Origin of the sequence: Planococcus sp. CPCC 101016, assembly GCF_007859295.1 — a bacterium.
Classification (GTDB): domain Bacteria; phylum Bacillota; class Bacilli; order Bacillales_A; family Planococcaceae; genus Planococcus.
On record NZ_VOHB01000009.1, the window covers coordinates 1 to 52,927 of the forward strand.

47 protein-coding genes, 1 tRNA gene and 2 rRNA genes are annotated in these 52,927 nt (G+C 44.7%); 45 read left to right on the forward strand and 5 right to left on the reverse strand.

All coding sequences use genetic code 11. From position 1 onward, the window contains the following. The first annotated feature begins 9 nt into the window (after positions 1–9). The 12 genes from rrf to rsmI all read left to right on the forward strand — a co-directional run bounded on the left by rrf (position 10) and on the right by rsmI (position 11,188). Positions 10–125: ribosomal RNA gene (gene rrf / locus FQV26_RS18280) — 5S ribosomal RNA — on the forward strand. A gap of 159 nt (positions 126–284) precedes the next feature. After that, complete coding sequence (locus FQV26_RS18285) at positions 285–1,721, forward strand: aminotransferase class I/II-fold pyridoxal phosphate-dependent enzyme (protein WP_146559482.1); 1,437 nt, start codon at positions 285–287, stop codon at positions 1,719–1,721. A gap of 58 nt (positions 1,722–1,779) precedes the next feature. Further along, entirely contained in the window at positions 1,780–3,306 is a 1,527-nt protein-coding gene (gene ppx, locus FQV26_RS18290; RefSeq protein WP_146559485.1) for an exopolyphosphatase, read from the forward strand. 274 nt (positions 3,307–3,580) lie between these two features. After that, entirely contained in the window at positions 3,581–5,692 is a 2,112-nt protein-coding gene (locus FQV26_RS18295) for an RNA degradosome polyphosphate kinase (RefSeq protein ID WP_146559488.1), read from the forward strand. Between the two features lie 140 nt (positions 5,693–5,832). After that, a complete protein-coding gene (tmk, locus tag FQV26_RS18300) occupies positions 5,833–6,483 on the forward strand; it encodes a dTMP kinase (protein WP_146559490.1) in 651 nt (216 codons plus the stop codon). Positions 6,484–6,600: 117 nt separating this feature from the next. Continuing rightward, positions 6,601–6,930: a cyclic-di-AMP receptor gene (locus tag FQV26_RS18305; RefSeq protein ID WP_146559492.1), complete on the forward strand. Its 330-nt coding sequence runs from the start codon at positions 6,601–6,603 to the stop codon at positions 6,928–6,930. 123 nt (positions 6,931–7,053) lie between these two features. Next, positions 7,054–8,046, forward strand: coding sequence for a DNA polymerase III subunit delta' (gene holB / locus FQV26_RS18310; protein ID WP_146559494.1), 993 nt, complete (start codon positions 7,054–7,056; stop codon positions 8,044–8,046). Between the two features lie 3 nt (positions 8,047–8,049). Next, on the forward strand, positions 8,050–8,862 hold the full coding sequence (locus tag FQV26_RS18315) for a PSP1 domain-containing protein (RefSeq protein ID WP_146559496.1): 813 nt from the start codon (positions 8,050–8,052) through the stop codon (positions 8,860–8,862). 10 nt (positions 8,863–8,872) lie between these two features. Beyond that, positions 8,873–9,232 carry a DNA replication initiation control protein YabA gene (gene yabA, locus FQV26_RS18320; RefSeq protein ID WP_006830743.1) on the forward strand — a complete coding sequence of 120 codons (360 nt, stop codon included), beginning with the start codon at positions 8,873–8,875 and terminating at the stop codon, positions 9,230–9,232. A 96-nt stretch (positions 9,233–9,328) separates the two neighbouring features. Continuing rightward, positions 9,329–10,066 (forward strand): tRNA1(Val) (adenine(37)-N6)-methyltransferase, encoded by a 738-nt coding sequence (locus FQV26_RS18325; protein ID WP_146559498.1) that lies wholly within the window; start codon positions 9,329–9,331, stop codon positions 10,064–10,066. Beyond that, the gene (locus FQV26_RS18330) at positions 10,053–10,322 is read left to right on the forward strand and encodes a GIY-YIG nuclease family protein (protein ID WP_146559500.1); all 270 of its coding nucleotides are present in this window, start codon (positions 10,053–10,055) and stop codon (positions 10,320–10,322) included. The genes FQV26_RS18325 and FQV26_RS18330 overlap by 14 nt, the downstream gene beginning before the upstream one ends. Continuing rightward, entirely contained in the window at positions 10,319–11,188 is an 870-nt protein-coding gene (rsmI, locus tag FQV26_RS18335) for a 16S rRNA (cytidine(1402)-2'-O)-methyltransferase (RefSeq protein WP_146559502.1), read from the forward strand. The genes FQV26_RS18330 and rsmI overlap by 4 nt, the downstream gene beginning before the upstream one ends. Before the next feature lie 363 nt (positions 11,189–11,551). On the opposite strand, the gene FQV26_RS18340 is transcribed toward rsmI, so the two are convergent. Continuing rightward, a complete protein-coding gene (locus tag FQV26_RS18340; RefSeq protein ID WP_142830607.1) occupies positions 11,552–11,830 on the reverse strand; it encodes a transition state genes transcriptional regulator AbrB in 279 nt (92 codons plus the stop codon). Positions 11,831–12,165: 335 nt separating this feature from the next. On the opposite strand from FQV26_RS18340, the gene metG reads away from it, so the two are divergent. From metG to FQV26_RS18435, 19 genes are all read left to right on the forward strand, one after another. After that, positions 12,166–14,124: a methionine--tRNA ligase gene (metG, locus tag FQV26_RS18345; protein WP_146559504.1), complete on the forward strand. Its 1,959-nt coding sequence runs from the start codon at positions 12,166–12,168 to the stop codon at positions 14,122–14,124. 202 nt (positions 14,125–14,326) lie between these two features. Then, entirely contained in the window at positions 14,327–15,109 is a 783-nt protein-coding gene (locus FQV26_RS18350) for a TatD family hydrolase (protein ID WP_146559506.1), read from the forward strand. Between the two features lie 71 nt (positions 15,110–15,180). After that, on the forward strand, positions 15,181–16,563 hold the full coding sequence (locus FQV26_RS18355; protein WP_146559508.1) for a G5 and 3D domain-containing protein: 1,383 nt from the start codon (positions 15,181–15,183) through the stop codon (positions 16,561–16,563). 194 nt (positions 16,564–16,757) lie between these two features. Next, the gene (gene rnmV / locus FQV26_RS18360; RefSeq protein ID WP_146559510.1) at positions 16,758–17,318 is read left to right on the forward strand and encodes a ribonuclease M5; all 561 of its coding nucleotides are present in this window, start codon (positions 16,758–16,760) and stop codon (positions 17,316–17,318) included. Next, entirely contained in the window at positions 17,315–18,193 is an 879-nt protein-coding gene (gene rsmA / locus FQV26_RS18365) for a 16S rRNA (adenine(1518)-N(6)/adenine(1519)-N(6))-dimethyltransferase RsmA (protein ID WP_146559512.1), read from the forward strand. Before rnmV ends, rsmA begins: the two co-directional genes overlap by 4 nt. A 163-nt stretch (positions 18,194–18,356) precedes the next feature. Beyond that, complete coding sequence (gene veg, locus FQV26_RS18370) at positions 18,357–18,620, forward strand: biofilm formation stimulator Veg (protein ID WP_006830753.1); 264 nt, start codon at positions 18,357–18,359, stop codon at positions 18,618–18,620. A 148-nt stretch (positions 18,621–18,768) separates the two neighbouring features. Beyond that, complete coding sequence (gene ispE, locus FQV26_RS18375) at positions 18,769–19,632, forward strand: 4-(cytidine 5'-diphospho)-2-C-methyl-D-erythritol kinase (RefSeq protein ID WP_146559514.1); 864 nt, start codon at positions 18,769–18,771, stop codon at positions 19,630–19,632. Between the two features lie 57 nt (positions 19,633–19,689). After that, positions 19,690–20,517 carry a pur operon repressor gene (purR, locus tag FQV26_RS18380; protein WP_146559516.1) on the forward strand — a complete coding sequence of 276 codons (828 nt, stop codon included), beginning with the start codon at positions 19,690–19,692 and terminating at the stop codon, positions 20,515–20,517. Between the two features lies 1 nt (position 20,518). Then, on the forward strand, positions 20,519–20,896 hold the full coding sequence (locus FQV26_RS18385) for a RidA family protein (protein WP_146559518.1): 378 nt from the start codon (positions 20,519–20,521) through the stop codon (positions 20,894–20,896). A 382-nt stretch (positions 20,897–21,278) separates the two neighbouring features. After that, a complete protein-coding gene (gene spoVG / locus FQV26_RS18390) occupies positions 21,279–21,563 on the forward strand; it encodes a septation regulator SpoVG (RefSeq protein ID WP_146559519.1) in 285 nt (94 codons plus the stop codon). 245 nt (positions 21,564–21,808) lie between these two features. Then, a complete protein-coding gene (gene glmU, locus FQV26_RS18395) occupies positions 21,809–23,182 on the forward strand; it encodes a bifunctional UDP-N-acetylglucosamine diphosphorylase/glucosamine-1-phosphate N-acetyltransferase GlmU (protein WP_146559521.1) in 1,374 nt (457 codons plus the stop codon). Between the two features lie 15 nt (positions 23,183–23,197). Next, entirely contained in the window at positions 23,198–24,160 is a 963-nt protein-coding gene (locus tag FQV26_RS18400; protein ID WP_146559523.1) for a ribose-phosphate diphosphokinase, read from the forward strand. A 113-nt stretch (positions 24,161–24,273) separates the two neighbouring features. Further along, positions 24,274–24,924 carry a 50S ribosomal protein L25/general stress protein Ctc gene (locus tag FQV26_RS18405; RefSeq protein WP_146559525.1) on the forward strand — a complete coding sequence of 217 codons (651 nt, stop codon included), beginning with the start codon at positions 24,274–24,276 and terminating at the stop codon, positions 24,922–24,924. A 105-nt stretch (positions 24,925–25,029) separates the two neighbouring features. Continuing rightward, complete coding sequence (pth, locus tag FQV26_RS18410) at positions 25,030–25,593, forward strand: aminoacyl-tRNA hydrolase (RefSeq protein WP_146559527.1); 564 nt, start codon at positions 25,030–25,032, stop codon at positions 25,591–25,593. 69 nt (positions 25,594–25,662) lie between these two features. After that, on the forward strand, positions 25,663–29,196 hold the full coding sequence (gene mfd / locus FQV26_RS18415; RefSeq protein ID WP_146559529.1) for a transcription-repair coupling factor: 3,534 nt from the start codon (positions 25,663–25,665) through the stop codon (positions 29,194–29,196). Positions 29,197–29,361: 165 nt separating this feature from the next. Further along, the gene (locus FQV26_RS18420; protein ID WP_146559531.1) at positions 29,362–30,966 is read left to right on the forward strand and encodes a putative polysaccharide biosynthesis protein; all 1,605 of its coding nucleotides are present in this window, start codon (positions 29,362–29,364) and stop codon (positions 30,964–30,966) included. Then, positions 30,963–32,426, forward strand: coding sequence for a bifunctional methyltransferase/pyrophosphohydrolase YabN (yabN, locus tag FQV26_RS18425; RefSeq protein ID WP_146559533.1), 1,464 nt, complete (start codon positions 30,963–30,965; stop codon positions 32,424–32,426). Before FQV26_RS18420 ends, yabN begins: the two co-directional genes overlap by 4 nt. 2 nt (positions 32,427–32,428) lie before the next feature. Continuing rightward, a complete protein-coding gene (locus tag FQV26_RS18430) occupies positions 32,429–32,719 on the forward strand; it encodes an RNA-binding S4 domain-containing protein (protein WP_146559535.1) in 291 nt (96 codons plus the stop codon). A gap of 136 nt (positions 32,720–32,855) precedes the next feature. Next, entirely contained in the window at positions 32,856–34,298 is a 1,443-nt protein-coding gene (locus tag FQV26_RS18435; RefSeq protein WP_261384401.1) for a D-alanyl-D-alanine carboxypeptidase family protein, read from the forward strand. Positions 34,299–34,341: 43 nt separating this feature from the next. Here FQV26_RS18435 and argF read toward each other — a convergent pair whose 3' ends face one another. The 3 genes from argF to FQV26_RS18450 are packed head-to-tail and all read right to left on the reverse strand — an operon-like array spanning position 34,342 to position 39,453. Continuing rightward, positions 34,342–35,295 (reverse strand): ornithine carbamoyltransferase, encoded by a 954-nt coding sequence (gene argF / locus FQV26_RS18440; protein ID WP_146559542.1) that lies wholly within the window; start codon positions 35,293–35,295, stop codon positions 34,342–34,344. Then, positions 35,292–38,390, reverse strand: a complete 3,099-nt coding sequence (locus FQV26_RS18445; protein ID WP_146559544.1) for a carbamoyl-phosphate synthase (glutamine-hydrolyzing) large subunit — start codon at positions 38,388–38,390, stop codon at positions 35,292–35,294. The genes argF and FQV26_RS18445 overlap by 4 nt, the downstream gene beginning before the upstream one ends. Then, complete coding sequence (locus FQV26_RS18450; protein ID WP_146559546.1) at positions 38,383–39,453, reverse strand: carbamoyl phosphate synthase small subunit; 1,071 nt, start codon at positions 39,451–39,453, stop codon at positions 38,383–38,385. Before FQV26_RS18450 ends, FQV26_RS18445 begins: the two co-directional genes overlap by 8 nt. A gap of 280 nt (positions 39,454–39,733) precedes the next feature. On the opposite strand from FQV26_RS18450, the gene FQV26_RS18455 reads away from it, so the two are divergent. Together FQV26_RS18455 and FQV26_RS18460 are read left to right on the forward strand one after the other, a co-directional pair. Continuing rightward, on the forward strand, positions 39,734–40,156 hold the full coding sequence (locus tag FQV26_RS18455) for an FtsB family cell division protein (RefSeq protein ID WP_146559548.1): 423 nt from the start codon (positions 39,734–39,736) through the stop codon (positions 40,154–40,156). 116 nt (positions 40,157–40,272) lie between these two features. Beyond that, positions 40,273–40,692, forward strand: a complete 420-nt coding sequence (locus tag FQV26_RS18460) for a S1 domain-containing RNA-binding protein (RefSeq protein WP_146559550.1) — start codon at positions 40,273–40,275, stop codon at positions 40,690–40,692. Between the two features lie 191 nt (positions 40,693–40,883). Here FQV26_RS18460 and FQV26_RS18465 read toward each other — a convergent pair. Next, positions 40,884–40,957, reverse strand: a tRNA-Met gene (locus FQV26_RS18465). Positions 40,958–41,083: 126 nt separating this feature from the next. Here FQV26_RS18465 and tilS point away from each other — a divergent pair. The 12 genes from tilS to FQV26_RS18945 all read left to right on the forward strand — a co-directional run. Further along, on the forward strand, positions 41,084–42,475 hold the full coding sequence (gene tilS / locus FQV26_RS18470; protein ID WP_146559552.1) for a tRNA lysidine(34) synthetase TilS: 1,392 nt from the start codon (positions 41,084–41,086) through the stop codon (positions 42,473–42,475). A gap of 32 nt (positions 42,476–42,507) precedes the next feature. Continuing rightward, positions 42,508–43,059: a hypoxanthine phosphoribosyltransferase gene (gene hpt, locus FQV26_RS18475; RefSeq protein WP_146559554.1), complete on the forward strand. Its 552-nt coding sequence runs from the start codon at positions 42,508–42,510 to the stop codon at positions 43,057–43,059. 121 nt (positions 43,060–43,180) lie between these two features. Further along, the gene (gene ftsH, locus FQV26_RS18480) at positions 43,181–45,196 is read left to right on the forward strand and encodes an ATP-dependent zinc metalloprotease FtsH (RefSeq protein WP_146559556.1); all 2,016 of its coding nucleotides are present in this window, start codon (positions 43,181–43,183) and stop codon (positions 45,194–45,196) included. Positions 45,197–45,311: 115 nt separating this feature from the next. Next, the gene (locus FQV26_RS18485) at positions 45,312–46,079 is read left to right on the forward strand and encodes a type III pantothenate kinase (protein WP_146559557.1); all 768 of its coding nucleotides are present in this window, start codon (positions 45,312–45,314) and stop codon (positions 46,077–46,079) included. A gap of 17 nt (positions 46,080–46,096) precedes the next feature. Further along, positions 46,097–46,978, forward strand: coding sequence for an Hsp33 family molecular chaperone HslO (gene hslO / locus FQV26_RS18490; protein WP_146559559.1), 882 nt, complete (start codon positions 46,097–46,099; stop codon positions 46,976–46,978). Then, positions 46,962–47,903 carry a peptidyl-prolyl cis-trans isomerase gene (locus tag FQV26_RS18495; RefSeq protein ID WP_146559561.1) on the forward strand — a complete coding sequence of 314 codons (942 nt, stop codon included), beginning with the start codon at positions 46,962–46,964 and terminating at the stop codon, positions 47,901–47,903. The genes hslO and FQV26_RS18495 overlap by 17 nt, the downstream gene beginning before the upstream one ends. A gap of 134 nt (positions 47,904–48,037) precedes the next feature. Then, on the forward strand, positions 48,038–48,979 hold the full coding sequence (gene cysK / locus FQV26_RS18500; protein ID WP_146559563.1) for a cysteine synthase A: 942 nt from the start codon (positions 48,038–48,040) through the stop codon (positions 48,977–48,979). 141 nt (positions 48,980–49,120) lie between these two features. Further along, a complete protein-coding gene (folP, locus tag FQV26_RS18505) occupies positions 49,121–49,933 on the forward strand; it encodes a dihydropteroate synthase (protein WP_146559564.1) in 813 nt (270 codons plus the stop codon). After that, complete coding sequence (gene folB, locus FQV26_RS18510; protein WP_146559565.1) at positions 49,933–50,298, forward strand: dihydroneopterin aldolase; 366 nt, start codon at positions 49,933–49,935, stop codon at positions 50,296–50,298. Before folP ends, folB begins: the two co-directional genes overlap by 1 nt. After that, positions 50,295–50,786: a 2-amino-4-hydroxy-6-hydroxymethyldihydropteridine diphosphokinase gene (gene folK / locus FQV26_RS18515; RefSeq protein WP_146559567.1), complete on the forward strand. Its 492-nt coding sequence runs from the start codon at positions 50,295–50,297 to the stop codon at positions 50,784–50,786. Before folB ends, folK begins: the two co-directional genes overlap by 4 nt. 195 nt (positions 50,787–50,981) lie before the next feature. Then, a complete protein-coding gene (lysS, locus tag FQV26_RS18520) occupies positions 50,982–52,466 on the forward strand; it encodes a lysine--tRNA ligase (RefSeq protein WP_146559569.1) in 1,485 nt (494 codons plus the stop codon). Positions 52,467–52,833: 367 nt separating this feature from the next. Further along, positions 52,834–52,927 (forward strand): 16S ribosomal RNA (locus FQV26_RS18945); the annotation flags it as partial.

A 52,927-nucleotide genomic window follows, 5' to 3' on the forward strand; every position in this document is an offset into this window, starting at 1 on the left:
AAAAAATAGTCCAGTGATGATGGCAAAGAGGCCACACCCGTTCCCATCCCGAACACGGCAGTTAAGCTCTTTTGCGCTGATGGTAGTTGGGGGTCTCCCCCTGTGAGAGTAGGACGTCGCTGGGCATAGAAAAGAAGTCGTTACCGATTCCGGTAACGGCTTTTTTGTTTTGAAAAAATAGTGGAGTGGCTTGGAATATTCCTTCCATTTCTGTTTCCGATCCGCTGTTGTCGATGGGAATTGTTATAATGGAGTTAAATCAATCAATGTGAGGATGGAAATTTATGACGCAACGACGTCCGATTGTGGATGCATTAATACAATTTCAAAACAGACAGCCCATCTCTTTTCATGTACCAGGGCATAAAAATGGAATTCTGTCAGGATTGCCACCAGAAATTCAATCTGCACTTCGTTACGATTTGACGGAACTGTCAGGTCTGGATGATCTTCATTATCCTGAAGAAACAATTAAAGATGCCCAGGTTTTATTGGCGGAGGCTTATGGTGCGAAAGAAAGCTTTCTATTGGTCAATGGTTCGACTGTAGGAAACTTAGCGATGATTCATGGAGTGTGTAAAGAAGGGGACACCGTTATTGTTCAGCGCAATTCGCATAAATCAATTTTCCATGCGCTGGAGCTTGCACACGTACGTCCTGTTTACGTTTCACCGCAATGGGATGAGGAATCCATGACAGCGGCTGCGGTGTCTCTTTATGCAGTCCAGGAAGCGATAAAGGCCTATCCAGAAGCGAAAGCAGTGGTGCTGACATATCCCAACTACTATGGCATGGCATCCCGCGAACTTGCTGCAATCATATCCTTGTGCCATGAAAATGACATGGTTGTTTTGGTGGATGAAGCGCATGGCGCCCATTTTCAGGCTGGGAATCCGTTTCCGGTTTCTTCTTTGACGCTTGGTGCGGATGTAGTGGTGCAGTCAGCGCATAAAACCTTGCCGGCAATGACGATGGGTTCATTTTTACATATTGGCAGTAACCGCGTCAGCGCCAAAAAAATTCAAAAATATTTGCGGATGCTTCAATCAAGCAGCCCATCTTATTTGATTTTAGCTTCTTTGGATGATGCCCGAGCTTATCTTCAAAATTATTCGCAGCCTGATATTCGGATGTTCATGGAAAAGCGTGAGCGTTTTCTTAGCAGCTTGCGAATGATTCCGCATGTCAAGGTAATGGAATCAGATGATCCGCTGAAAATCATGTTGAGGGTCGATTATCATAGTGGCTATCAGCTTAAACAAAAGCTGGAAGAGACGGGCATTGAAGTAGAATTGGCTGATGCTTTCCAGGTGCTGTTAATTTTGCCTCTGTTAAAGCAATGGCATGCTTATCCATTTGCTGAAATCCGCAGCCGTTTGAAAGAAGCTGTATTAATGCTTGAAAGGGAAGAAAGAAAAGAGACAAAGCTTGTGGTGACAAAGCTGCTTGATGTGACAGTTCCTGAATTGTCTTTTGAGGAAATTGATTTGGCCGATCAGGAATGGGTTTCTTACACACAAGTCATTGGGCGAATTGCTGCGGGGATGGTGGTTCCGTATCCACCGGGTATTCCGCTCGTAGTGGCAGGTGAGAAGTGGACATTGACGAAAGTGGAGGAACTGATGAATTACCTTGCTTCAAATGCCCAGATCCAAGGAGACCATCGACTTGACTCTAAGCAATTGCCGGTGCTGCAACAAGGAACAGCAGAGACTAACTAACGCATAAAGAGGGTATACTGTAACATCATTTAATTGGAACAGAATGTGGGGGATTTTCATGGAGCAGGAAAAGTATGCAATCATTGATATCGGTTCGAATACCATCCGGCTTGTCATCTATACACGAGATAAGAGCGGACGTTTTACTGAAAGTGAGAACGTCAAGGCAGTAGCCCGTCTCCGGAATTATCTGAACGCAGATAATAGATTGGAGCCGGAAGGCATAGACATCCTTGTTAAAACTCTAAAGAGTTTTCAAGAAGTCACTCGACATCACCAGCTAAAAGACATTAAATCCGTTGCTACAGCTGCTGTCCGCCAAGCTGAAAATCAAGACGAAATCATGGCTGCGGTAGAGAAGGAGACGGATTTCACGATACGCATCTTATCTGAATTCGAAGAAGCGAATTATGGCTATCTGGCAGTCGTCAATTCAACGCCATTTACTAGTGGAATTACGGTCGATATTGGTGGGGGCAGTACAGAAATTACGTATTTCAATAACCGTCAGCTGATCTATTTCTATAGTTTTCCGTTTGGTGCATTGTCTTTGAAACAACAGTTTATCAAAGGAGACACGCCAACTAAAGGGGAGTTACGCGAGCTGCGGTCATTTTTGAAAGAACAATTCAATCAGTTGGAATGGCTTGCTGATAAACGCCTGCCCTTGATCGGCATTGGGGGAAGTGCACGGAATATGGCCCAAATCCACCAGGAACATATCGAATATCCTTTATCTGGAGTTCACCAGTACATGATGAGCAAAGATGATGTAGAAGAAATCAACGATTTGTTGAAATCGATGGATTTTTCGGAGCTGCAAAGACTGGAAGGGCTGTCAAAAGATCGAGCGGATATCATCATTCCTGCTGTTGAAGTTTTTCGTTATTTGATGGAATTAATTGATACAGAAAAATTTGCCCTCAGCAGAAAAGGTTTAAGAGATGGCGTTTTCTATGAAGAGACGACTAAAGCCTTTGATTTAGCGGTATTTCCAAATGTTGTAGAAGAAAGTTTCCATGAACTGGCCATTGACTATGATATCAATTTGACCCATGCATTCCATGTCAGCAACAGTGCATTGCTGATTTCAAAAGAGTTGGAAGAAGTGGGTCTGTTGTCGCTGGAAGAGCAGGATTATAAGCGGTTGAAGCTGAGCAGTGCCCTCTATAATTTAGGCAGCTATATTGATTCGGAGTCCAGCCACCAACATACATTCTATCTATTAGGCAATCGGACCATTGATGGTCTGCTCCATAAAGAACGGGTCATTGTTGCATTGATGGCCTCGTTTAAGAATAAAGAAATCTTTAAGCGCAATGTCGCTCTGTATGAAGAATGGTTCGATAAAGATGAATTGGCAAAATACAGCCTGCTAGGAGCCATTATTAAGCTGGCTTATAGCTTGAATGCTACAAAACGAGATATCGTGGAAACCATTGAGTTAGAAGAAAAAGGAGATACGCTTATTTTTTCTGTTCAATGCCGTGAAGATTGGAAGCCCGAGCAATATCAGGTAGAAAAACAGAAAAAACATTTAGAAAAACAACTAAAGAAATCGATTGATTTTAAATTTTACAAATAATTAACAATTCGAAGGCCTCATTCAGCTTTTTTCATCGGTGGATAATGATACGATAAAGAGAAACTTCACTTTGTGATAGTTTTTTCATTCTCTACTTATGAAAGCGGAAAACAGGCTAAGAAAAGCACGTGTTGCGGCGATGTCTATGCAATCGATTTTTGTTGGACTGATTGACTGTTACGGTCTTGGGTTTTCTGTATGTAGAGCCGGGTTCGTTGCTTGCCGCTGAAGTGAGGCAGATAGAATGGATTATAAGTAAAAGGTGGAGTCGAAATTGGAGACAGTGAAAAAGAAGAGTGTAGAACTTAGCGATCCTGCTTACTACAATAACCGCGAATTGAGCTGGCTTGCTTTTAATGAACGCGTACTGCAGGAAGCAATGGACAAACGCAACCCTCTATTGGAACGGTTTAAGTTTTTGTCGATTTTCAGCTCTAATTTAGACGAGTTTTTCATGGTCCGTGTCGCCGGGCTGCAGGATCAGGTAAAGGTTGGATTTACCAAACCCGAGAACAAAGCGGGGATGACTCCAAAGCAGCAATTAAATGAAATTGCGATGAAGACACATCGGTTAGTGGATTTGCAGTACGAGACTTTGCAAAAGAATTTATTGCCAAAGCTTCAAAAAGAGCATGTGGAATTCGTTAAGACGCCGGATTTGAATGCGGATCAACTAGCTGTATTGGAAACGTATTTTGAAGAGCATATCTTTCCTGTTCTTACACCGATGGCCATTGACGCATATCGGCCATTTCCGATGCTGCTGAATAAAAGCATCAATTTGGCGGTGGTGTTGGAAGATGAAGAGGAGCAGGCTGAAGAAGGACAAAAAATTGCTATTGTTCAGGTTCCTTCTGTGCTGGAGCGATTTGTTCGTCTCGAATCAAAAAAGGGCAGCCACAAACTGGTGTTACTGGAAGATGTGATTAGTCTCTTCATCCGTAAGCTTTTTCATGGCTTCAATGTGATTTCGGTATCTGTATTCCGGATTACACGCAATGCCGATATGACCATCCATGAGGAAGGCGCGCGCGATTTGCTGAAGGAGATTGAAGAGGAACTCCGGAAACGAAAATGGGGAGCGGCTGTCCGTTTGGAAATCCAGCAGCCTGGATTCGATCCGGCTATTTTGGATTACCTGACCGATGAATTGGAGGTCCACAAAAAGGACGTTTATGCAATTGAAGGGTTTTTGGATTTAACGGTATTTTTTAGTTTTTATAAAAAAATGGCGCCGGTATGGGAGCATCTGGTTTTTGAGGGGAAAGTATCGCAACTGCCGGCAGGGATGGAAACGGGTAAGCAAATTTTTCAAAAGGTCAGTGAACAGGATGCCTTTCTGCATCATCCATACGAATCATTTGAGCCCGTTGTCCAGTTTATCTCAGAGGCAGCTGATGATCCCGATGTATTGGCCATTAAACAGACTCTTTACCGCGTCAGCGGAGATTCCCCAGTCATTAAAGCCTTAAAAAGAGCAGCAGAGAATGGCAAACAGGTCACAGTGCTGGTTGAATTGAAGGCCCGTTTCGATGAAGAAAATAATGTCCAATGGGCGAAAGAGCTGGAAAAAGCTGGCTGCCATGTAATCTACGGGATGACCCATTTGAAGACGCATAGCAAAATCACTTTGGTGGTGCGGAAAAAAGAAGACAAGATTGAGCGCTTCGTCCATTTGGGTACAGGCAATTATAATGACCAGACGGCTAAAATCTATACAGATATGAGTTTATTCACTTCTAAACGACATTTTGGCATCGACGCCACTAATTTTTTCAACTACTTGAGCGGCTATACTGAAAAGCCGGAATTCCATTACTTATCAGTGGCACCTTTTACAATCCGGACTGATATTATTGACTTGGTGGATGCTGAAATCCGTTTTCAGAAAAAGCATGGCAATGGCCGAATCGTTGCAAAGATGAACTCATTGACAGACAAGGTCATTATCATGAAATTATATGAAGCTTCAAATGCTGGAGTCAAAGTGGATTTAATCGTCAGAGGAATTTGCTGTTTGCGGCCGGGCATCCCGGGAGTCAGTGAAAATATCCAAGTACGGAGTATTGTGGGCAGCCTGTTGGAACATAGCCGCGTCTATCTATTCAACCACAATGGCAAAAGAAAGACCTTTTTGTCTTCAGCGGATATGATGACTCGGAACTTGAACAACCGCATCGAAATACTATTTCCTATTGTGGATGAAGAAATTAAAGAACAAGTTAAAAGCATACTCGAATTAGGACTTGCCGATAATGTCAAAGCGAGGCAGCAAGATGAGACTGGGGTCTATCATTACGTATCGCGAAAAAATGATGAGCCGGCAATTGACAGCCAAATGGAGCTGTTCCGTCGGGCTTATCAAGTAGCGGAAGACGAGGAATAACCAGGAAACCGTTCATTTCCTTATAGAGATGAACGGTTTTTTTATATGCTCACTATAAAACGAGAGCCATTTCGTGTATAGTATAAAGAGTTTGAAACAGTAGATTATGATTAATTTCATGGAATAAGGTGAGCCGTAAAATGAGTTATTTAATCAATCTGGAAGGCGGAGAAGGATCGGGAAAGTCTACGGTTCTAAAGATGCTGTCAGATGCGTTAGAAGAAAAAGGATTTTCAGTAGTCTGCACGCGTGAGCCCGGTGGCATCGATATTGCCGAACAAATCCGCAATGTGATTTTGGACCGTGAAAACACAGCGATGGATGCCCGGACAGAAGCTTTGTTATATGCTGCCGCTAGAAGACAGCATTTAGTTGAAAAAATCATTCCGGCACTTGAAGCGGGAAGCATCGTCTTGTGTGACCGTTACATTGATTCAAGCCTGGCTTACCAGGGATATGCACGAGGACTTGGGATAGAAGAGATATTTTCCATTAATAAGTTTGCCATCGACGATTATATGCCGGACCTGACTCTGTATTTTGATGTGAATCCAAAAGTTGGCTTGGCCCGCATTGAAAAGGACATAGACCGGGAAATCAACCGGTTGGATGTCGAGTCAATGAAGTTTCATTATAAAGTGAGAGAAGGCTATCTTTTGCTGTTAAGCCAAAATCCAGAACGCATCCGCCTAATCAATGCAGAGAATGAACTTGATGTCGTTTTTGCAGATGCATTAGAGACTGCGGTACGATTTATAGAAGAACGGCAAGCCTCAGTTGATCCCTCTTAGGATCAGCTGTTTTTTTAAAAGTCTTTATTTTTTTAAGGAAGCCTGGAAAGATATGCAGCGGATATCTTCGTTCATGTTATACTTATATAGAAGAAAGATAAAAAGGAGTGAGTGCTGATGAAACTCGTAGTAGCAGTTGTACAGGATCAAGATAGTAACCGATTATCCAACGCGTTAACGAAAAATGATTTCCGGGCTACAAAACTTGCCAGTACAGGAGGGTTTTTGCGCTCAGGGAATACGACCTTTTTAATCGGTGTAGAAGATGAGCTCGTACCGAAATTGCTGGACTTGATTCGTGAAAACTGCCGATCTCGTGAACAGATGGTGGCTCCTGTTTCACCAATGGGCGGCAACGCTGACTCGTATATTCCTTATCCCGTGGAGGTTGAAGTAGGCGGAGCAACTATTTTCGTCCTGCCGATCGAACAGTTCCACCATTTTTGATCAACAGTCAAAAGCAAAAATTCCCGTGATAAATCATAAGGTTATACGTTAACCAGTACCATAAATAATACCCGTGCTCCAGTCGGAACACGGGATTTTTTACAAAGTCTGAAGGTGAAATTTATGCAAAAAACGACGGATGAATTTTTAGAAATGCAACCTGTGGTGATGAAGCGGCTGCAAGGCGCCTATGCTAAAGATCGACTGGCGCATGCGTATCTCTTCGAAGGACCCGCGGGCTCGGGTAAAAAAGAAATCACTCATTTTTTCGTCAAGCTTCTGCTATGCGAATCACCCATAGAAAATGTTCCATGTGAAACATGTCGGAGTTGTCAGCTTTACAATTCTGGTAATCACACAAACATTCTTTTCATCGAACCGGATGGTCAAAACATCAAAATTGACCAAATCCGTGAGTTGATTTTCAAGATGAATAAAACGGGTTTAAACACAGGCCGTAAAATATACGTAATCGAGCAGGCGGATCGGATGAATAACTCTTCTGCGAATGCTTTGCTAAAGTTTTTGGAAGAGCCTGAGTTTAATGTTACGGCTATCCTTTTGACAGAGCGCCTTAATGCGCTTATGAGTACAATTCGTTCCCGTTGCCAATTGGTATCGTTTCGGCCGTTATCGCGTCCAAAGCTGATGGAAAAATTGATGGCGGATGGAATGACTGAATCGATGGCAGCGACGGTCAGTATGCTGACCCAAAGTGAGGAAGAAGCCGTTGCTTTGAGTCAGGACGAACAATTTTCCCAAGCCAGAAAAACGGTGTTAAAATTGGTGGAAGTGGCTGGCAGCAATGTTCATGAAGCTCTATTGATGCTTCAAGCGGAGTGGCTGCCGTTATTTAAAGAAAAAGAAGATGCCGAAAGAGGCCTAGACATGTTATTATTTGCATATCGGGACATTGCTTCGGTAAAAGCAGGTCTTGAAACTGCACGAACATATCCAGACATGGAAGAAACTTGGAAGCAGATGGCTCTCCAGCGCTCCTTTACGGTATTGTCCAAGCAGTTGCAGGCTGTTTTACAGGCCAAACAACAATTGCCGCGCAATATGAACCGGACGCTGTTGATGGAGCAGTTAATGCTGAATCTGCAGGAGGGGTAGCAATTGTATAATGTGATAGGTGTCCGTTTTAAAAAAGCGGGTAAAATATATTATTTTGATCCAGGTGAATTGGGAATCGAAAAAGATGATTACGTCATTGTGGAAACAGCAAGAGGCGTAGAATACGGCAAAGTTGTCGTGCCGACGAAAACCGTTGGAGAAAACGACGTAGTCCTGCCTTTAAAGCAGGTGGTACGAGTGGCGACTGACCGCGATCGCCATCAGGTGGAAGAAAACCGTCTGGAAGCAAGTCGTGCTTTTGAAATGGGCACGGATAAAATTGAAGAGCATCGCTTAGATATGAAATTGGTGGATGTCGAATACACCTTCGACCGTAATAAAGTCATTTTTTACTTTACCGCGGAAGGTCGTGTGGATTTCCGGAACTTGGTCAAAGACTTGGCTTCCATTTTCCGTACACGCATTGAACTTCGCCAAATCGGCGTTCGCGATGAAGCCAAAATGCTCGGCGGTATTGGACCCTGTGGCCGTATGCTTTGTTGTTCGACATTTTTAGGCGATTTTGAGCCGGTTTCAATCAAAATGGCGAAAGATCAAAACCTGTCGTTGAACCCTTCGAAAATTTCGGGATTATGCGGCCGTCTAATGTGCTGCTTAAAATACGAGAATGACGAATACGAAACAGCGAAAAAGGAAATGCCGGATGTCGGAACGCGAGTAACGACACCAGACGGTGATGGCCGAGTAGTGGGCATGAACATTCTGGAGCGGTTATTAAAAGTTCGCTTGACTGAGCAGGAACAGACACTTGAATATACATTAGATGAGATAATGAGCCAAGGAACGAGAGCGTGAGGTGGTTTAGTTGAAGGAAAAGAATTTTTTGGACACGGTCATGGAGTTTGAACAACAGCTCCAATCCATGCAGGAACAATTCAGCGAATTAAAAGCTGTAGTGGCACGGACGATGGAAGAACATCATGCGCTGCAATTGGAAAATCACCATTTGCGTGCACGCTTGGATGAATTTCATAAAGCAGTGCCAGAGGTGGCAGCTGTTGATCCTGTGAAATTGAAAAAAGCAGTGATGGATATCGGTGAAGGCTACGATAACTTGGCCCGTTTGTATCACGAAGGCTACCATGTTTGCAACGTACATTTCGGCAGTTCCCGAAAAGGCGATGACTGCTTGTTTTGTTTGTCATTCCTGAATAAACAGAACTGAAAATAGGGCAGCAAAAAGCTGTCTATAAAATGATAAGAGAAAGGCTTCCGACACTCCGTGTGGCGGCAGCCTTTTGTTATGTTAGGAGTTGAATAGATGTTAGTAAATGATGAAAGACTTGACTATTTATTGGCGGAAGATCTGCGGATCATTCAAAGTCCATCGGTATTTTCGTTTTCGTTGGATGCAGTGCTGCTGGCTCGCTTTGCCTACGTTCCATTGAAGCGGGGAACCATCGTCGATCTGTGTACAGGCAACGGAGCGATTCCGCTATTTCTGAGCGCACGGACAGAATCCCGGATCATCGGCGTAGAGCTGCAGGACCGTCTCGCCCATATGGCACGACGAAGCGTAGCTTATAATAAGCTCGAACAGCAGATTGAAATTATTGAAGGCGATGTCAAAAACATGCCGGCGCAGCTGGGGTTTGAAAAATACGATGTGGTGACCTGTAATCCGCCTTATTTTCCGGCACACGAGATGAGCGACAAAAACATTAGTGAGCATATGGCCATTGCGCGGCATGAGCTGCATCTAACACTGGATGAAGCAGTCCAGTCAGCGAGCCAATTGCTGAAGCAAGGCGGAAAAGCGGCATTTGTCCATCGCTCCGGCCGTTTAATCGATATAATTGCGGCAATGCGTTCGAACCGGTTGGAGCCAAAGCGGATCCGCCTGGTTTACCCGAAGGCTGGAAAAGAAGCCAATACCCTCCTGATCGAAGGCATCAAAGACGGCAAACCTGATTTAAAGATCCTGCCGCCCTTGGTTGTATATGGAGAAGATGGGAAATATACCGAAGAAGTGCGGGAATTGCTGTATGGCGACAAATAACCATTATTTTTATGTTTTGGAATGTGCGGATCACTCCTATTATGCGGGCTATACCAACGACCTTGAAAAGCGACTGGCTGCGCACAATGCCGGAAAAGGCGCCAAATACACGCGTGCCAAAGGGCCGTCCAAACTCATTCATCAGGAATGCTATGACACGAAACCGGCAGCGATGAAAGCGGAATATGCTTTTAAGCAATTAACAAAAGCACAAAAAATCCGTTACATTGCTGAAGGAAAGGAGAACGGCAAATGAAATCCCAAAAAAGTTTCCAGCACAAAGAAGCTACCTTGTATCTGGTGGCAACCCCTATAGGCAATCTGGAAGATATGACGATGCGTGCTTTGCGGATTCTAAAAGAAGTGGATATAATTGCGGCAGAAGATACACGAAATACGAAAAACCTCTGCAATTATTTTGATATTCAAACCAAATTGGTCAGTTACCACGAACACAATCAAGAAAGTGGCGGCTTCAAAATTCTATCATACTTGGAAGAAGGCAAGTCAGTCGCTTTAGTCAGTGATGCCGGCATGCCGTGTATTTCCGATCCCGGGGAAGACATCGTCAAACGTGCAGTGGCTGAGAGCTTCCCAGTGGTACCGATTCCCGGCGCCAATGCGGCGCTTAGTGCATTGATTGCCTCCGGCATTTCACCGCAGCCGTTTTTGTTTTACGGATTCCTATCGCGCAATAAAAAAGAACGGCAATCTGAGCTGGAAATCCTGAGTCAGAAAGAAGAAACGATTATTTTCTACGAAGCACCTCATCGCTTGAAGGAAAGCTTGAAAAGTATTCAAAAAGCGGTAGGAAACGACCGGAAAATCACATTGGCACGGGAAGTAACAAAGAAATTTGAAGAATTTCTGAGAGGGACAGTTGAAGAGGCGGCAATATGGGCCGATGAACATGAAATCCGTGGAGAGTTTTGCCTCGTTCTTGAAGGCAATGCCAACCCTGAGCCTGAAGAAAAAGTGAAGTGGTGGGAAAGCCTGTCAATCGAAGAACACGTGGAGCAGCTCATGGAGACCAAAAACCTGACATCAAAAGAAGCCATTAAAGAAGCGGCCATCGAACGCCAGCTGTCGAAGCGAGAAGTATACCAAGCTTATCATACTTAAGAAAAGCGGAAGCGCCCATGTAGATTCGACGGGCATAGGACGCACTGGCGAAGCGGCATGTTTTCAGCCGCATAGCCAGAGTGGCCTATGACCCTAGAATCTGGGTGCTGGAGTCTAGACAATAAAGAAAAGCGGAAGCGCCCATGTAGATTCGCCGGACATAAGACAGACCGGCAAAGCGGCGCTTTTTGCCGCAAAGCCGGGTTGGCTTATGACCCGAAGAGCTGGGCGCTAGAGGCTAGACAATAAGAAAAGCGGAAGCGCCCATGTAGCTCTGACGAGCATAAGAAACTAAAAGAAGAAATAAAAACTCCATTTATTAAGAAAAAAACCAGGATATGTTGATGTCCTGGTTTTTTTGCATTATTTCTTTAAGTTGTTTTGGATTTCTTTTACTAGCATTTCTGCGCCTTCAGAGCTTAAGATCAATTTCCCACCAACTAATTGCATGTTGTCGTCTGAAACTTCCCCTGTAACTGCACACGTCATATTAGGTAAATATTTTTTCAAAATAATTTTATCGTCATCCACGTAGATTTCCAATGCGTCTTTCTCTGCAATTCCCAAAGTCCGGCGCAATTCGATTGGAATTACCACACGTCCTAATTCATCCACTTTACGTACAATACCTGTTGATTTCATAATAATAGTCCTCCTTTTATTTTATCGGATGCATTCGTCAAAATTCGACATTTACCACTTCCTGTCATAAATCATACCAACTACTGGCAATTTGGTCAATAAAAAACTATCGAAAATATAATGAATTTTCATATACTTTGTTAATTTTATTTGATTTTTAATATTAAGCGGCATAAACCTGACTAATTTGTATAATAAGTAAAAAAAATCCATTAAAATTAGAGTCTAATAATGTCGAATCGCTATTTTAGAAGGCATTGTCGAATTGAAAGATTGTACAAAATAGGGGACTTCGTTAAAATAAGAACTATACAAAAAAACTGGAGGAATTTTTCGTGACTGTTAACAAAGAAACGTTTTATCTAACTACCCCGATATATTATCCAAGCGGAAAATTCCATATTGGAACGGCTTATACGACAGTCGCTTCTGATGCGATGGTTCGCTATAAGCGTTTGCGTGGATTTGATGTCCGGTTTTTGACTGGAATGGACGAGCATGGCCAAAAAATTGAGGAAAAAGCGCAAGAAGCGGGTAAAGCGCCACAAGAATTTGTGGATGACATGGCTGCGGCAGCCAAACAAGTTTGGTCAACGATGGATATTACTTATGACGACTTTATCCGGACCACAGAAAAACGCCATAAAGAAGGTGTAGAACGGATTTTCAAAACATTCCTCGACAACGGCGATATCTACAAAGGGGAATACGAAGGCTGGTATTGCACGCCTTGTGAATCGTTCTATACGGAAAATCAATTGGATAATGGCAATTGTCCAGATTGTGGACGTCCGGTCCATAAAGTAAAAGAAGAGTCATATTTCTTCAATATGAAAAAATATGCGGGCCGCCTTTTGGAATACTACGAAAACAATGTAGAATTTATAGAGCCGGAATCACGCAAAAACGAAATGATCAATAATTTCATCAAGCCAGGATTAGAGGATCTTTCAGTTTCACGGACTTCTTTTGACTGGGGAATTCCAGTTCCTGGAGATCCGAAACACGTTATTTACGTGTGGGTCGATGCATTATCAAACTACATTACTTCACTTGGCTACGGTTCAAATGATGAAACTTTGTTCAATAAATATTGGCCGGCTGACGTTCACGTAGTTGGGAAAGACATTGTCCGTTTCCACACGATCTATTGGCCAATTTTCCTTATGGCATTAGATCTGCCATTACCGAAAAAGGTTTTTGCTCATGGTTTCATCATGATGAAAGACGGCAAGATGTCGAAATCCAAAGGCAATGTGGTGTATCCGGAAATGCTCGTTGAGCGATATGGCTTGGACGCAACACGTTATTTCCTATTGCGTGAATTGCCGTTCGGTTCTGATGGTGTCTTTTCACCGGAATCGTTTGTTGAACGGACCAATTTTGATTTGGCTAATGATCTTGGAAATCTATTGAATCGTACCGTCTCGATGATCAATAAATACTTTGATGGTACGATCCCGCAAATCAATGGGCTGCAAACCGAATTTGATGGTCCGTTGCAGCGTGTAGCCGAACAGACAGTGAAAATCTACGAGCAGCATATGGAAAGAATGCAATTCAGCATTGTACTTAGTGAAGTCTGGACATTGATTTCGCGCACGAATAAATACATTGATGAAACACAGCCCTGGGTATTGGCAAAAGACGAAAATGCGAAAGAGCAATTGGCGTCTGTTATGGCCCATCTGGCAGAAAGCCTTCGCATGACTGCAGTTATGCTGCAGCCATTCCTGCCGAATGCTCCAAAACAGATTGTTGAACAGCTCGGCTTGACGGACGACTTCCTGGCTTGGGAGACGTTGCAAGGCTTTGGTAAAATCCCTGCTGGAACGCAAGTGGCAGCCAAGGGAACGCCTATCTTCCCACGTCTTGAAGTGGAACCGGAAGTAGCATACATTCGTGATCAAATGAGAGGTGCTGCGGCTCCGGCTGCAGAACAACCGGCAGTCGTAGAAGTTCCGGATGTGCCGGAAATTGCAATTGAAGATTTTGCGAAAGTTGATTTGCGCGTAGCGACGGTAACAGACTGTGAAGCTGTACCGAAAACTTCCAAGTTGCTGAAACTCCAGCTGGATATGGGGTATGAACAGCGGCAAGTTGTCTCGGGAATTGCTGAGCATTACAAACCGGCTGAATTGGTCGGCAAGAAAGTTGTTGTGGTAGCAAACTTGAAACCGGTGAAATTGCGGGGCGAATTGTCTCAAGGAATGATTTTGGCTGGGGAAAAAGACGGTTACTTAACGCTCGCGTCTGTCGCAGAAAAGCTTCCAAATGGATCGAAAATAAAGTAAAGCTATTCAAAAAGACCTGGTTTGACCCACTTGTAAAAAGTGGGTCTTTTTTTGTTTTTGTGGGTTTTACTGCCTAAGATTACAGAAAAATAACCGGTTTTGACGCTGAATTAACATGTTTTGTTACTTAATTGTAATGTTGCTGTGAAGAAAGATACAGGTGTAACCATTAGAATAAAGCTTAATGTGAGGAGAATGATTGATGTTTATCGATACCCATGTACATTTAAATGCAGATCAATATGATGAGGACCTTGTACAAGTCATTGAGCGCGCACGAGAAAATCATGTGGAGAAAATGGTAGTCATCGGCTTCGACCGAAAAACGATCGAACGAGCCATAGAGTTGGCCGAAACCTATGAATTCATCTTCGCAGTAATTGGTTGGCATCCAGTTGATGCCATCGATTGTACTGACGAAGACTTGAAATGGATCGAAGAGCTATCAGCTCATCCGAAAGTGGTAGGAATCGGGGAAACTGGATTGGATTACCACTGGGACAAATCGCCAAAAGAAATACAGCATGAAATATTCCGCAAACAGATTCGGTTAGCAAAAAAAGTGAAACTGCCGATTATCATTCATAATCGTGATGCAACTGAAGATGTCCTAAAAATTCTTAAAGAAGAAAATGCGGAAGAAATTGGCGGAGTCATGCATTGTTTCAGTGGCAGTGTGGAAACGGCACGTCAAAGTATAGACATGAACTTCATGATTTCTCTTGGAGGACCTGTGACGTTCAAAAACGCTAAGAAACCGAAAGAAGTTGCTGAGTTGATTTCACTCGATCATTTAATGATCGAAACGGATGCGCCTTATTTAGCACCGCATCCATATCGTGGGAAACGAAATGAACCTTCGTACGTGCCGCTGGTCGCGGAAGAAATTGCGCGGCTGAAAGGTATTTCGGTGGAAGAGGTCGCAAAAGCAACAACGCAGAACGCTGAAAAGTTTTACAAGCTTTCTCAAAAAAACGGGAATTGAGAAAATCATATCCGTTGACAGGGTAAAAATGAGCCCATATAATCACTCAGGTGAAGAAGGAGGAGATATTTTTGTCAAACGAAGCAAATACTACCAATTCATCAAAATTATTCAAAGGTAAGTCGTTGGCGGTGACAATTGCAACTGTATTGTTGTTCGCAGCGGTTTTGACCTTTGCTATATATGAAGGCACGAAAAACACAGTATCTGTAACAGCAAATGGTGAACAGGAAGAAGTAAGAACACATGCAAAAACAGTAGGAGCATTTTTAGAGGAGCAGGAAATCAAACCTGGAGAACATGATTTTTTAAGCCACTCAACCGAAACACCGATTAACGAAGATTTAGCTCTCGAGTGGGATGCAGCAGAACAATACAATGTAACAGTTGATGGAAAAGCAACTTCTGCTTGGACAACTGAAAATACTGTGTCAGAGATTTTGACAAAAGCAAATATCGAAATTACAAAGCACGATAAAGTATCACCGGCGTTAGAAGAACAAGTAGATGAAGAAACCACGATCTCAGTTGAAAAAGCTTATGAAGTTACTATTCAAGACGGCCTTGAAGAAAAGAAAGTTTGGTCAACTTCGACTACTGTCGCTGACTTTTTAAAACAGCATGAAATCTCTTTGGGCGAACTTGACAGAGTAGAAAACGAAATGGACGAATTGGTCCTTCCGGATTCAAAAGTTAAAGTAGTTCGTGTAGAAAAGGTCACCGATGTAGTCGAGGATTCTGTAAAATATGCAGTAGAAACGAAAAAAGATAACTCACTTCTTAAGGGCAACGAAAAACTTGTCCAAAAAGGCGAGAATGGTGTAGTTGAGAAAACCTACGAAGTCGTTAAAGAAAACGGCAAAGAAGTAAAACGTGATCTTAAAAATGAAAAAGTTGTAAAAGAACCAACAAAACAAGTAACAGCAGTTGGAACGAAAACCGTTGTGGCAAGCGTTTCACGTGGTGCACAAGCTAAAGCACCAGCAAAAGCAGAGTCTGTAAAGCAGGCAGCACCGGCACAAGAAAAACAACAGGCAGCACCTAAGCAAGAAAAAACAGCTGTCAAAACAGCAGCTGTTGAAAAAGCAGCGGAGCCTGCAAAAGCACCCGCCCCGGCGAAAGCGGAACCTGCCAAGGCAGCACCAGTGGAAGAACCATCGGGCGGAAAAGAATTTTATGTTTCAGCAACAGCCTATACAGCGAGCTGCACAGGCTGTTCGGGAATTACTGCTACAGGAATCAACTTGCACAACAACCCGGGTCTTAAAGTGATTGCAGTGGATCCTAGCGTTATTCCATTGGGCTCTAAAGTATGGGTTGAAGGATACGGAAATGCCATCGCAGGTGATACGGGCGGGGCAATCAAAGGAAATAAAATCGATTTGTTTATGGCTAATAAATCCGATGCCCTATCATTCGGGCGCAAACAAGTGAAAGTTAGAATCCTTAACTAATCGAAAGTAAGTTCTATAATAGGCTTTCCCGGGATATTTCCCGGGAAAGCTTTTTACATGTTTACCCGTCAACGTGTAAAATAAAGAGAAACTTCAACCAGTGGGGATTTTTTTGATTCCCACTGATTATTAGTTGATCCAATCAGACCGTTAAAGCGGGATAAATAAGAAGCTTGAAATGAGGAACCTTATAAATGAAGATAAATGAAATCATAATAGTTGAAGGAAAAGATGATACAGTTGCAATTAAACGTGCAGTCCACGCTGATACCATTGAAACAAACGGATCCGCGATCACAGCAGAAACACTGCAGCGGATTGCGCATGCGCAGCAAAAACGTGGTGTGATTGTTTTTACAGATCCGGATTATCCTGGCCGACGTATCCGTGCTATTATTGAAGAACATGTGCCGCAGGCCAAGCATGCATTTTTAGCCAAGGAAAAAACCATTGCCAAAAATGGCAAGGGCTTAGGAATTGAGCATGCCCGCGATGAAGACATTCGAGAAGCTTTGAAAGCTGTCTATACACCAGTGGAAGAAGAACGGGCTGTAGAGATCACCATGGAGGATTTGATTGATGCAGGCCTCGTAGCCCATCCAAAAGCTAAGCAGCGCCGGATCCAAATCGGTAATAAGCTGCAGATCGGCTATACCAACGGCAAACAGCTGCAGAAGCGGCTTTATATGTTCGGCATATCCAAAGACCAGTTTATCAAAGCGGTGCAAGCGTTAACTCAGGAGGAAAACCAATGACTAAAGATATTGCCACACCCATTCGGACTCAACAGATCATGGCGAAATACAATTTAAAAGTGAAAAAAAGTTTGGGGCAGAATTTCTTAATTGATCCAAATATATTACGTAAAATTGTCGGACAAGCAGAATTGACAAAGAAATCGGCTGCTATTGAAATCGGTCCGGGAATCGGCGCCTTAACTGAACATTTATCAAGAGAGGCGGGAAAGGTACTGGCTTTTGAAATCGATCAGCGATTACTGCCGGTGCTTAAAGATACACTCTCTCCATACGATAATATTTCCATTGTTCATGCAGATATTTTAAAAACAGATGTCCAAGCAGCCATTGAAAATGAATTAGCAGACTACGATGATATCGTTGTTGTGGCAAATTTACCTTACTATGTCACTACGCCGATTATCTTAAAGCTTTTGCTGGAAAAACTGCCGATCCGCGGCATGGTCGTTATGCTGCAAAAAGAGGTGGCTGAACGCATTACAGCTAAACCTGGGACAAAGGCTTACGGATCGCTTTCCATCGCCATTCAGTACTACACACAGGCTGAGATGGCATTGACTGTTCCTAAATCGGTCTTCCTGCCTCAGCCGAATGTAGATTCCGCTGTTATCCGAATGACCAAACGGGAAATACCGGAAGTAGAAGTGATCAATGAAGACTTCTTCTTTAGCGTTACGAGAGGGTCGTTCGTACAGCGTAGAAAAACTATTTTAAACAACCTTCAAGTGGCAATGCCTCTAGGAAAAGAGAAGAAAGAGTTGATTCTGAAAGCGCTGGAAGAAGCGGAAATCGATCCAACCCGACGCGGTGAAACCTTGACGATCAAAGAATTCGGTCTGTTGTCCGATAAATTATACGCTTATTTCCAATGAAATCAGCATTCTGTTACAATTTCGGCACAACTTGTTTCGGATTAAAGATATTTCGAATAAAAAAATATTGACAGCAACTAATGCTCGCTGATAAAATTGTAAATTTGCTTGACTATTTCATCATATTATGGTAGAATTTTGTCTATAGTGAGGTGTAGACAAAATGCCCAAAACTTTGGCGGATATTAAAAAGTCGTTAGACCTACATTTAGGAAAACGATTGCTTTTGAAGGCAAACGGAGGTCGCAAGAAGACGGTTGAACGTGCCGGAATCCTGCGCGAAACGTATCACTCCGTGTTCGTGATTGAGCTAGATCAAGAAGAGCATGCATTTGAGCGCGTGTCTTACAGCTACGCAGACATCTTAACTGAAGCAGTAGAAATTACTGTGTACGAAGGAACTGAAGATGCACTTGTTGTGAAATAATTGAATGATATTTTATAAGTTACTTCAAAACTTGCTCCTGCTGACTCAAGCGGAAGGCGAGTTTTTTTGTTTATGCCGGCACTTTGCTTTCCATTACCACTCGGTATGTTAAAATAGTCTTCATTAGAATATAAAAGGAGGCAGTGGGATGCTCTACGTGAAAGCGCCTGCCAAGATTAATTTAACATTAGATGTTTTACATAAACGTCCAGATAACTACCATGAAATTGAAATGATTATGACGACCGTGGATTTGTCGGATCGCATTGGATTGATGGGAACAGCTAAAGGCATACATATTCAGTCTGCAGATCGCTTCGTACCGAATGATTCCCGCAACCTCGCTTATCAGGCAGCGCAATTGATAAAGGACACCTTCAATATAAAAACTGGTGTCATTATTTCGCTTGATAAACAGATTCCGGTCGCAGCAGGCCTAGCCGGGGGCAGCAGTGATGCCGCAGCTACTTTAAAAGGGTTGAACAAACTTTGGCAGTTGAACCTGTCACTTGATGAACTGGCCGAACTTGGCGCTAAAATCGGATCAGATGTTTCTTTCTGTGTTTACGGGGGCACCGCATTGGCAAAAGGCCGCGGAGAAATTATCCAGGAATTGCCCACTCCACCAAATTGCTGGGTGATTTTAGCTAAGCCGACTCTTGGAGTTTCTACAGCCGATGTTTACGGTGCATTTGATGTCCAAACAGCGCAGCATCCGAATACGAATGAAATGATTCAAGCTCTCAACGACGGCGATTACGAAGCCATGTGCGCCAACCTAGGCAATGCACTCGAAAGTGTGACGCTAAAATTGTATCCGGAAGTTGAACAAATCAAAGAACAGATGAAGAAATTTGGCGCAGATGCTGTGTTGATGAGTGGCAGCGGACCGACAGTTTTTGGGCTGGTGCATCAGGAAGCACGCATTCCACGCATATATAACGGATTGCGCGGCTTTTGTTCGGAAGTTTATGCTGTACGCTTGATTGGTGAACGGGAGCCGCTTGCCTAAATACGGATGTTTATGGTAAGTTTTCTAGTAATCATTCGTGTTTAGGAGAGGGTAGTTTTGAAGTGGAAGCGCAGTGAACGGCTTGTTGATATGACCCATTTTTTATTGGAACATCCGCATAAATTGATTCCGCTGACTTATTTTTCGGATCTCTACCAATCAGCTAAGTCTTCTATTAGTGAAGATTTAGGAATTGTTAAAGAGACATTTGAAGAAAAAGGAATTGGTCTACTTATGACTGTTCCGGGAGCAGCGGGTGGCGTTAAATATGTTCCCAGGCTTCAAGCTCACGAAATTAAAACCATTATGGCAGATTTAATGGAAGAGCTGAGCCATTCCGACCGGCTGTTGCCGGGGGGCTATTTGTATATGACCGATGTATTGGGCAATCCAGAAATGATGAACCGTGTCGGTAAAGTATTTGCGACGGCATTTGCTAAAGAGAAAATTGATGTCATCATGACGGTGGCGACAAAAGGGATTCCGATTGCCCATGCAATTGCCCGCCACTTGAACGTTCCGGTAGTGATTGTCCGCAGAGACAGCAAAGTCACGGAAGGTTCGACAGTGAGCATCAATTATGTGTCAGGATCTTCCCGCCGCATCCAGACCATGGTATTGTCGAAGCGCAGCATGAAGAGCGGGCAGCGCGTGCTCATCACCGACGATTTCATGAAAGTCGGCGGTACGATGAATGGCATGAAGAATCTGCTGGAAGAGTTCGAATGTACATTAGCGGGTGTTGCAGTATTGGTAGAGGCCGAACATTCGGATGAGCGGCTTGTAGAGAAATACCTATCACTTGTCAAATTGCATGAAGTCAGCGAAAAAGAACGTACAATTGCATTAGAAGAAGGAAATTACTTTGAAAATGGAGGAATTTAAGATGAATTACGTAGCGACAGACAAAGCGGCAGCAGCGATCGGCCCTTATTCACAAGGCGTGGTTTCAGGAGGAATTCTTTACAGTTCAGGTCAAATTCCATTGACTGCGTCAGGAGAATTGGTTGAAGGCAGCATATCTGAGCAGACCCATCAAGTATTTTCAAACCTGAAAGCAGTCCTTGCAGAAGCGGGCTCTTCTCTTAGTGAAGTCATTAAGACAACGGTTTTCATTAAAGACATGAACGATTTTGCAGAATTGAACGAGATTTATGCAGCTTATTTTGGCGACCACAAACCGGCACGTTCGACCGTTGAAGTGGCCCGTTTGCCGAAAGATGTAAAAGTGGAAATTGAAGTTATTGCAAAAGTGAATAACTAGAATTAACTGATTTGATATAGACCGCAGGCCAACTCGCTGAAATTGAGTTGGCCTGTGTTTTTTTATGGAGAGAGGAGATTGAGCAGAACTCATGAAAGCAGGAATGGAGAAAGCCACCCATTGCTGCTTCCATATCATTGAGTTATATTCGAATCTTTTAAGCCCTCGCCTAAATTGAATTCTCATAAGAATATAAAATTAAAACTTTAGTCTGTCGAATCTCACTATTTATTGGACAACTAGTGTTTCATATTTCCTTTTTTAAATGTATTAATCAAATTTTCTAATAAGTTTTTTAATTTATGAAGGAGATTAGTCCTTTATAGCGAATACCCATAATTAGGGTTTAAAAATAGCAGCTGAGAGAAGGGGTGATGAGAGAATGGAAGTAACAGATGTGAGATTACGACGTGTACAAACGGATGGGCGAATGAGAGCAATCGCTTCCATCACGTTGGACAATGAATTTGTTATCCATGATATTCGGGTGATCGACGGGAATGAAGGGTTGTTTGTTGCGATGCCGAGCAAAAGAACGCCGGATGGAGAATTTCGGGATATTGCACACCCGATCAATTCAAGCGCACGCACAAAACTTCAGGAAGCTGTCTTAACTGCATACGAGCAAAGTGAAAACGAATCGGTATTGGAAAATGCCAGCGTTTAATAGAGCTGAATCGGGGAGCCTTCTATATTAAATAGGCTCTTTTTTTATTTGACTTTTTTTGTCATGGTATTGTCATGCCTTGAAACCTTGAAAAATCAAGGTTTTTCCGCTATAGTCAATAAGGAAAAGCGAAATTTTCAATTGACATAGCCAGCTTAAAACTGGATCTATCAAATGACAGAATAAATGAATGGAAAGAATCGGCATAAAGGGTTCTTATCAGATCAAGAGTGGAGGGACAAGGAATGACAAATACATACGCAGTAATTTTAGCAGCTGGCCAAGGCACCCGTATGAAGTCGAAATTGTATAAAGTGCTTCATCCAGTATGTGGTATGCCAATGGTAGAGCATGTAACGCGCAACGTCGAGCAGCTTGGGGTCGAAAAAATCGTCACGGTTGTCGGCCATGGCGCTGAAAAAGTTCAGCAGCAATTAGGTGGAAAAAGTGAATATGCGCTGCAGGCAGAACAATTAGGAACGGCTCACGCGGTACAGCAGACAGCTTCATTGATTGAAGGATTGTCTGGAACAACTTTGGTTGTATGTGGAGATACACCGCTAATCCGGCCTGAAACCATGCAGGCATTGCTTGATCAGCATGCTGAAACTCAAGCTAAAGCGACAATTCTGACTGCAATTGCTGAAAATCCTACAGGTTACGGACGGATTCTTCGCAACAGTGCAGGCATCGTGGAAAAAATTGTCGAGCAAAAAGATGCTTCTCCTGAAGAGCAGCAAGTGAAAGAAATCAATACAGGTACCTACTGCTTTGATAACGAAGCATTGTTTGAAGCGTTGAAATTGGTATCGAATGACAATGTCCAAGGCGAATACTATTTGCCTGATGTTATTGAAATCCTTCAAAAGCAAGGTGAAATCGTTGCTGCTTATGCAACAGACAGCTTTGATGAAACACTTGGCGTAAATGACCGGGTGGCGTTAAGCCAAGCTGAAAGCATTATGCGCAAACGGATTGCTGAAAAACACATGAGAGCTGGCGTTTCGATCATTGATCCGGCGACAGCTTATATTAGTGCACAAGCTGAAATCGGAGCGGATACAATTATTCATCCGAACGTCACGATTGATGGCGACACGAAAATTGGAGAAGACTGCGTCATTTCTTCAAACAGCCATATTGTCAACAGTGCAATCGGAGACCGTACGGCAATCCGCAGCTCAGAAATCCATGACAGCAGCATCGGGACAGATACAGCTGTAGGGCCGTTTGCGCACATTCGTCCGCAAACCGTTTTGGGCAATGACGTGAAAATCGGCAACTTTGTCGAAGTGAAAAAATCAGAAGTCGGAAACGACAGCAAAGTGTCCCACTTAAGCTATATTGGCGATGCTCATGTTGGAACGGGCGTTAATATTGGCTGCGGAACCATTACAGTCAATTATGATGGCAAAAATAAATTTCAAACGATTATTGAAGACGATACATTTATCGGCTGCAACTCAAATCTGATTGCTCCGGTTACTGTAGGAAAAGGTTCTTATGTAGCTGCCGGTTCTACAATTTCAAAAGACGTACCTATCGATTCATTGGCTATTGCACGCGCGCGCCAGGAAAATAAAGAAGGCTATGCAAACAAATTAAACGGTAAAAAATAGGAGGGTTCACACCTAATGGGCTATCAAAATGCAAACTCAAAGTTGAAAATCTTTTCATTAAATTCGAACCAGGAGCTGGCTGAAGAAATTTCGGAACACGCAGGCATTCCGCTTGGGAAAAGTTCTGTTACGCATTTCAGCGACGGTGAAATCCAGATTAACATTGAAGAAAGTATTCGCGGTTATGATGTATTTATCGTGCAATCGACTTCTCAGCCAGTCAACGAGAACTTGATGGAGCTGTTAATTATGATTGACGCTGTTAAACGTGCTTCTGCCCGCACGGTTAATGTCGTGATTCCTTATTACGGTTATGCACGGCAGGACCGTAAAGCCCGTTCACGTGAACCGATTACAGCAAAATTAGTAGCGAATTTATTGGAAACTGCAGGAGCCACACGTGTAGTTGTTCTCGATCTGCATGCTCCTCAAATTCAAGGATTCTTTGATATTTTGATTGACCACTTGGTAGCCGTACCTTTACTTTCCGATTACTTCCTGAATGAAAGTGGCGTTGACCTTGAAAATGTCATTATCGTTTCACCGGATCACGGCGGAGTTACACGTGCGCGCAAGATGGCAGATCGCCTGAAAGCGCCGATTGCCATCATCGATAAACGCCGTCCTCGTCCGAATGTATCGGAAGTTATGAACATCGTCGGTAATGTAGAAGGCAAAACAGCCATCATCATTGATGATATCATTGACACTGCAGGAACAATTTCAATCGCTGCCAGTGCCCTGATCGAAAGCGGCGCGAAAGAAGTATATGCATGCTGTACACATCCTGTCCTGTCCGGCCCTGCCGTACAACGCATCAACGATTCGGTTATCAAGGAATTGATCATCACCAATTCGATTGCATTGCCTGAAGAAAAGAAATCTCCTAAGATTAAGCAACTATCTGTTGCACGCTTATTGGCTGAAACCATCGTTCGTGTTCACGAGCAAAAATCCGTCAGCACTCTTTTTGATTGATCATCAACAACACCTTTCTACACTCTAGGTTTCATTAATGCAACAAAGGGGTATATACTAAGCATGTACCTATCGTGATTATGTACTTTTAATATAACTGGAGGCTGAAAGTAATGACTGTAAAAATGACAGCACAAAAAAGAGAAAGCAGCAAAAAGAATTCTGCGTTGACGGAACTTCGTACACAAGGCAATGTACCAGGGGTAGTTTACGGCTTCCAAACCGAAACGACGCCAGTAACTGTATCGGAAATCGACTTGATTAAAACTTTGCGTGAATCTGGACGTAACGGCGTAATCAGCCTTGAAATTGATGGTACGACTAAAAATGTTGTATTAAGTGATTACCAAATGGATGCTTTAAAGGGCAGCTTTAAGCATGTTGACTTTTTAGCAATCAATATGTCGGATGAGCTTGAAGTGGCAGCAACTGTTCACTTGACTGGCGAATCAGTAGGCGAAAAAGAAGGCGGCTTCATCACTCAGCCTAACCGCGAAGTGAATATTCGTGTGAAACCTTCTGATATTCCAGATGCATTGGAAATCGACATCACAGAATTGGCGATTGGTGATACCATCACAGTCGGCGATATTCGTGGAACTGTTTCTTATGAAATTTTAGATGAAGATGACTTCATTCTTGTTTCTGCAACAGCCCCTCGTACTCAGGAAGAAATGGACGAGCTTGAGACTGTTTCTGACGAAGATGCTGAACCAGAAGTGGTTGGTGGCGAGTCGGAAGAAGAAGAAAACAAAGAAGCGTAAATATGAACAAGAAATAAGGGGCTGTCGAGAGACAGTCCCTATTTTTTTGTTTAAAGCTCAATTATGATAAAATAGAAGGCAGTGAAAAAGCAAAGGAAGATGGATATGAAACTGATTATTGGCTTGGGGAATCCGGGCAAAGCATATGAAGATACCCGCCACAATATCGGCTTTAAAGTGGTCGATTATTTAGCGAATCAATGGAACGCTCCGTTGACGCAATCCAAATTCAAAGGCATGTATTCCATTAGCCACCGGCCTGAAGGCAAAGTAATGCTGCTAAAACCATTGACGTACATGAATTTGTCCGGCGAGAGTGTCAGTGCATTGATGGATTATTACGGCGTTAACCTGGAAGATATCATTGTGATTTACGATGATCTCGATTTGCCGACCGGGCAATTGCGGTTGCGTCAAAAAGGCAGTGCGGGCGGACATAATGGCATCAAGTCACTGATTCAGCATTTAGGAACCCAGGAATTCAATCGGCTGCGCATCGGCATCAGCCGTCCACCGGCAGGCATGAAAGTGCCGGATTATGTGCTGCAGCGATTCTCAAAAGAGGAAAGTCCGGAAGTGGGAGAGGCCATTAAAAAAAGTGCCGGAGCCTGTGAAATCTGGCTATCCAAACCGTATCTCGAAGTCATGAATCAATTTAATGGAGCATAATCGCTTTGACGCATTCAGCGTACAGAGCTTTTTTCTGTTTCTTGTGTTTTTTTGAAAGGAGGAAGTTGGATGAAACATATTTTACAGACCTTTTCGGAGGATACCCACACACAAAAATTTATAGACGATTTGAAAAAAGGGCAGGATCATCAATTAATTTCTGGTTTGTCGGGCAGCGCAAGACCGATTTTTTACCAAACAATTTGGTCTGAAACGGAAACCCCTTTATTAATTGTGACACCGAACTTACTGCATGCCCAACGTGTATACGATGATTTGGTGCGGTTGGTAGGGGAACAACAGGTTCACCTTTACCCTGCAGAAGAGTTGATCGCTGCAGAAGTTTCTTTTTCGGGACCTGAACTGCGCGCCCACCGTATTGATACACTTGATCATATGAAGAGTGTCGGCAAAGGCATATACATTACGCCGGTTGCCGGGATGCGCAAGTTGCTGCCGACAAAAGCACAATGGGATTATGCCACTTTGCGGATATCAGAAGGCGAAGAACTGAATACAGAAGAATGGCTTCTGAAATTAGTGGCAATGGGCTATTCTCGTACCCCTATGGTAACCACGCCAGGTGAATTTGCCCTTCGCGGAGGTATCTTGGATATTTATCCACTGAATTTCGAGCATCCAGTGCGCATCGAGCTGTTTGATACGGAAGTGGATTCATTGCGGCTCTTTTCTGCCGACGATCAGCGGTCGCTTGAGAAGGTTCAATCGCTGTGTATTTTGCCTGCAAATGAACTAGTGTTGTCGAAAGACCAGAAAATTAAACTGGCAGGGAAATTAGAAGAGAAACTGGCAGCTAGTTTGAAAAAAATAAAAGCTGACGATACGAAAGCTTTGATGCTCCAGCATATTCAGCATGATATGGATTTATTGAAGCAAGGTGAGACGCCGGAACAGCTGGCGAAGTATGCTTCCATGATCGATACTCAATCAGCGTTTTTAGGCGATTATTTCCCGGGCAATGGACTAGTCTTTTTTGATGAGCTGGGACGCATCCAGGAAATGACCGATACATTAGAACGCGAAGAAGGCGATTGGATTGTATCGTTACTAGAAGAAGGAAAGTTTCTGCACGACGTTTCCTTAACTTATACGTTCCGTGAAATAATGGCAAAGCTTCAGCAAAAAGTGACGTTTCTTTCTTTATTTGTCCGGACGTTCCCAATGGTCTCGGTCAAGAAGTCCATCGCCTTTTCTTGTAAGCCGATGCAATCATTCCATGGACAGATGCATCTGTTGAAAGCGGAAATGGAACGCTGGACGTTAGGGAAGTTCCAGATCTTTATCGTGGCGCAGGGCGATGACCGCCTTCAAAAAGTTCGCGCTGTTCTGGCGGATTACGATATGGAAGCGGAGATTGCCTTGCCTTCGACAGAGATCCAAGGCGGCAAAATCTATTTGGTTGATGGGGAACTGGCGACAGGGTTTGAAATGCCGCTTCAGCGTTTGACCGTCATTACGGATTCGGAGTTGTTCAAGCAGCAGCCGAAGAAGAAAACGCGTGCTCAAAAACTGACGAATGCAGAGCGTATCAAGAGTTACTCTGAAATCAAACCGGGCGATTACATTGTGCATATTCACCATGGCATTGGCCGCTTTGTGGGCATCGAAACCCTGGAAAGCGGAGGCGTCCATAAAGACTATCTCCATATTGTCTACAAAGCAGACGATAAGTTATTCGTGCCGGTCGATAAAATCGACTTGATCCAAAAATACATCGCGTCTGAAGAAAAAGAACCAAAGCTTCATAAGATGGGCGGTGCAGAATGGAAGAAAACTCGCACGAAAGTTTCTGCAGCAGTACAGGACATTGCGGATGACCTGATCAAGCTGTATGCAGAACGGGAAGCGTTGAGAGGTTTTGCTTTCTCTGAAGAACAGGACATGCAGCGCCAATTTGAAGCGGAGTTCCCTTATGAAGAAACCGTCGACCAGCTGCGCTCGATTAATGAAGTAAAGCGCGACATGGAAAACGAACGGCCGATGGACCGCTTAATTTGTGGGGACGTCGGCTACGGCAAAACAGAAGTGGCGATTCGTGCGGCATTCAAAGCGGTATTGGACGGCAAGCAAGTGGCGTTCCTCGTACCGACGACGATATTGGCGCAGCAGCATTTTGAAACGATGAGCGAGCGCTTCAAAGATTATCCGATCACGGTCGGCTTGATGAGCCGGTTCCGCTCCAAAAAACAGCAGACCGAGACCGTCAAAGGCTTGAAAAATGGGTCGGTTGACGTGGTTGTCGGCACACACCGTATTTTATCGAAAGATATGCAGTACAAGGACCTTGGATTATTGATCATCGATGAAGAACAGCGCTTCGGTGTGACCCATAAGGAAAAAATCAAGCAAATGAAGACGAACGTGGATGTTCTGACGCTGACGGCAACCCCAATTCCGCGGACGCTTCATATGTCGATGATCGGCGTACGCGATTTGTCTGTCATCGAAACACCGCCGGCAAATCGTTTCCCGGTGCAAAGCTACGTCATGGAACATAATGGCGCGCTCGTACGCGAAGCGATCGAACGCGAAATGGCACGCGGCGGACAAGTATTTTATTTGTATAACCGAGTCGATGATATGACGCGGAAAGTGGAGGAGATCCAGCAACTGGTGCCGGAAGCCCGCGTCGGCTATGCCCATGGGCAAATGAGTGAAACCGAACTGGAATCGGTTATTTTAGGTTTCCTGGACGGTGATTACGATGTCCTGGTGACCACCACCATCATCGAAACTGGCATTGATATTCCAAACGTCAATACCTTGATTGTCTACAATGCCGACCGCATGGGCTTGTCGCAGCTTTATCAATTGCGTGGACGTGTCGGACGCTCGAGCCGAGTGGCTTACGCTTATTTCATGTATCAGCGCGACAAAGTACTGACTGACGTCGCAGAAAAACGCCTGATGGCCATCAAGGAATTTACAGAGCTCGGCTCCGGCTTCAAAATCGCTATGCGTGATTTGACGATCCGCGGTGCAGGTAATTTACTTGGTTCGCAACAGCATGGCTTCATCGATTCTGTCGGCTTTGATTTGTATTCGCAAATGTTGCAGGAAGCAATCGAAGAACGTCAATCCGGCGTCAAAAAAGAAGTGGTGCCGGAAATCGAGATTTCACTCGACATCGATGCTTATATTCCGGACTCCTATGTCAGCGACGGCTACCAGAAAATACAAATGTACAAACGCGTCAAAGGAATAGATACGGAAGAGGAAATGACTGAGCTGCAAGATGAATTGATCGACCGGTTCGGCGATATGCCAAATGAAACCGACAGCTTGCTCCGGATTGCCCGCATGAAAGTATGGGCGCGCCAGGTAGGTGTGGAGTCAATCAAACAAAACGGCAAAGTCGTGACCATCCGTCTGAGTGAAAAAGGAACAGCCAGCATTGACGGCGGCAAAGTCGTGGAGGAATCTGCAGTTTATGGCCGCGCAGTTGGATTTAGCATGTCGGGGCAGCAGCTAGTCATGACCATCGATGAAAACAAAACTAAAAAACTGCATCCGTTTGATGTCCTAGAAGGTATGATGAAATTATTGCCGGAATCACTTCGTGAAGTAAAACCGATTAGTTGAATTAGCAAAGTTGGACTGCGGCCCGAACTTTTTAAACTGTTTAAGATAAGCAAGGCTGCTGAAATCGTTCTAGGCTTGATGACTTCCTTAAGGGAAGCGTTATATAAAAGCAAAATCCTTTTTTCAACAGATAAAATGAATATAAGTAAGAGATGGGTGGGTCCGGTGAACAAGGAAGGCACAATGAAATCATTTATGAAAGGCGCTGTGCTGCTGACGATCGCTGGATTTATCGTCAAGCTGCTGAGCGCGGTCTACCGGGTGCCTTTTCAGAACCTCGTCGGAGACCAAGGTTTCTATATTTATCAGCAAGTTTATCCGTTTGTCGCCATTTTCGGCATCTGGACTTCCTATGGCTTTGCAGTAGCGGTTTCCAAATTGCTGGCGGATACTGGCAAGCAGGCGCATGGAACGATCTTGCGTATTGCGTTCATGTATGTAGCTGCCATCTCCATTGCGGTATTTGTGCTGTTGTTTTTCGGTGCGGATCTGCTGGCAGGCTGGATGGGCGATCAGCAATTGGAGCGATTGCTGAAAGTGGGTGCGTTTTCGGTGCTGCTAATGGCGCCCCTTGCTGTTCTGAAAGGCTATTTTCAGTCGCTTAATGATATGGCGCCAGTGGCCTATGCCCAGGTGATGGAGCAGGGACTCCGTGTGACAGTCATTTTGGTCGGTACTTGGATTGTCGTCTCGAGTGGTTTTTCGTTGTATGCTGCTGGACAGACGGCAATGCTTGGCGCTGTAGCGGGTGGACTCGGAGCGGTCGTCCTGTTGCTGATTTATTTCCGCAGACATGCAGCCTTTCTAAAACAGCCTTCGACAATTCGTGCCTGGCCCATCGTTAAGGAAATGACTGCTGTCAGCCTGAGTGTCAGCATGAGCTCTTTAATTCTTCTGTTGTTCCAGTTGGTCGATTCATTTACAGTATTCCGGCTGCTTGAGGAAAGCGGTGTCGCGAGTCTAGTCGCCATGGAGCAGAAAGGAATTTATGACCGCGGCCAGCCGTTGGTGCAATTCGGCATCCTAATTGCCACTTCGCTTACATTGGCAGTTGTTCCTTTGGTAGCCCGCACTTCCAAAAAAACGGGAGGACGACCAGCCGAAATGTATGCCCGCTTAGCTTTCCGTGTGTCGTTCTTGTTTGCGTTCGCTGCTGCGGCCGGGCTGACGTTCGTTATGCCTTATGTCAATGAAATGCTGTTTCAGACACGTGAGCAATCTTTAGCGTTGATCATTTTCAGTTGGCAAATCGTCTGGATGTCGCTCTTGTTGATTATGACGGCAATGCTGCACGGACTCGGTAAGGTGAGAGTTCCTGCTTTATTGCTGGTGCTGGGATTGGCAGTAAAAGTCGTCAGTAATTTGCTGCTGCTTCCCGTATGGGGAGTGATGGGAGCGGCTGTTGCCGGAAATGTTGGCCTAGCAATAATTGTGGCCGGGCTGTTGTTCTACTTCAAAAAAGTTTGGCCAATGCAATTTGCGCCGCTTTCCTATTACAGCTGGCTGTTCGGAGCAGCAGCGGCGATGTCAGCAGTGGTGCTCGGCTGGTCGGTTTTAGCAGATGGCTATTTGTTTGATGGCCTGTCCAGCCGATTAAGTGCAGCTTTGACAACGGCGACAGCCATCCCGCTTGGTGCTTTCGTATTCATGGTGCTGATCAGCAAAAGCCGCATCATTACGGAAAAAGAATGGTACATCATTCCATTCGGCCGCAAGCTGGCAGGATTTCAGTTAGCAATAAATTCAAAGAAAAAAGGTGGAAAACGATGAACACCATTCACATAATCGGCCTGGGAGCCGGAGATTTAGATCAATTGCCGCTAGGGGTCTACAAAAAGCTGAAAGCTGCGGATAATTTATACGTACGGACCGAAGATCACCCGGTACTGGCGGAACTTGCACCGGAAGGCATTACTTTTAAAAGCTTTGACTCAATTTATGAAAAACACGATGCATTCAGTCCGGTATATGAGGAAATTGCGGAAACCTTGATCGACTTATCGCAACAAGCATCCGTGGTTTATGCCGTGCCAGGCCATCCTTTGGTGGCAGAGCAGACCGTGCAAAACTTAATCGCCGCTGAAAAGCAGGGACGCTGCCAATTGGCCATCGAAGGCGGGCACAGTTTCCTGGATTCGCTGTTTGGTGCGCTTCGCATCGATCCGATTGAAGGTTTTCAATTAATGGACGGGACAGAGATGACCAGCGACCAGGTGAACATGACGCAGCATCTGCTGATTGCCCAGGTCTATGACAGCTTCAGTGCATCGGAAGTCAAATTGACGCTGATGGAAAAATATCCGGATGATTATCCGGTAACGATTGTGACAGCTGCCGGTTCTGCAGATGAAGTGCTGCGTACCGTGCCGCTCCATGAATTGGACCGCTCGTCAGAAGTCAACAATTTGACCACGGTCTATGTGCCGCCTGCTGTTGAGCAAACGCAGCGTTTAAAGGAGTGGCAGACTTTCCGCAGCATCATTGCCAAGTTGAGAAGCCCTGAAGGCTGTCCGTGGGACCGCGAGCAGACACATGAGTCGTTGAGTCCTTTCCTGATTGAGGAAGCACACGAGCTGCTTCAGGCAATTCAGGAAGAGAACGACGAAGCAATTGCCGATGAATTAGGGGATGTGTTGCTGCAAGTGTTCCTGCATGCCCAAATTGGTCAAGATAACGGCTATTTCCAGTTGGAGGATGTGCTTGAATCCATCAGTTCGAAAATGATCCGCCGCCATCCACATGTCTTCGGCGATGTCTCGGCTGAAGATTCTGAGCAGGTGGTTGCCAATTGGCAGGAAATCAAAGCGCAGGAAAAACCGGCTGCCGAGTCTTTATTGGAAGGTCAAGACCGTTTCAGTTCTTCATTGACTACCTCGTTCAACTACCAGAAAAAAGCGGCGAAAGTCGGATTCAGCTGGCCGGATGCTGCCGGCGCATGGGATAAATTCCATGAAGAATTGCAGGAGTTTCAACAGGAAGTGGCGAAAGGTTCCAAAGCCCGCCAATTGGATGAACTCGGCGATTTATTGTTCACTTTAGTGAACATTGCCCGTTTTTTCGACCTGTCACCGGAAGAAGCGATGATGCAGGCGAACCGGAAGTTCCAAAGCCGTTTTCAATACGTAGAACAACAGGTAAAAGAAGGAACCGGAAACTTCAGCGACTATACACTGGAGCAGCTGGATGAATTCTGGAACCAAGCCAAATTATTGGCAAGAAAGGAAGACTGACCATGCGACTCGATAAATTTTTAAAAGTATCCCGTCTGATCAAACGCCGTACGTTGGCAAAACAAGTGGCTGACCAAGGCCGTATCACGGTAAACGGCAATAAAGCGAAAGCCAGCTCGGTCATCAAAGAAAATGATGAACTGCAAATCCGTTTTGGCCAAAAAGTCGTTACTGTGCGCATCGATGGGCTGAAGGAAGTAGCGAAAAAAGAAGAAGCAGCCAATATGTATACCATCTTGAAAGAAGAAAAGCTGGAAAAGATTGAACCTGAATTTATTGATGACGAAGCCTGATCGACTTTTAAAGCCTGCCTTGAGCAGGTTTTTTCTTTTTCTGAACAAAATGCACCATAGATAAAGCCGATTATTTTCTATATGATGAAAAAATAGCAAACGACACAAATTCCGAATCCGGATTTGTGGAAAGGACTTGAGGAAATTGCAAAAAGAATCGATAGCTAAAAAAATTGGACTGGCAGCCGCCGCGTTGCTAATTGCCACAGCCTTAGCACCTCAGCAAGGAGCCATACAGATTGGCATGAGTCAGGCCAGTGCGGCGTCTTCTTTTCAAGACGTCACGACATTCAAAAAGGAAGTCGATTTTCTGGCTGGTTTGGGCATCATCAAAGGGTTTCCGGACGGCAGCTTCAAACCGACAGCTACCATCAACCGCTTGGATGCAGTACGAATGATTCTGCGTGAAATGAAGCCGGCAGAAACAGTTTCTCCCAATCCAGACTTTGCCGATCTGAAACCCGGTGTGCCGGGATATGAGGAAGTAGCCAAGGCGGTTGAGCTCGGCTTTATCACAGGCAAAGAAACGGGAGAAGGCATAAAATACTTTGATCCCAAAGGAGCGCTGACGCGTGGCGAAATGGCTAAGATTTTAACGGAGGCCTACCGTTTAACAGCCAACAAAGGAATTTCATTTACGGATGTCGGTTCTGATTATTGGGCGAACGCATACATAAGCCGGTTGGCGACAGCGGGAATCACCAATGGATTCCCAAGCGGAGAATTCAAACCGAAAGAGCCTCTGCAGCGTCAACATTTTGCAGGATTTATGGCGCGTCTCCTGGCTCCTGCTGAGTTTCCGCTTGTTACAGCACAACCTGAAAAATCTATCAGGTACAAGACAATCGACCAATTGAACATGCGCTCGAAGGCGGGCGTCGAAAATCCGATTGTCGGCTCGATTCCTGAAGGGAAAACAGTCGAGTATCTTGGCAAAGAGGGCAATTGGTATAAAGTGAAGTACGGCACAAAAATGGGGTGGGTAAATTCGGCTTACTTGATCAAAGAAACAGCTGGACAAAAAGCTGCTTACCCTGCACCTTCTATTCAGACACCGGGCACTTATGTGGAAGGCGTGTTGATTGTCAATAAAAAACACAGCCTGCCATCAACCTACAATCCGGGTGTCAGCAAGCTGGCGCAAACAGCAGCGGATGCTATGGCTGCTGAGGCAAAAAAGCAAGGGGTTCAGCTGACTGCTTTCAGTACTTTCCGTTCCTATAATCGCCAGAAAGAACTGTACACGAGCTATGTCAACAAACACGGCGCCACAGAAGCCAACCGTTTCAGCGCAAAACCTGGACATAGCGAACACCAAACCGGCCTGGCATTTGATTTTGGAGGAAGCGATCAATCCAAATGGCTGACAGAATCGTTCGCCGTGACAAAAGAAGGCAAATGGCTCGCGGCAAACGCCCACAACTATGGCTTTATTCTCCGTTATCCGAAAGGCAAAGAAGAAGTCACAGGCTATATGTATGAACCGTGGCATTACCGCTACCTAGGCTCTGAATTAGCAGGAAAAGTGAAAAACAGCGGCAAGACGCTTGAGGAGTACTTGAAGATCAGCGGCAAGTAATAGAAAAATGCCTGAGGAATTTAAAATTCCTCAGGCATTTTTTTTATTTATCAGCCATCAAGACAACAAGTACCGCTTTTTGTGCGTGCAGGCGGTTTTCAGCTTCTTGGAAAATTACCGAATGCGGTCCTTCCAAAATTCCGGTTGTCACTTCTTCTTCGCGATGTGCAGGCAAGCAATGCATGAAGATGTAATCCTCATTGGCATGCTTGACGAGTTCCTCGTTTACCTGAAAGCCCTGGAAATGCTCCAGACGTTCAATGGTTTCCTGCTCCTGGCCCATACTGGCCCAGACATCTGTGTAGACAATGTCGCTTCCGGCAACCGCTTGTTCCGGGCTGTCGGTAATGACGATAGTCGAACCGGTGTATTGGGCAATGTCTTTCGCCAAGGCCACCATTTTTTCAGTAGGAGCATAGGCGGCAGGCGAAGCGATGCTGATGTCCATGCCGACTTTAGCGGCACCGATCATTAAGGAATTGGCCATATTATTGCCGTCTCCGATATACGCCATTTTCTTGCCTTTTAAAGTACCGAAACGCTCGAGGATAGTCATCAGATCCGCAAGCACCTGGCAGGGGTGATAGTCATCCGTTAATCCATTGATAACAGGAATCGAGCTAAAAGCTGCTAATTCCTCAACCGTGGATTGATGGAACGTGCGAATCATTAATCCATCCAGATAACCTGACAGGACGCGCCCGGTATCGGCAATGGTTTCGCCTCTTCCGACTTGTGTGTCCTGCGAACTCAGAAACATGGCATTGCCGCCAAGTTGTAGCATTCCGGCTTCGAATGAAACACGTGTACGGGTGGATGCTTTTTCAAACATCATGCCGAGCACCTTGCCTTTTAAAAGCGGCAAGTACTTGTTCTCAGGTTTTTTCAGTTCAATCGCCAGATTCAGCAAATCCATGATTTCGTCTGTGCTGTAATCTTTCAAAGACAAAAAATCTTCTTGGATAATCGATGGGGCAAACGGGATCGCCATTGTCATTTTGCAAGCACTCCTTTCGCTGATGCGGTAATGGATGAATACGTTCCGTTGAAAGCCGCCGCTGTTTCAGGACGTGTCCAGACATGGAGACGGTGAATAGCAGCTTGCTTCGGGTTGGTGCTTTCCGGGTCAGGGGCAAAGTCGATATACGCTTTTTTATCTTCCGTTTTCAGCCATTCCTCAAAAGGTAGGAGTGTCTCAGTGACAATGCTGTAGCCGAGTGCTTCCCATGAATAGCTGTCCACTTGGCCGATCGACCCTTCCGCGACAAACAAAGTGCCGCCTTCAGCCAAATTAGCCAATTGGACAGATGCACCGCTGAGCGCTTTGGCTAATGCGGTATCAAGGTCGGGACTCGAGCCGATCACTTCGCCTGTCGACATCATTTCAGGAGACAGGATAGGTGATAGACCAGGCAATTTAATATGGGAGAAGACCGGTGCTTTTACTGTATATTCGGGCTGTCCGTTATAGCTCTCTTCAATATTAAGTTCTTCGAAAGGCACCCCCAACAATAAAGATGTGGCGTGCTGCACGAGCGGCACATCGGTCACTTTCGAGCTGATTGGAGCCGTTCGTGATGCTCGCGGGTTGATTTCCATAACGAATAATTGATCGCCTTCGTAGACAAATTGGATATTGAACAAGCCGGTGTAATCCATGTTTCGAGCGATATGCTTCGCTGTTTTAGATAACTCCTGAAGTGCCTGTTCCGATAGTGAAACCGGCGGCGTGATGGATATGCTGTCACCGGAGTGGACGCCAGTTCCTTCCACGTGTTCGAAAATAGCAGAGACCCAAACGTTTTCGCCATCGGTCAGAATATCGGCTTCGACTTCCTTGCCGGTGACAAAGTGATCGACCAGTACAGGAAACTCCATGGTCGTCTGCTGAAGCCAATCACTAAGCTCCGCTTCATTATGCAAAACGATCATGCCGCGTCCACCTATGACATAAGACGGTCGCAAGAGCACCGGAAAGCCGAGCGAACGGGCTGCCGGGATGACAGCTGAAGCTTCCAGCGCTGTTTTGCCTGGAATGGTCGGCAAGCCGATCGATTCCAAAAACGCATAAAAGCGGTCACGGTCTTCCATTTGATCCAGCAGATCCACCGACGATCCGAGTACGGTAATTCCAGCTTCCTGCAGCGCAGCTGCAACATTCAGCGAGGTTTGTCCGCCAAACTGGAGAATAACCTGGTTAATGCCTTCAAAATCAAGAACATTGAGAATATCTTCAGGCGTCATCGGCTCGAAATACAAAGCGTCTGCCACTTCGTAATCGGTGCTGACTGTTTCTGGATTGTTGTTGATCATGATTGCTTCATAGCCTAGTTTCTGTGCAGCCATGACGCTGTGCACGCAGCAATAGTCGAATTCGATGCCCTGTCCGATCCGGATCGGACCCGATCCAACAACGGCCACTTTTTTGCTGTGATGGGAACGAGTGACATCAGAAGAACCTTGCCATGTGGAATAAAAGTAATTTGTATCTGAACGGAATTCCGCAGCGCACGTATCGATCATGCGATATGCAGGGGTCACTTGCCAGATTCGGCGTTGCCCCCAAATTTCCGGACAAGAGACATTCCAAAGATCAGCCAATTGCTGATCGCTGAAGCCAAGCGTCTTAGCCTGCAGCAGGCGGGAGCGGGTCATGCTGTTCCAGTCCATCTGCTGAAGTTCCTGCCATTCACCGACAATATTGGCCATGATTGATAAAAAGTAAGGGGTAATGCCCGTAATGCTATGAAGAAACTCTATGGTTTTGCCGCGGATCAGCAATTCGAAAAGAACAAACAACCGGCGATCATCGGCTTCAATGGCCAATTGGCATAAATCTTCTGTTGAAAAATCGGCAAGTGTTGCCAAACGGAAGCCGTCAATTGGCAATTCAAGTGAGCGAATCGCTTTTTGCAGCGCGGCTTCCATACGCCGTTCAATAGCCATCACTTCGCCAGTCGCTTTCATTTGAGTCCCGAGCTTGCGCTCCGCTTGTGGAAACTGATCGAATGGCCAGCGTGGAATTTTTACAGCCACGTAGTCCAGAGCTGGTTCAAAGCTCGCGAATGTAGTGCCGGTCACTGGATTTTTCAATTCAGCCAATTTATAGCCAATCGCTAATTTCGCGGCAATCTTGGCGATAGGGTAGCCGGTCGCTTTTGAAGCAAGTGCAGAAGACCGGCTGACGCGCGGATTGACTTCAATCAAATAATAATCTGAAGTTTCTGGATGGAGCGCGAACTGCACATTGCAGGCGCCGATAATGCCAAGTGCTTCGATAATATTGATCGAAGAGCTGCGCAGCATATGGAAATCTTTATCATTCAAAGTCTGGCTGGGTGCTACTACGATAGAATCGCCTGTATGTACGCCGACGGGGTCAAGGTTCTCCATATTGCAGATGGTGATGCACGTTCCGTCTGCATCGCGCATCACTTCGTATTCGACTTCCTTATAGCCTGCAATGCTGATTTCTACTAGACATTGCTTGATGGGGCTGGCGCTTAACCCTTGTTTCACCAGCTTAATGTAGGTCTTTTCATCTTCGGCAATCCCGCCGCCAAAGCCGCCAAGCGTATAAGCAGGACGCACGATGAGAGGATAACCTGCGGCAGCGGCAAATGCTAAAGCCCCTTCAATCGAATAGATGATGTCACTGTCGGGAACAGGTTCATTTAGCTGATTCATTAAGGACCGGAACTGCTCACGGTCTTCCGCTTGTTTGATGGCTTTCATGTCCGTACCGAGCAAAGTGACACCGTATTGCTTCAAAATGCCGGAATCATACAACGACATCGCCAAGTTCAAGCCGGTTTGACCGCCGACGGTTGCCAATAAACCGTCTGGGCGCTCTTTTTCAATGATGGCGACGACGCTTTCCAAGGTCATCGGTTCAAAATATACTTGATCGGAAACTGATTTATCCGTCATGATGGTGGCCGGATTATTGTTGATGAGGATTACATGGATGCCTTCTTCTTTTAAAGCTACACATGCCTGTGTGCCGGAATAATCGAACTCAGCGGCCTGGCCTATGACGATGGCACCTGAGCCGATAACCAGCACTTTCTTGATTTGTTCTTGTTTAGGCATGCATCTTCACTCCTTCTTTCTGTTTGGTCATTGCTAAAAATTGGTGGAATAATTCAAGATGGTCAGCTGGACCTGGTGCCGCTTCCGGATGGAATTGGACCGTAGTTAACGGCAGGGTTTCGTGGACAAGTCCTTCGATGCTGCCATCATTAACGTTTTCATAAAGAACGGAAAATGGCGTGTCCTTCAGGCTGGCGCTTTCCACGACATAACTGTGATTTTGAGAGCTCATGCTGACTCGCTTGGTCTGCAGGTTCATGACCGGATGATTGGCTCCCCGGTGGCCATATGCAAGCTTAGTTGTTTTTGCGCCGAATGCCGAAGCTAATACCTGATGGCCAAGGCAGATGCCAAAACTGGGATAACGTTCAGCCCAATCGCGGTATGTAGGAAATAGATGTTGAAGTGCTGCCGGATCTCCCGGACCGTTGGAGAAAAGCAGGCCATCGAGTTCCAATGAATCAAGCTTGTCAGTCGGTGTTGCGTATGGAATGATGCTTACTTTGCAATCCAAATGAAGCAGCTCGGTTAAAATGGAAGATTTGTAATGGAAGTCGATCAAGCCAATATGGCTTGAACCAGCGCCTACAGTCTGGATCTCGTCACTTGTTGTAGTAGCTGGAAAGAAATAAGTTTGTACAGGCTGCCAATCTAGCTCTTGCCGCGATGAATGAACCATCTGCGATTGCATAGTTCCTGATTCACGGACATTTTGAATAACTGAACGTGTATCCACACCGCTCATGATCGGGATGTTGTGGAGGTCAGCGAATTTGATGAGCGAAATAGCATCTTTACCGAGAGGACCTTCATATAAGCCTGCCACAATGATTCCAGCCGTTTGAATGCAGTCGGACTGTGCATAAAGCGACTGAATGCCATACTGACCGATAAGGGGATAAGAAAAAACGATAATCTGGCCTTTGTAGGAAGGATCTGTAAGCACTTCTTCATAGCCGGTCATGCCCGTGAAAAAGACGATTTCTCCTTGAATGGCGGAAGCTTTCCCGTGCCAATGGCCTTTGAATGATTTTCCGTTTGCTAACGTCAATAAACCTGTCATTTGCTTCACTCCAATTTTATTCATTAATTTTGTATATTTATAAATTCATCTTTTTTAAAAATCTATAAAAAGCTGGATAACGTTCATTTAAAGTTAATGATTAGTATTATAAGACTGTATAAAAATTAAGTCAACAGTATTTTTATTAATAATGAATGAAGAATTCAACTGGATGTATAAAGAAATGGAGTGAAAATAGGGAAAATTATTCAAAAAGCTTATAATATCAAGGGTTTTCATGTATAATAATGACAAAGTTAGTATGGAAGGGGAGCGGGTCATGAGTTTGAATAGAGACAACAAGGCGGATAAACGCGAAGTCACCTCAATTCGCAATGACTATGTCCGTTCGGTTGAAATGGAAGGGCAGCGCAAAAAAGCTCATCGGGTCCGGCTGCTTAGAAGGTTGACGGTCTTTGGCTTGCTAGTTCTGATGGCAACTATCTGGGTGGGATCGACCATTTATGCACAAACCCAGACCATTTCTGAAAAGGAACAGCTTCGTGAAGAGGCCTTGATCAAACTTGAAGAAGTTGAAAAACAGCAAGATCAGCTGGAAGAGCAGATTCTGTTATTGAATGATGAGGAATATTTAGCGAAATTAGCGCGCAAAGATTATTTCCTTTCAGATGAGGGAGAGATTATCTTTACCACACCGCACGATGAAAAAAAAGATGAAGAAAAACCATCAGAAAAAGAGTAGTCGGTTGACACTCTTTTTTTGATGGTTATAATAAAAAGTGGGACAAGTCCCGCAAAATGACAGTATGGCCCAGGATTTTGGAGTCATCTTAATTTTTAAGGAGGAGCATTTTTTTTATGTCGATTGAAGTAGGCAGCAAGTTAGAAGGTAAAGTCACAGGTATTACAAACTTTGGAGCATTTGTACAGCTTCCAACTGGTGCAACAGGCCTCGTGCATATAAGTGAAGTCGCTGACAACTATGTCAAAGATATCAATGATCATCTTAAAGTTGGCGAAATGGTAGAAGTTAAAGTCATGAATGTAGAAGCAGACGGTAAGATCGGCCTTTCCATTCGTAAAGCGAAGCCACAACCACCCGGCGGTACAGACCGACCACAACGACCACGCCCAAGCAATCGTTCATTTGATCGCGCTCCAAAAGAGAACTTCGAAACAAAAATGGCGAAGTTTTTGAAAGATAGCGAAGAAAATATGACGACCTTAAAACGCGCTACTGAATCGAAGCGCGGAGGCAGAGGTGCAAAAAGAGGCTAACTTGCTAGCTGTTTTAATAGTATAGGGAAATGCTTCAACACAGCTGGAATTTCATATTCAAACGCTTCTCACCTGGGAAGCGTTTTTTTTATCACATTCTGCTGTTTTGGCTGGGCAGTTTATTCCCGACAAAAAAGCAGCGCCCAATAAAGGACGCTGCTTTTAGGTTGAACTCTTTAATTGAAAAATTATGGCGGCAGAGGGGATCGAACCCCCGACCTCACGGGTATGAACCGTACGCTCTAGCCAGCTGAGCTACGCCGCCTTGTTTAAACGAACATTTAATAGCATACTATTGAAAGGTGCGCCTGTCAATTGCCATTTGAAAATAATTTTATCCTATCCTTCTGTACACTCTTGGAAGGAAGGCATAGGCAAGCGAGGTGAAAAAATGAGAAATTTTCATGAGCTGATGATGAAGCATATTCGCAAGCATGAGTTGCTCCAAACGGGAGACCAGGTGTTGGTTGGCTGTTCGGGGGGCATTGATTCTATGGCATTGCTTCATTTCTTGAATTCCCAAAAAGATGAACTGGAAATTTCAGTGGCAGCGGTTCATGTAGATCATATGTTAAGAGGCGAAGAGTCTCGTCAGGATTTTTTATTTGTAAAGCAAATAGCCAGGGAATGGGGATTGGAATTTTTTGGGCGTGCCATTCCAATCCCGGAGCTCTGGAAAGCGAAAGGCGGCAACAAGCAGCAACTGTGTCGCTCTGAACGATATGCTTACTTTCTAGAAGTTATGGAACAAACAGGGGCCGAAAAAATTGCCACTGCTCATCATGCCGACGATCAACTTGAGACTATCCTTATGTCAGGGTTAAGAGGGAGCCTTCAGGATGGTTCATTTGGCGTGCCAGCCAGCCGTCCGTTTGGATGCGGTTTGTTAATTCGGCCTCAACTGGCGGTAGATAAGGAGCAGATTGCAGCTTATGCTAAAGCGCAAGGGGTTCCGTATCGTGAAGATTCGAGCAATCGGGAATCGGCGTATACCCGAAATCGGCTGCGGCAGCGGATTTTGCCGCTTCTTAAAGAAGAAAACAAGGCGGTTTCCCAAAACTTTGTGGAGCTGGCCGAGGACATGCAGCAGGATCAGCAATTTCTACAGGAGCTGACCGAAGAAAAATTACAGCAACTGATCCAAATAAAAGAAGAAGGAATCATTTTGTCTGCCAAAAGATTCAGACTTGAAGCGCGTGCTTTACAAAAAAGAATGGTTCTACTACTATTAAACTATCTATATAATCCGAAGCAAATTCCCGTAACAAGACAGCTGGTCGAACAAATGCAGGAGATGATGCAAAGTTCTTCGGGCACTGTTTTTTTACATTTGCCGCAAAATTATGTAGCGACCCGCCAATACGACACGGTTTTCCTCAATCGCCAATCGCTGGAACAAATGGCTGCATCAGCGTCTGTCTTACTTACCACTGATTGGACGCCGATTCACTGTGGCTGCCGCTACAAAGCGATACCTTTCACCCAATTTGAAAAAGTCGAAAATGCAGTAGTTTGGTATTTTCACGCATCGGAAGATTCCCGGTTTTATTTAAGAAGCAGAAAGCCGGGGGACCGGATTCAGCTTGCCGGAATGGAACGGCCGAAGAAATTGGCGCGCTTGATGATTGATGAAAAAATTCCTGTGCCTATGAGAGAAAGTTGGCCTGTCATTACTACTGACAAAAACGAACTTTTATTAGTGCCAGGCTTACGCCCATCCGCTATGGTCAGTCGACAAAAACGCGACGAAGACAATTGGGTACTAATTGAACAATTTTTATAGAATGTAAAACAAGGATTACTAGGAGGCCCACCATGTTACAGAACGACATTAAAGAAGTATTGATTAGTGAAGAACGGCTGCAGGAAAAAGCTCGTGAGTTGGGAGCGACATTGACTGAGGACTACAAAGATAAGTATCCTTTGGCTATTGGAGTGTTAAAGGGCGCAATGCCTTTCATGGGAGATCTGATGAAGCGCATTGACGGTTTTGTCGAAATGGATTTCATGGATGTATCGAGCTATGGGAACGCTACCGTTTCTTCTGGAGAAGTGAAAATCATCAAAGATTTGAACGCCAGTGTAGAAGGCCGCGATCTTCTGATCATTGAAGACATCATCGACAGTGGGTTGACGCTTAGTTATTTAGTGGACTTGTTTAAGTACCGGAAAGCAAAATCAATCAAAATTGTTACATTGCTCGACAAGCCGACAGGACGGAAAGTAGACTTGAAAGCTGATTATGTTGGTTTTGAAGTGCCTGATGCGTTCGTCGTGGGCTACGGACTCGACTATGCAGAAAGATACCGGAATTTGCCGTATATCGGCATTCTTAAGCCTTCGGTTTATAGCGGAGAAGAAGAATAGACAATGTTCGTTCACAGTCTGTGAAAACAGCAGCGGGAATAAGGCCTTTTCGTTGTATGCTTAAATGTTCCTATGGTAGTATTTAGTATAGTTTTAGGGAAACTTTATGAGGAGGCGCGGGATGAATCGGATATTTCGATACACCATATTTTATTTACTGATTTTCCTAGTTATTATCGGGATTCTGGGTACCTTTAACAACAGTAACCAGCCGACTGAAAATATAGGATATAACGAGTTTTTGGCAGCATTGGAAAACGGAGAAATTGAAGAAGTAACTATTCAGCCAGATGCGATGGTTTACGAAGTGACAGGGAAAATGACCGGTTACGAAGACGGGCAATCCTTTGTTACCAATGTTCCGCTTGAAAACGAAGCTTTGACGACTCGTATCGATGAAGTCGCCACTTCACAGGATGTGCAGGTTGAATTTTTGAAAGCTCCACAAACAAGTGGATGGGTTTCATTCTTCACAGGCATTATTCCATTCATCATCATCTTCATCCTTTTCTTCTTCTTACTTAATCAATCGCAAGGCGGCGGAGGCGGCCGTGTGATGAACTTCGGTAAAAGCAAAGCGAAGCTGTATGATGATCAGAAACAAAAAGTCCGCTTCAATGATGTAGCTGGAGCAGACGAAGAAAAACAGGAACTTGTAGAAGTTGTTGATTTCTTGAAAGATCCGCGCAGATTCGCAGACATCGGCGCCCGGATTCCAAAAGGGATTTTGCTTGTCGGACCACCGGGTACCGGTAAAACCTTATTGGGACGCGCTGTTGCTGGAGAAGCCGGTGTTCCTTTCTTCTCTATCAGTGGTTCGGATTTTGTAGAAATGTTCGTTGGTGTCGGGGCTTCCCGAGTGCGTGATTTGTTTGAAAACGCTAAGAAAAATGCACCTTGTATCATTTTCATCGATGAAATTGACGCAGTCGGCCGCCAACGTGGTGCTGGCCTCGGCGGTGGACACGATGAGCGTGAACAGACATTGAACCAACTATTGGTTGAGATGGATGGTTTCGGTGCAAACGAAGGCGTCATTATTATTGCTGCAACAAACCGTCCGGATATTCTGGATCCGGCTTTGCTCCGTCCTGGACGTTTTGACCGTCAGATTACTGTAGGCCGTCCGGATGTTAAAGGCCGTGAAGAAGTCCTTAAAGTACATGCACGCAATAAACCGCTTGAGGAAAACGTTGACTTGAAAGCTATCGCTCAGCGTACACCTGGATTCTCAGGTGCTGACTTGGAGAACTTATTGAACGAAGCGGCACTTGTTGCAGCTCGTCGCAGTAAACTCAAAATCGATATGTCTGATCTTGACGAAGCATCTGACCGTGTTATCGCGGGTCCTGCTAAGAAAAATCGCGTCATTTCGAAAAAAGAGCGCAATATCGTGGCATTCCACGAATCCGGACATACCGTTATCGGCTTAATATTGGATGACGCAGATATCGTCCATAAAGTAACCATTGTTCCTCGCGGCCAAGCTGGCGGCTATGCTGTTATGCTTCCGAGAGAAGATCGCTATTTTATGACGAAACCGGAATTGCTCGATAAAATTGCTGGATTGCTCGGAGGCCGTGTGGCTGAAGATCTTTCATTTGGCGAAGTATCGACCGGCGCCCATAATGATTTCCAACGTGCAACGGCTATTGCCCGCAGCATGGTAACGGAATATGGTATGAGTGACAAGATTGGACCTGTCCAATTCGGTACGGCGCAAGGCGGTAATGTTTTCCTAGGTCGCGACTTTAACTCGGAACAAAACTATTCCGATGCGATTGCCTTTGAAATCGATCAGGAAGTCCAACGCATCATCAAAGAGCAGTATATCCGCACAAAAGAGATTCTGACTAAAAACCAGAACCTTCTGAAATTGATTGCAAATACACTGCTTGAAGTTGAAACATTGGATGCTGCCCAGATTCTTCACTTGAAGGAACATGGAACGCTTCCTGAACGTTCATATGATTCGTTGAACGGTGATTTTGGAAACGACAATACACCTGATCTGGAAAAAGACGGTGAGACTCCAGATGCAGTCGGTGCACCATCTGATCCTTCAGCAGGAGATTTGCCATCTGAAGAAGGCGAAGTGGCTCCGGTAGGAGATCCAATTCAAGAAAAACGCAAATAAACACAATAACAAGCTGGTTGCCCGTTCCCTTTGAAGGGAAGAGGCAACCAGCTTTTTGCTTTCCTCAAATTATGGTATGATGTGTTGGAAATTCGTCGATAAGTGAGGGCAAATTATGATTTTAGTACTGGACGCAGGAAACACCAACATCGTCCTGGGCGTCTACGACCAGGATCAGTTAATACACCATTGGCGCATGGAAACTCTGCGCCACAAAACAGAAGATGAATACGGAATGCAGATCAAAGCATTTCTAAGCGATGCCGGCCTGACATTTTCATCGATAAACGGTATTATCATGTCCTCTGTTGTACCGCCAATCATGTCTGCGCTGGACCGGATGTGCCAAAAATATTTTCAAGTAAAACCGATGATCGTCGGACCTGGCGTGAAAACTGGGCTTAATATTAAATACGATAATCCGCGGGAAGTAGGGGCTGACCGGATTGTCAATGCAGTTGCAGCCATCCACGAATACGGCGGTCCCTTGATCATTGTGGACTTTGGCACTGCCAACACTTTCTGTTATATTAATGAAAAGCAGCAATACATGGGAGGCGCCATCGCTCCGGGCATCAATATTTCAACAGAAGCGTTGTATGCGCGCGCCTCTAAACTGCCGCGGATCGAAATCGCCACACCGGACAATGTAGTGGGCAAAAACACGATTTCTGCCATGCAGGCGGGGATTGTCTATGGCTATATCGGACAAGCGGAAGGCATTGTAGCCCGGATGAAAAAGCAAAGCAAGGAAAAGCCGACAGTCATTGCGACCGGAGGCATGGCTTCTTTGATTGCGGGTGAATCAACAATTATTGACTATGTAGATCCCTTTTTGACGTTAAAAGGACTGTATTTAATTTATAAACGCAACCAGGCGTAAAGAAAGGAACGATAAATGTGTCAGATTATTTAGTTCGCGGCTTAGGATTTAATGGAAGCGTTCGCGCATTTGCAGTAGATAGTACGGAAACGGTAGGAGAAGCGCAGCGACGCCACATGATGTGGCCAACGGCATCGGCAGCTTTAGGGCGTGCTATGACAGGCGGGGTAATGCTAGGTGCCATGCTGAAAGGTGACGATAAAGTAACGATAAAATTTGAAGGTGGTGGACCGGTCGGCGCCTTGCTGGTGGACAGCAATGCAAAAGGCGGCGTGCGCGGATATGCCTCTAATCCTCAAACTCATTTCGATTTGAATAAGCAAGGAAAATTGGATGTCAGCCGAGCGGTCGGTACAGATGGGATGATGTCGGTCGTTAAAGACTTAGGGATGCGTGATAACTTTACGGGACAGACACCGATCGTATCAGGGGAAATTGCTGAAGATTTCACTTATTATTTTGCGGCATCTGAACAAGTACCTTCTTCAGTGGGTCTTGGCGTGTTGGTAGACACCGATAATTCAATTTTGTCAGCAGGCGGTTTTATTATTCAATTAATGCCAAATACAGACGATGAAACCATTACAAAAATTGAAGAGCGTCTATCGAATATTGAACCTGTTTCTAAAATGATTCAGCGGGGCCTGTCGCCAGAAGAAATTCTTGAAGCGGTTCTTGGAGAAGGAAATGTTCAAATTCTTGATAAAATGCCGGTAAACTTTGATTGCAATTGTTCCAAAGACCGTTTTGCAACAGCTATTCTGGGGCTTGGAGAAAAAGAGATTCAAGACATGATCGATGAAGACGGCATGGCAGAAGCACAATGCCATTTCTGCCTTGAAACGTATCAGTATTCCAAAGAGGAACTCGAGTCGTTCATCAATGAGCTTCAATCCTAACAATCGGCGACCTGGGCCGCCGGCAGGCACAGGCAAGCCGAAGAGACATTTAAAAACTAAACCCGTGCTTTTAGTCGTAGGAGTTTTATTGCTGGCCAATCTCTTGTGGTTTTTAGCTTGGCTGATTCCGAATGACACCGGCAATGCGGAAAAAGTCGCTTCTGTCAGTGGAGACGACATCACGCGCGAAGAATGGCTGGCCGCTATGGAGGAACAGCATGGACGTGAAGCGCTGCTTGAGTTGGTCAATGAGAAAGTCATGGCAACAGCAGCGAAGGATTATGGGATCGAAGTAAGTGATAAAGAAATCGACTTGGAACTGGCGCTGCTGCGCTCATCGAAAGATAGCACAGAAACAGCATTATACGCAGCGGATGAAAAGCGCCAGCGTGAAAAAGTAGAAGCTCAATTGATCTTGGAGAAAGTCCTGACAAAAGACATTATTATCGAAGACAGTGAAATCAAAGCTTTCTACGAAAATAACGAGTCGCTGTATGATGTAAAAGATTCTTACCGAACACGCATGATTGTTCTGAATTCAGCAGCAGAAGCGGAAGAGACCATTGCGGAACTGGAAAAAGGCTCTTCATTCGAAGCGACAGCACGCGAACGCTCGATTGACAGCGCCACCGGCAACCTTGGTGGAGATATCGGTTATATTTCCAGCGGTGAACCAGGTGTAGATGCCAATATTGCCAAGACGGTTGCGAAAGTTGAGGTTGGCGGTTGGTCAAGTCCGCTGGCGCTTGAAGATGGCAGGACCGCTGTAATTTCCGTTACAGAAAAAGTGGATGGCCAAACATTTTCGTTTGAAGATGTAGCCGATCACATCAATCGGGAACTGGCGCTTGAACAATTGCCGCAATCGGTTACTCCAGAAGCATTTTGGCAGGAATTTGACGCTGAATGGTTTTACGGAGAATAAGTTTTAACTGGACGTTTCGTTTATGAAACGTCTATTTTTTATGAATTCATACAATTTGACAAACTGTACTTGTTATTGATACCATTAGCTTTATTAAAGTCGACAAAATTACTAGGGATTAGGAGTGTTGAAGAATGGCGCGTGTAGGAAACTCTATTACTGAATTGATTGGACAAACACCAATTGTGAAATTAAACCGGTTAACAGGTCCTGAAGATGCGGACGTTTATTTGAAATTAGAATACTTCAATCCAGGCAGCAGTGTTAAAGATCGTATTGCACTGGCGATGATCGAGGCGGCTGAAAAATCCGGAGATTTAAAAGAAGGCGATACCATTATTGAGCCGACAAGCGGTAATACAGGAATTGGCCTAGCAATGATTGCAGCAGCAAAAGGTTATAAATCTGTTTTGGTTATGCCGGAAACAATGAGCATGGAGCGTCGCAACTTATTGCGTGCTTACGGAGCGGAATTGATTTTGACGCCTGGAGCAGACGGAATGAACGGACCGAACGGCGCTATCAAGACTGCCGAGAAAAAAGCGGCTGAAAACGGCTGGTTTATGCCGCAGCAGTTCAACAACGAAGCGAACCCTGAAGTGCATCGGTTGACTACAGGACCGGAGATTGTTGAAACGATGGGCGATCAATTGGACGCTTTTGTATCAGGTATCGGTACAGGCGGAACCATTACAGGTGCTGGCCAAGTATTAAGAGAAAAGTATTCCGGTATCCATATTGTTGCGGTAGAACCTACTGATTCACCAGTCTTGTCAGGCGGCAAGCCGGGTCCGCATAAAATTCAAGGGATCGGCGCAGGGTTTGTACCTGCTGTATTAAATACTGAAATCTACGATGAGATCATTCAGGTTACCAATGATCAGTCTTATGAAACAGCGCGACAAGCAGCGCGTGAAGAAGGTATTCTTGGAGGGGTGTCTTCGGGCGCCGCCATTTATGCTGCGCTTCAAGTAGCTAAAAAATTAGGCAAAGGCAAGAAAGTCTTGGCGATCATCCCGTCCAACGGAGAACGTTACTTAAGCACACCACTTTACCAATTTGAAGAATCCAACTAAAAATTAGCGGTGAAAACGAGTAAGCTTCGTGCTTGCTCGTTTTTTTATGTGGAAAAAAAGAGGTCAGTTAAGGTAAGATGAAGGCGCGCTTTTATTTACGAGGAACTAGATGCATACATTAAGTTTGGACGGTGAGTCTTCTTGGAAATCAATTTTAAAGATAAAACGCTCGTGATGGGCATAATGAATGTTACACCGGATTCTTTCTCGGATGGGGGAAAGTATACGGAAGTTGAACAGGCACTGGCTCATGCCCGGCAAATGATTAGCTTTGGCGTAGATATCATTGATATTGGCGGCGAGTCCACACGTCCGGGACATGTACAAATATCAGACGAAGAAGAAATCGAGCGGATCATCCCTGTCATCAAAGCTATAAGGCAGCAATTTGACGTATTGATTTCAGTTGATACTTATAAGTCGAAAGTGGCGGATTCGGCTATCGCAGCAGGTGCTCATATTATCAATGATATTTGGGGAGCTAAATACGATCCTGCGATTGCAGAAGTAGCAGCTAAGCGAAATGTACCGATCATCCTCATGCATAACCGTAACGATAGGTCATATTCGGATTTCCAAAAAAATCTTATGGATGACTTTAAAGAAAGTATCCAAATTTCGTTGGAAGCAGGTGTAGCTCCCGAAAACATCTGGCTTGATCCGGGTGTCGGGTTTGCTAAATCGGTAGCTCAAAATCTTGAAGCGATAAAATTAATTGGACAATTGACAGAATGGGGCTACCCTATTCTTTTAGGTACCTCCAGAAAGTCATTTATCGGAAAAATTATAGATGCCCCGGTTGATGAACGCCTGGAAGGTTCGCTTGCCACAATTTGCTACGGCGTAACACAAGGTTGTCACATTGTACGGGTCCATGATGTAAAAGAAACCGTGCGTGCGGTTCGGATGATGGATGCGTTGACAGGTAAACGCCCATACAAGGAGGAAAAATGATGGATTTTATTCACGTGAATGATATGGAATTCTATGGGTACCATGGGGTATTTCCTGAGGAGACGAAACTAGGCCAGCGTTTTCGTCTGACCGTTTCATTAGCGGTAGATTTGCGGGAAGCTGGGAAGACGGACGCTTTGGAACATACGGTGCATTACGGAGAAGTTTATGAAGCTTGCCGCTCGATTGTAGAAGGCGAGCCAAAGAAGTTGGTGGAAGCGGTAGCGGAAAGCGTGGCTGAACGTATCCTTTCCGATTTCCCTCTGGTGCAGGGAATTTGTGTACAGCTGATCAAACCGGATCCGCCAATTCCTGGCCATTACAAGTCAGTAGCCATTGAACTGACGCGAGGAAATTTCGCATGAATCAAAGCTATTTGTCCCTCGGCTCTAATATGGGAAATCGTTTTGAAATGTTGAGGCAATCCGTCTCTCTGTTAGCGGCACATCAAGCCATCACAGTGACTCGCATCTCTTCGCTTTATGAAACAGACCCAGTGGGATATGTGGATCAAGAACCGTTCTTGAATATGGTAGTTCAGCTCGAAACTGAATTAAAGGCACTAGAGTTGCTAAAGGTCTGTCAGGAGATTGAAGAAGTTCTAAATCGGGAACGTCTCGTTAGATGGGGACCGCGAACGATAGATCTTGATGTTTTGCTCTATGATCAGGTAACCATGGAAACTGAGCGGCTTACTCTTCCGCATCCTCGAATGCATGAACGGGCTTTTGTATTAATTCCGCTGCTTGAAATAAAACCGGATCTTGAAGTTGGAGATGTTTCAGAAACAGACGGAGTTCGGTTATGGAAATCATATAAAGATCTTGAAGCGTTTTTACAAGACGCGAACTAAGGTCATCGTAATTGAGAGTGTTAGAAGAAGTGTGAGAACGAATGGAACGTGAAGATGTCAGCAGTGCATTTTAAATTTCAAGCAGAAGCTGCCTTAAATTTGTGGCAGCTTTTTTATGTAGTATGGTAAGAAATTGTGTACAATAGAGAAATACATGAATGAGATTGGCTTTTTATAGATAAAGGAGTGTAGGACATGTCAGAAGAATTAAATGATCAAATATTGGTGAGACGCCAAAAAATGCAGGATTTCCGGGACAATGGAATGGATCCATTTGGTGGGCGCTTTGAACGAACTCACCTGTCTCAGGAAATTATCGAGCAGTACGGAGAGCTTTCGAAAGAAGAACTTGAAGAAACTCCGCATGAAGTAGTGATTGCTGGACGAGTTATGACAAAACGCGGAAAAGGCAAAGCAGGCTTTGCCCACATACAAGATCTTAAAGGCCAAATTCAAATTTACGTTCGCAAAGATGCAATTGGTGAAGAAGCTTATGAATTCTATAACACAGTTGATCTTGGAGACATCTTAGGCATTAAAGGCACTGTCTTTAAAACAAACGTAGGGGAACTATCAGTTAAAGCAAAAGAAGTTGAGTTCCTTACAAAAGCATTGCGTCCTTTGCCTGAAAAATTTCACGGCTTAAAAGATGTAGAGCAACGTTATCGCCAGAGATATTTGGATTTGCTGACAAGCGAGTCGAGCAAAGAGACGTTCATTCTGCGCAGCCGTATCATTCAATCCATGCGCCGTTATTTAGATAATGCAGGATTTTTAGAAGTGGAAACGCCTATGCTTCATTCAATTGCTGGAGGAGCGGCTGCAAAACCGTTTATTACACACCACAACGCATTAGATATGGAATTGTATATTCGCATTGCGATCGAACTTCACTTGAAGCGTTTGATTGTCGGCGGTTTGGAAAAAGTATATGAGATTGGCCGCGTCTTCCGCAACGAAGGAATTTCCACGCGCCACAATCCTGAATTTACTATGCTTGAATTATATGAAGCTTATGCCGATTACAATGATATTATGGCGCTAACTGAAAATCTGGTAGCCCATATTGCAGAGGAAGTTCTTGGAACGACTACTGTGCAATACGGAGAAGATAAAATTGACTTGGCTGTAGGTTGGAAACGACTACATATGGCTGATGCTGTAAAAGAATATACAGGCGTTGATTTTTGGCAGCGCATGACAAAAGAAGAAGCGCATGCGCTGGCGAAAGAGAATGGCATTGATGTAAAACCTACAATGGATGTAGGACATATCCTAAACGAGTTTTTTGAACAAAAAGTTGAAGAACAGTTAGTTCAACCGACGTTCATCTACGGGCATCCAGTCGAAATTTCTCCCTTAGCTAAAAAGAATCCAGAAGATGAGCGCTTTACTGACCGCTTTGAATTGTTTATTGTTCGCCGTGAGCATGCTAATGCCTTTACGGAGTTGAATGATCCAATTGATCAACGTCAACGTTTTGAGGCGCAATTGATTGAAAAAGCCGAAGGAAATGACGAAGCTCATGAGATGGATGAAGACTTTATAGAAGCCTTGGAATACGGATTGCCGCCAACAGGTGGGTTGGGGATTGGGATTGATCGATTAATTATGTTATTGACAAACTCTTCTTCTATTAGAGATGTTTTATTGTTCCCACAGATGCGACCAAAAGAATAAATAACCTCAAAAAACGCCGGTTTAAAGGGTCTTAACCTTTAGATCGGCTTTTTTAAATAAAATGCTTGTATCTATTTTGAAGTGATGCTATACTATTTCTTGTCGCGTTTTTCGTAATAAAAATGTGAAAAATAATAAATTAAATAAGTTATTGACTTCTTAAAAAGAAGCTGGTAATATTGAAAAGTCGCCAATGAGCGCGGCACACCAACTGAACCTTGAAAACTGAACAGCAAAACGTCAACAAACAGCAACGGCCGCGCAAACGGCCCGCGCAAACCTACTGATCAGCTCATGCAGATCAAAGCGAATCGCGCGTCTTCGGACGGCGATGCGCCAGCAAGTACAGAGCAGTCAAATGTTCTCTATAATGGAGAGTTTGATCCTGGCTCAGGACGAACGCTGGCGGCGTGCCTAATACATGCAAGTCGAGCGGAACCCTTGGAGCTTGCTCCAAGAGT

Excerpts from the sequence above, each read along its gene's own strand:
- FQV26_RS18285 (WP_146559482.1), top strand. The coding sequence starts at position 285 with ATGACGCAACGACGTCCGATTGTGGATGCATTAATACAATTTCAAAAC.
- ppx (WP_146559485.1), top strand. The coding sequence starts at position 1,780 with ATGGAGCAGGAAAAGTATGCAATCATTGATATCGGTTCGAATACCATC.
- tmk (WP_146559490.1), top strand. The coding sequence starts at position 5,833 with ATGAGTTATTTAATCAATCTGGAAGGCGGAGAAGGATCGGGAAAGTCT.
- FQV26_RS18305 (WP_146559492.1), top strand. The coding sequence starts at position 6,601 with ATGAAACTCGTAGTAGCAGTTGTACAGGATCAAGATAGTAACCGATTA.
- holB (WP_146559494.1), top strand. The coding sequence starts at position 7,054 with ATGCAAAAAACGACGGATGAATTTTTAGAAATGCAACCTGTGGTGATG.
- FQV26_RS18325 (WP_146559498.1), top strand. The coding sequence starts at position 9,329 with ATGTTAGTAAATGATGAAAGACTTGACTATTTATTGGCGGAAGATCTG.
- FQV26_RS18330 (WP_146559500.1), top strand. The coding sequence starts at position 10,053 with ATGGCGACAAATAACCATTATTTTTATGTTTTGGAATGTGCGGATCAC.
- rsmI (WP_146559502.1), top strand. The coding sequence starts at position 10,319 with ATGAAATCCCAAAAAAGTTTCCAGCACAAAGAAGCTACCTTGTATCTG.
- FQV26_RS18340 (WP_142830607.1), bottom strand. The coding sequence starts at position 11,830 with ATGAAATCAACAGGTATTGTACGTAAAGTGGATGAATTAGGACGTGTG.
- FQV26_RS18350 (WP_146559506.1), top strand. The coding sequence starts at position 14,327 with ATGTTTATCGATACCCATGTACATTTAAATGCAGATCAATATGATGAG.
- rnmV (WP_146559510.1), top strand. The coding sequence starts at position 16,758 with ATGAAGATAAATGAAATCATAATAGTTGAAGGAAAAGATGATACAGTT.
- rsmA (WP_146559512.1), top strand. The coding sequence starts at position 17,315 with ATGACTAAAGATATTGCCACACCCATTCGGACTCAACAGATCATGGCG.
- veg (WP_006830753.1), top strand. The coding sequence starts at position 18,357 with ATGCCCAAAACTTTGGCGGATATTAAAAAGTCGTTAGACCTACATTTA.
- ispE (WP_146559514.1), top strand. The coding sequence starts at position 18,769 with ATGCTCTACGTGAAAGCGCCTGCCAAGATTAATTTAACATTAGATGTT.
- FQV26_RS18385 (WP_146559518.1), top strand. The coding sequence starts at position 20,519 with ATGAATTACGTAGCGACAGACAAAGCGGCAGCAGCGATCGGCCCTTAT.
- spoVG (WP_146559519.1), top strand. The coding sequence starts at position 21,279 with ATGGAAGTAACAGATGTGAGATTACGACGTGTACAAACGGATGGGCGA.
- glmU (WP_146559521.1), top strand. The coding sequence starts at position 21,809 with ATGACAAATACATACGCAGTAATTTTAGCAGCTGGCCAAGGCACCCGT.
- FQV26_RS18400 (WP_146559523.1), top strand. The coding sequence starts at position 23,198 with ATGGGCTATCAAAATGCAAACTCAAAGTTGAAAATCTTTTCATTAAAT.
- FQV26_RS18405 (WP_146559525.1), top strand. The coding sequence starts at position 24,274 with ATGACTGTAAAAATGACAGCACAAAAAAGAGAAAGCAGCAAAAAGAAT.
- pth (WP_146559527.1), top strand. The coding sequence starts at position 25,030 with ATGAAACTGATTATTGGCTTGGGGAATCCGGGCAAAGCATATGAAGAT.
- mfd (WP_146559529.1), top strand. The coding sequence starts at position 25,663 with ATGAAACATATTTTACAGACCTTTTCGGAGGATACCCACACACAAAAA.
- yabN (WP_146559533.1), top strand. The coding sequence starts at position 30,963 with ATGAACACCATTCACATAATCGGCCTGGGAGCCGGAGATTTAGATCAA.
- FQV26_RS18430 (WP_146559535.1), top strand. The coding sequence starts at position 32,429 with ATGCGACTCGATAAATTTTTAAAAGTATCCCGTCTGATCAAACGCCGT.
- argF (WP_146559542.1), bottom strand. The coding sequence starts at position 35,295 with ATGACAATGGCGATCCCGTTTGCCCCATCGATTATCCAAGAAGATTTT.
- FQV26_RS18445 (WP_146559544.1), bottom strand. The coding sequence starts at position 38,390 with ATGCCTAAACAAGAACAAATCAAGAAAGTGCTGGTTATCGGCTCAGGT.
- FQV26_RS18450 (WP_146559546.1), bottom strand. The coding sequence starts at position 39,453 with ATGACAGGTTTATTGACGTTAGCAAACGGAAAATCATTCAAAGGCCAT.
- FQV26_RS18455 (WP_146559548.1), top strand. The coding sequence starts at position 39,734 with ATGAGTTTGAATAGAGACAACAAGGCGGATAAACGCGAAGTCACCTCA.
- FQV26_RS18460 (WP_146559550.1), top strand. The coding sequence starts at position 40,273 with ATGTCGATTGAAGTAGGCAGCAAGTTAGAAGGTAAAGTCACAGGTATT.
- tilS (WP_146559552.1), top strand. The coding sequence starts at position 41,084 with ATGAGAAATTTTCATGAGCTGATGATGAAGCATATTCGCAAGCATGAG.
- hpt (WP_146559554.1), top strand. The coding sequence starts at position 42,508 with ATGTTACAGAACGACATTAAAGAAGTATTGATTAGTGAAGAACGGCTG.
- ftsH (WP_146559556.1), top strand. The coding sequence starts at position 43,181 with ATGAATCGGATATTTCGATACACCATATTTTATTTACTGATTTTCCTA.
- FQV26_RS18485 (WP_146559557.1), top strand. The coding sequence starts at position 45,312 with ATGATTTTAGTACTGGACGCAGGAAACACCAACATCGTCCTGGGCGTC.
- FQV26_RS18495 (WP_146559561.1), top strand. The coding sequence starts at position 46,962 with ATGAGCTTCAATCCTAACAATCGGCGACCTGGGCCGCCGGCAGGCACA.
- cysK (WP_146559563.1), top strand. The coding sequence starts at position 48,038 with ATGGCGCGTGTAGGAAACTCTATTACTGAATTGATTGGACAAACACCA.
- folB (WP_146559565.1), top strand. The coding sequence starts at position 49,933 with ATGGATTTTATTCACGTGAATGATATGGAATTCTATGGGTACCATGGG.
- folK (WP_146559567.1), top strand. The coding sequence starts at position 50,295 with ATGAATCAAAGCTATTTGTCCCTCGGCTCTAATATGGGAAATCGTTTT.
- lysS (WP_146559569.1), top strand. The coding sequence starts at position 50,982 with ATGTCAGAAGAATTAAATGATCAAATATTGGTGAGACGCCAAAAAATG.